The organism is Lysobacter sp. Root690 (assembly GCF_001427785.1).
Classification (GTDB): domain Bacteria; phylum Pseudomonadota; class Gammaproteobacteria; order Xanthomonadales; family Xanthomonadaceae; genus Lysobacter.
Window position 1 is genome coordinate 422,542 of sequence record NZ_LMHM01000013.1, and the last position, 57,671, is coordinate 480,212.

Annotated in this window: 48 protein-coding genes, 2 tRNA genes, 1 other RNA gene and 1 pseudogene (1 of these 52 running past the window's edge); 29 read left to right on the forward strand and 23 right to left on the reverse strand. The window is 65.7% G+C overall.

Annotated features, from left to right (window positions below):
* Nucleotides 1-312: 312 nt before the first annotated feature.
* Both ASD86_RS13850 and ASD86_RS13855 read right to left on the reverse strand, forming a co-directional pair.
* The gene (locus tag ASD86_RS13850; protein ID WP_056111413.1) at nt 313-864 is read right to left on the reverse strand and encodes a phosphatase PAP2 family protein; all 552 of its coding nucleotides are present in this window, start codon (nt 862-864) and stop codon (nt 313-315) included.
* On the reverse strand, nt 861-2,048 hold the full coding sequence (locus ASD86_RS13855) for a glycosyltransferase family 1 protein (protein ID WP_056111416.1): 1,188 nt from the start codon (nt 2,046-2,048) through the stop codon (nt 861-863). The genes ASD86_RS13850 and ASD86_RS13855 overlap by 4 nt, the downstream gene beginning before the upstream one ends.
* A gap of 234 nt (nt 2,049-2,282) precedes the next feature.
* Here ASD86_RS13855 and ASD86_RS13860 point away from each other — a divergent pair, with 234 nt between their 5' ends.
* Both ASD86_RS13860 and mdoH read left to right on the forward strand, forming a co-directional pair.
* A complete protein-coding gene (locus tag ASD86_RS13860) occupies nt 2,283-3,803 on the forward strand; it encodes a glucan biosynthesis protein G (protein ID WP_056111419.1) in 1,521 nt (506 codons plus the stop codon).
* Nucleotides 3,800-5,719 carry a glucans biosynthesis glucosyltransferase MdoH gene (gene mdoH, locus ASD86_RS13865; protein ID WP_056111422.1) on the forward strand — a complete coding sequence of 640 codons (1,920 nt, stop codon included), beginning with the start codon at nt 3,800-3,802 and terminating at the stop codon, nt 5,717-5,719. The genes ASD86_RS13860 and mdoH overlap by 4 nt, the downstream gene beginning before the upstream one ends.
* Nucleotides 5,720-5,817: 98 nt before the next feature.
* On the opposite strand, the gene ASD86_RS13870 is transcribed toward mdoH, so the two are convergent.
* Nucleotides 5,818-6,432, reverse strand: a complete 615-nt coding sequence (locus ASD86_RS13870; RefSeq protein WP_056111425.1) for a hypothetical protein — start codon at nt 6,430-6,432, stop codon at nt 5,818-5,820.
* A 343-nt stretch (nt 6,433-6,775) separates the two neighbouring features.
* Between ASD86_RS13870 and ASD86_RS13875 the strand changes: the two genes are divergently transcribed.
* On the forward strand, nt 6,776-8,488 hold the full coding sequence (locus tag ASD86_RS13875) for an AMP-binding protein (RefSeq protein ID WP_056111427.1): 1,713 nt from the start codon (nt 6,776-6,778) through the stop codon (nt 8,486-8,488).
* A gap of 232 nt (nt 8,489-8,720) precedes the next feature.
* Here the strand turns inward: ASD86_RS13875 and ppx are convergent, their stop codons facing one another.
* The 5 genes from ppx to ASD86_RS13900 form a co-directional block, all read right to left on the reverse strand.
* Nucleotides 8,721-10,250 (reverse strand): exopolyphosphatase, encoded by a 1,530-nt coding sequence (gene ppx / locus ASD86_RS13880; RefSeq protein ID WP_056111429.1) that lies wholly within the window; start codon nt 10,248-10,250, stop codon nt 8,721-8,723.
* A gap of 10 nt (nt 10,251-10,260) precedes the next feature.
* Entirely contained in the window at nt 10,261-12,345 is a 2,085-nt protein-coding gene (ppk1, locus tag ASD86_RS13885) for a polyphosphate kinase 1 (protein WP_056111433.1), read from the reverse strand.
* A gap of 26 nt (nt 12,346-12,371) precedes the next feature.
* A complete protein-coding gene (gene phoR / locus ASD86_RS13890; RefSeq protein WP_082578338.1) occupies nt 12,372-13,754 on the reverse strand; it encodes a phosphate regulon sensor histidine kinase PhoR in 1,383 nt (460 codons plus the stop codon).
* A 9-nt stretch (nt 13,755-13,763) separates the two neighbouring features.
* Nucleotides 13,764-14,474: a phosphate regulon transcriptional regulator PhoB gene (phoB, locus tag ASD86_RS13895; protein ID WP_036112073.1), complete on the reverse strand. Its 711-nt coding sequence runs from the start codon at nt 14,472-14,474 to the stop codon at nt 13,764-13,766.
* Between the two features lie 497 nt (nt 14,475-14,971).
* Complete coding sequence (locus ASD86_RS13900) at nt 14,972-16,618, reverse strand: M48 family metalloprotease (protein ID WP_056112723.1); 1,647 nt, start codon at nt 16,616-16,618, stop codon at nt 14,972-14,974.
* Between ASD86_RS13900 and ASD86_RS26790 the strand changes: the two genes are divergently transcribed.
* The 5 genes from ASD86_RS26790 (at nt 16,613) to ASD86_RS13920 (ending at nt 20,654) form a co-directional block, all read left to right on the forward strand.
* A complete protein-coding gene (locus ASD86_RS26790; RefSeq protein ID WP_157476623.1) occupies nt 16,613-16,810 on the forward strand; it encodes a hypothetical protein in 198 nt (65 codons plus the stop codon). The two genes, ASD86_RS13900 and ASD86_RS26790, sit on opposite strands and share 6 nt — an antisense overlap.
* 101 nt (nt 16,811-16,911) lie before the next feature.
* The gene (gene grxC / locus ASD86_RS13905) at nt 16,912-17,184 is read left to right on the forward strand and encodes a glutaredoxin 3 (RefSeq protein WP_036112064.1); all 273 of its coding nucleotides are present in this window, start codon (nt 16,912-16,914) and stop codon (nt 17,182-17,184) included.
* A 249-nt stretch (nt 17,185-17,433) separates the two neighbouring features.
* On the forward strand, nt 17,434-17,769 hold the full coding sequence (locus ASD86_RS13910; protein ID WP_082124718.1) for a carboxymuconolactone decarboxylase family protein: 336 nt from the start codon (nt 17,434-17,436) through the stop codon (nt 17,767-17,769).
* A gap of 180 nt (nt 17,770-17,949) precedes the next feature.
* Nucleotides 17,950-18,963: an isocitrate dehydrogenase gene (locus ASD86_RS13915; protein WP_036112137.1), complete on the forward strand. Its 1,014-nt coding sequence runs from the start codon at nt 17,950-17,952 to the stop codon at nt 18,961-18,963.
* Between the two features lie 326 nt (nt 18,964-19,289).
* Entirely contained in the window at nt 19,290-20,654 is a 1,365-nt protein-coding gene (locus ASD86_RS13920; protein ID WP_056111440.1) for a Na+/H+ antiporter NhaC family protein, read from the forward strand.
* Between the two features lie 166 nt (nt 20,655-20,820).
* Here the strand turns inward: ASD86_RS13920 and ASD86_RS27865 are convergent, their stop codons facing one another.
* Together ASD86_RS27865 and gloB are read right to left on the reverse strand one after the other, a co-directional pair.
* Nucleotides 20,821-22,224, reverse strand: coding sequence for a lytic transglycosylase domain-containing protein (locus tag ASD86_RS27865; protein WP_056111442.1), 1,404 nt, complete (start codon nt 22,222-22,224; stop codon nt 20,821-20,823).
* On the reverse strand, nt 22,221-23,006 hold the full coding sequence (gene gloB, locus ASD86_RS13930) for a hydroxyacylglutathione hydrolase (protein ID WP_056111445.1): 786 nt from the start codon (nt 23,004-23,006) through the stop codon (nt 22,221-22,223). Before gloB ends, ASD86_RS27865 begins: the two co-directional genes overlap by 4 nt.
* Before the next feature lie 246 nt (nt 23,007-23,252).
* Between gloB and ASD86_RS13935 the strand changes: the two genes are divergently transcribed.
* From ASD86_RS13935 to dnaQ, 3 genes are all read left to right on the forward strand, one after another.
* Nucleotides 23,253-24,110, forward strand: coding sequence for a methyltransferase domain-containing protein (locus ASD86_RS13935; RefSeq protein WP_056111448.1), 858 nt, complete (start codon nt 23,253-23,255; stop codon nt 24,108-24,110).
* A 31-nt stretch (nt 24,111-24,141) separates the two neighbouring features.
* Complete coding sequence (gene rnhA / locus ASD86_RS13940; RefSeq protein WP_036112053.1) at nt 24,142-24,612, forward strand: ribonuclease HI; 471 nt, start codon at nt 24,142-24,144, stop codon at nt 24,610-24,612.
* A gap of 233 nt (nt 24,613-24,845) precedes the next feature.
* Nucleotides 24,846-25,580: a DNA polymerase III subunit epsilon gene (gene dnaQ / locus ASD86_RS13945; RefSeq protein WP_056111451.1), complete on the forward strand. Its 735-nt coding sequence runs from the start codon at nt 24,846-24,848 to the stop codon at nt 25,578-25,580.
* A 280-nt stretch (nt 25,581-25,860) separates the two neighbouring features.
* Here dnaQ and ASD86_RS13950 read toward each other — a convergent pair whose 3' ends face one another.
* A complete protein-coding gene (locus ASD86_RS13950) occupies nt 25,861-26,565 on the reverse strand; it encodes a PP2C family serine/threonine-protein phosphatase (protein ID WP_046657254.1) in 705 nt (234 codons plus the stop codon).
* A gap of 552 nt (nt 26,566-27,117) precedes the next feature.
* Nucleotides 27,118-27,208: transfer RNA gene (locus ASD86_RS13955), tRNA-Ser, on the reverse strand.
* 182 nt (nt 27,209-27,390) lie between these two features.
* Here ASD86_RS13955 and ASD86_RS13960 point away from each other — a divergent pair.
* Both ASD86_RS13960 and ASD86_RS13965 read left to right on the forward strand, forming a co-directional pair.
* Entirely contained in the window at nt 27,391-27,795 is a 405-nt protein-coding gene (locus ASD86_RS13960) for a DUF6165 family protein (RefSeq protein ID WP_036112047.1), read from the forward strand.
* A gap of 68 nt (nt 27,796-27,863) precedes the next feature.
* Nucleotides 27,864-28,520 (forward strand): hypothetical protein, encoded by a 657-nt coding sequence (locus tag ASD86_RS13965; RefSeq protein WP_056111454.1) that lies wholly within the window; start codon nt 27,864-27,866, stop codon nt 28,518-28,520.
* Nucleotides 28,521-28,536: 16 nt separating this feature from the next.
* On the opposite strand, the gene ASD86_RS13970 is transcribed toward ASD86_RS13965, so the two are convergent.
* From ASD86_RS13970 to ASD86_RS13985, 4 genes are read right to left on the reverse strand one after another with little or no spacing between them, the layout of a single operon-like run.
* On the reverse strand, nt 28,537-28,974 hold the full coding sequence (locus ASD86_RS13970) for a hypothetical protein (RefSeq protein WP_056111457.1): 438 nt from the start codon (nt 28,972-28,974) through the stop codon (nt 28,537-28,539).
* On the reverse strand, nt 28,971-29,552 hold the full coding sequence (locus ASD86_RS13975) for a hypothetical protein (RefSeq protein WP_056111460.1): 582 nt from the start codon (nt 29,550-29,552) through the stop codon (nt 28,971-28,973). The genes ASD86_RS13970 and ASD86_RS13975 overlap by 4 nt, the downstream gene beginning before the upstream one ends.
* Before the next feature lie 41 nt (nt 29,553-29,593).
* Nucleotides 29,594-30,151 carry an NADAR family protein gene (locus ASD86_RS13980; protein WP_056111463.1) on the reverse strand — a complete coding sequence of 186 codons (558 nt, stop codon included), beginning with the start codon at nt 30,149-30,151 and terminating at the stop codon, nt 29,594-29,596.
* 28 nt (nt 30,152-30,179) lie between these two features.
* On the reverse strand, nt 30,180-31,256 hold the full coding sequence (locus ASD86_RS13985; RefSeq protein WP_235567757.1) for a glycosyltransferase family 9 protein: 1,077 nt from the start codon (nt 31,254-31,256) through the stop codon (nt 30,180-30,182).
* 22 nt (nt 31,257-31,278) lie between these two features.
* Between ASD86_RS13985 and ASD86_RS13990 the strand changes: the two genes are divergently transcribed.
* The 8 genes and pseudogenes from ASD86_RS13990 to ASD86_RS14025 all read left to right on the forward strand — a co-directional run bounded on the left by ASD86_RS13990 (nt 31,279) and on the right by ASD86_RS14025 (nt 36,977).
* On the forward strand, nt 31,279-32,028 hold the full coding sequence (locus ASD86_RS13990) for a 3-deoxy-D-manno-octulosonic acid kinase (RefSeq protein ID WP_056111466.1): 750 nt from the start codon (nt 31,279-31,281) through the stop codon (nt 32,026-32,028).
* 27 nt (nt 32,029-32,055) lie between these two features.
* Nucleotides 32,056-32,814, forward strand: a complete 759-nt coding sequence (locus tag ASD86_RS13995) for an MBL fold metallo-hydrolase (RefSeq protein WP_056111468.1) — start codon at nt 32,056-32,058, stop codon at nt 32,812-32,814.
* An 81-nt stretch (nt 32,815-32,895) separates the two neighbouring features.
* Nucleotides 32,896-33,927, forward strand: coding sequence for a GTP 3',8-cyclase MoaA (gene moaA, locus ASD86_RS14000; protein WP_056111471.1), 1,032 nt, complete (start codon nt 32,896-32,898; stop codon nt 33,925-33,927).
* Nucleotides 33,920-34,336 (forward strand): hypothetical protein, encoded by a 417-nt coding sequence (locus ASD86_RS27870; RefSeq protein WP_235567759.1) that lies wholly within the window; start codon nt 33,920-33,922, stop codon nt 34,334-34,336. The genes moaA and ASD86_RS27870 overlap by 8 nt, the downstream gene beginning before the upstream one ends.
* Nucleotides 34,333-34,815, forward strand: a pseudogene (gene moaC, locus ASD86_RS14010) (cyclic pyranopterin monophosphate synthase MoaC); the annotation flags it as partial. The gene ASD86_RS27870 and the pseudogene moaC, both read left to right, overlap by 4 nt.
* Before the next feature lie 203 nt (nt 34,816-35,018).
* Entirely contained in the window at nt 35,019-35,258 is a 240-nt protein-coding gene (locus tag ASD86_RS14015) for a MoaD/ThiS family protein (protein ID WP_056111476.1), read from the forward strand.
* Nucleotides 35,259-35,261: 3 nt separating this feature from the next.
* The gene (locus tag ASD86_RS14020) at nt 35,262-35,693 is read left to right on the forward strand and encodes a molybdenum cofactor biosynthesis protein MoaE (RefSeq protein ID WP_056111479.1); all 432 of its coding nucleotides are present in this window, start codon (nt 35,262-35,264) and stop codon (nt 35,691-35,693) included.
* Between the two features lie 276 nt (nt 35,694-35,969).
* A complete protein-coding gene (locus ASD86_RS14025) occupies nt 35,970-36,977 on the forward strand; it encodes a YncE family protein (RefSeq protein WP_056111482.1) in 1,008 nt (335 codons plus the stop codon).
* A gap of 131 nt (nt 36,978-37,108) precedes the next feature.
* On the opposite strand, the gene ffs is transcribed toward ASD86_RS14025, so the two are convergent.
* Nucleotides 37,109-37,205, reverse strand: an RNA gene (gene ffs, locus ASD86_RS25975) — signal recognition particle sRNA small type.
* A gap of 296 nt (nt 37,206-37,501) precedes the next feature.
* On the opposite strand from ffs, the gene ASD86_RS14030 reads away from it, so the two are divergent.
* On the forward strand, nt 37,502-38,239 hold the full coding sequence (locus tag ASD86_RS14030) for a metallophosphoesterase family protein (RefSeq protein ID WP_056111486.1): 738 nt from the start codon (nt 37,502-37,504) through the stop codon (nt 38,237-38,239).
* Between the two features lie 87 nt (nt 38,240-38,326).
* Nucleotides 38,327-39,001, forward strand: a complete 675-nt coding sequence (locus ASD86_RS14035) for an energy transducer TonB (RefSeq protein ID WP_082578341.1) — start codon at nt 38,327-38,329, stop codon at nt 38,999-39,001.
* 187 nt (nt 39,002-39,188) lie between these two features.
* Here ASD86_RS14035 and ASD86_RS14040 read toward each other — a convergent pair whose 3' ends face one another.
* Complete coding sequence (locus tag ASD86_RS14040; protein WP_056111494.1) at nt 39,189-40,931, reverse strand: hypothetical protein; 1,743 nt, start codon at nt 40,929-40,931, stop codon at nt 39,189-39,191.
* Between the two features lie 263 nt (nt 40,932-41,194).
* The gene (locus ASD86_RS26805; protein ID WP_343123609.1) at nt 41,195-41,497 is read right to left on the reverse strand and encodes a hypothetical protein; all 303 of its coding nucleotides are present in this window, start codon (nt 41,495-41,497) and stop codon (nt 41,195-41,197) included.
* A 155-nt stretch (nt 41,498-41,652) separates the two neighbouring features.
* Between ASD86_RS26805 and ASD86_RS25980 the strand changes: the two genes are divergently transcribed.
* On the forward strand, nt 41,653-43,176 hold the full coding sequence (locus ASD86_RS25980) for an AAA family ATPase (RefSeq protein ID WP_082578342.1): 1,524 nt from the start codon (nt 41,653-41,655) through the stop codon (nt 43,174-43,176).
* Nucleotides 43,177-44,506: 1,330 nt separating this feature from the next.
* Here the strand turns inward: ASD86_RS25980 and ASD86_RS14045 are convergent.
* Together ASD86_RS14045 and ASD86_RS14050 are read right to left on the reverse strand one after the other, a co-directional pair.
* Nucleotides 44,507-49,246: a hypothetical protein gene (locus ASD86_RS14045; RefSeq protein ID WP_157476627.1), complete on the reverse strand. Its 4,740-nt coding sequence runs from the start codon at nt 49,244-49,246 to the stop codon at nt 44,507-44,509.
* A gap of 774 nt (nt 49,247-50,020) precedes the next feature.
* A tRNA-Ser gene (locus ASD86_RS14050) sits at nt 50,021-50,113 on the reverse strand.
* 307 nt (nt 50,114-50,420) lie between these two features.
* On the opposite strand from ASD86_RS14050, the gene dnaX reads away from it, so the two are divergent.
* From dnaX to ASD86_RS14075, 5 genes are all read left to right on the forward strand, one after another.
* Nucleotides 50,421-52,739, forward strand: coding sequence for a DNA polymerase III subunit gamma/tau (dnaX, locus tag ASD86_RS14055; RefSeq protein ID WP_056111498.1), 2,319 nt, complete (start codon nt 50,421-50,423; stop codon nt 52,737-52,739).
* Nucleotides 52,740-52,895: 156 nt separating this feature from the next.
* Nucleotides 52,896-53,216 carry a YbaB/EbfC family nucleoid-associated protein gene (locus ASD86_RS14060; RefSeq protein WP_036112019.1) on the forward strand — a complete coding sequence of 107 codons (321 nt, stop codon included), beginning with the start codon at nt 52,896-52,898 and terminating at the stop codon, nt 53,214-53,216.
* 25 nt (nt 53,217-53,241) lie between these two features.
* Nucleotides 53,242-53,475: a hypothetical protein gene (locus ASD86_RS14065; RefSeq protein WP_056111501.1), complete on the forward strand. Its 234-nt coding sequence runs from the start codon at nt 53,242-53,244 to the stop codon at nt 53,473-53,475.
* Between the two features lie 67 nt (nt 53,476-53,542).
* Complete coding sequence (gene recR / locus ASD86_RS14070; protein ID WP_046657220.1) at nt 53,543-54,139, forward strand: recombination mediator RecR; 597 nt, start codon at nt 53,543-53,545, stop codon at nt 54,137-54,139.
* A gap of 154 nt (nt 54,140-54,293) precedes the next feature.
* Nucleotides 54,294-54,647: a histidine triad nucleotide-binding protein gene (locus ASD86_RS14075; protein WP_056111504.1), complete on the forward strand. Its 354-nt coding sequence runs from the start codon at nt 54,294-54,296 to the stop codon at nt 54,645-54,647.
* Between the two features lie 563 nt (nt 54,648-55,210).
* On the opposite strand, the gene ASD86_RS14080 is transcribed toward ASD86_RS14075, so the two are convergent.
* Together ASD86_RS14080 and ASD86_RS14085 are read right to left on the reverse strand one after the other, a co-directional pair.
* Complete coding sequence (locus ASD86_RS14080) at nt 55,211-55,696, reverse strand: Slp family lipoprotein (RefSeq protein ID WP_056111507.1); 486 nt, start codon at nt 55,694-55,696, stop codon at nt 55,211-55,213.
* Nucleotides 55,693-57,671, reverse strand: the 3' portion of a protein-coding gene (locus ASD86_RS14085) for a DUF3488 and transglutaminase-like domain-containing protein (protein WP_235567778.1). The gene runs 1 nt beyond the window's last position; 1,979 of the gene's 1,980 nt are visible here — the last part of the coding sequence; the start codon is cut by the window's right edge — 2 of its three bases fall inside, at nt 57,670-57,671; it ends in the stop codon at nt 55,693-55,695. Before ASD86_RS14085 ends, ASD86_RS14080 begins: the two co-directional genes overlap by 4 nt.

Genomic DNA, 57,671 nt, shown 5'->3' on the forward strand with positions numbered 1-57,671 from the left:
AAGTGCGGAGCATACGCGGGCATGCGCCACACGAGACATCCTGTCTCGGTGGCGCACGGCGCACATCCATGTNNNNTTGCTAACGCGAGCTACAAGCCTCGCAGCGCTGGAAGGTAGGCGCGACCTCAAGCAAAAGCCGCATGGCCTCCCTGTAGGAGCGGCGTAAGCCGCGACCGCGCCAATCCGACCACGGCGATGCATGCGATGTTTTCGCATTGCCGCGGTCGCGGCTCACGCCGCTCCTACAGCGGCTGCGATGCAGATGCAGGCACCCGGCCAAACCAACGCACGCCGCGCATGCAGCGCAACGTCTCAACCAAACAACGTCACCCCAGGCACCAACCACAACGAAACCCCCGCCAGACTCGACCCGATCACCGTAGCCGCCACCACATCGCTGGGGTAATGCAAACCCAACACCACCCGCGACGCCGCCACGCTGGCGGTGAACGGAATCAACAGCCAGGCGAGCACCGGGTAATGCGCCATCGCCACCAGACTGAAGGCCACCGCGTGCAAGGTGTGGCCGGAGGGGAAGCTGAATTCGTCCAGCGGCGCGACCCAGGCGTGGATGCGTTGATCGGAGGCAAACGGACGCGGGCGGCGGGTCCAGCGCTTGAGCAGTTTGTACAGCGCCAAAGCGATGACCCCGGTCGCGGCCAGGTGCACCGAGGCGCGCAGGCCGTCGTAGCCGTCGACCACGATCAACGCGGCCATCAGCGCGTACCAGAATACCCCGTCGCCCAGGCGGCTGACCGCGGCGAAGTAGGCGCGCGAACTGTTGCGTTCGCCGAGGCGATTGGCGCGCAGGCACCAACCCGATTCGCCGGCGATCAGACGCTTGCGCAAGGGCAACCGGTTCATACGACCTCCTGCTTGGGTTTGGGTTTGTCGCGTTGCGATGCCGGGGTGTTGCGATTGCGCGGATTGCGCTGCGCCAGCGCGTGCAGCAGCGCATCGAAATCGGCCGCGACCTGGGCCGGGCGCAGGCCGCTGATCGCATCGCGGCCTGCGCGGGACATTCCCGCGCGTAGTGCGTCCTGACTGCCGATGCGGACCGCGGCCTGGACGAAACCGGCATCGTCGCCGTCGGCGATTGCCGCGCCGTGCAGGCCGTCGCGCAGATGTTCGCGCGCGGCGCCGTAGTCGAACGCCACGGTCGGCACGCCGCTGGCCATCGCTTCCAGGGTGACGTTGCCGAAGGTTTCGCTGTGGCTCGGAAACAGGAACAGATCGCCGCTGGCGAAATGCTCGGCGAGCACCTCGCCGCGCTGCACGCCGCAGAAGATGAAGTCGGGGTGGTCGCGTTGCAGTTTTTCCCGCGCCGGGCCGTCGCCGACCCAGACGAAACGCGCTTGCGGCCGTTGTTGCTGCAAGGTGCGGAATGCGCGCACGGCGAGGTCGAGATTCTTTTCCGCGGCGATGCGGCCGACATAGATCGCGGCGAAGCCGTCGTCGTCCAGACCCCACTGCCGGCGCAATTGCGCGCTGCGCCGTTGCGGGTCGAACAACTGTGTGTCGACCGCGCGCGGCAGTCGCACCACGTCTTCAAACCCGCGCGAACGCAGGAACTCGGCGAGCTCGCGGGTCGGCACCAAGGTCGCGTCGGCGCCGTTGTGGAAACGGCGCATCCACGCCAGCGCGGTGCCGGCGAGGAACGGCGCGCCGTAATCGCGCATGTATTCGTCGAAACGGGTGTGGAAACCGGTCGCCGCCGGAATGCCCAGGCGCTTGGCCGCGCGCAGCGCCGACCAGCCCAGCGGACCTTCGGTGGCGACATAGATCGCGTCGGGGCGATTGTGCGTCCACGCCGCGCGCAGGCGGCGGGCGCAGGGCAGGCCGAAGCGCAATCCCGGATAGCGCGGCAGCGGCAGGCTGTTGACCAGCAGTTCGTGTGGCTGCGATTGGGCGCCATCGCCGAGCTGGCGCGGGCGGATCAGGCCGACCTCGTGGCCACGCGCGCGTAGACCCTGCTCCAGACCTTGCACGGTCAGGGCCACGCCGTTGATTTCCGGCGGATAGGTCTCGGTGACGATCGCGTAGCGCATGCCGCGGCTCCCGGTTTGGGCAATCCTGGGCGTGGGCCGTGTCGCGCTTGTGGCGTTGGCATGACCGGCCGATGACGTCGCCGGGTAATCGTTTTCTTGTGATCGGTTCGGCGATTCGCCTGCGCGCGGCGGGTTCGCGCGCGATCCGTCAAGCCGGTCGCGCGCTCGGCGTATTCCAGGTTGTTAACAAGCGCATCCCTACAATCGCCGGGTTTATACGATCCGAGGTGGTTCTTGCAGCGACGCGAATTGCTCCAGGCGGGCCTGAGCCTGCCGTTGGCCGCGCTGGCCGGCGGCGGCTGGTTGCCGGCCCTGGCCGCCGCGGGTCCCGCCCAGCGCTTCGACGCCGGCACGGTGCCGGCGCTGGCGCGCGCATTGGCCGCCAAGGCCTACCGACCCGCCGACGCGGACCTGCCCGAGGCGCTGGCGCGGATCAAGTACGACACCTACCGCGATATCCGCTTCGATCCGGCGCAGGCGCTGTGGAAGAAAGATGGCCTGCCGTTTCAGGTGCAGTTCTTCCATCGCGCGTTTTTGTTCAAGCATCGCGTCGACATGCATCTGGTGCACGGCGGCCAGGCCACGCCAGTGGTGTACCGGCCGCAGATGTTCGACTTCGGCAAGGCGCCCAAGCCGGCGCAGGACGATCTGGGCTTCGCCGGCTTCCGCCTGCATGCGCCGATCAATCGCAAGGATTACTTCGACGAAGTCTGCGCGTTCCTCGGCGCGAGTTATTTCCGCGCGGTGGCGAAAGACCTGTTGTACGGATTGTCGGCGCGCGGATTGGCGCTGAACACCGGCGCTGGCGGCGACGAGGAGTTTCCGGTGTTCACAGGCTTCTGGATCGAGCAGCCGGCGGTCGGCGCGAAACAGATCGTCGTGCATGCGCTGATGGACAGCCCCAGCGTGGCCGGCGCCATGCGCTTCGCGATCACGCCCGGCACCCAGACCGTGTTCGACACGCAGCTGCGCCTGTACCCGCGGGTGGCGCTCGATCGCGTCGGCATCGCGCCGCTGACCAGCATGTATCACTTCGACGCCACCGATCGGGTCGGCATCGACGACTTCCGTCCCGCGGTCCACGACTCCGACGGTCTGGCTTTGCACAACGGCGCCGGCGAACAGATCTGGCGGCCGCTGCACAACCCCGGGTCGCTGCAGGAAAGCGCGTTCCAGGACCGCAGCCCGCGCGCGTTCGGACTGATGCAGCGCAAGCGCGCGTTCGCCGATTACGCCGACAGCGAGGCGCATTACGAGCGCCGTCCGAGCCTGTGGGTGGAACCGGTCGGCGATTGGGGCGAGGGCGCGGTGCATCTGATCGAGATCCCGACCAAGGACGAATACCACGACAACATGGTCGCGTTCTGGCGCCCGCGCGCGCCGCTCGCGGCCGGACGCGAGCACCGCTTCGACTACCGCCTGCACTGGTGCACCGAGCACGCCTGGGCGCCGACACTGGCGACGGTGCGCCGTACCCGCATCGGCGCCGGCAACGGCGGCGCGCGCTTGGTGGTGATCGATCTCGACGGCGGACGCCTGCGCGCCCTGGCCGCCGATGCGAAGCCGCGCGCGGTGGTGTGGGCCTCCTCAGGCCAGGTCGTCAACGCGCTCGCGCATGCCAACCCCGGCACCGGCGGCTGGCGGATGTCGTTCGAACTGCAACCCGGGGACGCACGCGTGGTCGAACTGCGCGCCGTGCTGGAAGACGCGCGCGGTCCCCTTTCCGAAACTTGGCTGTATCGTTGGACTGCATGAACGCAACTGTCGCTCCCCCGAAAACAACGCCCGCCGTGGCCTACGAAGCGCTGCCGGCCGAAGCGCCGATGGCGATGCCGGTGCAATCGCTGCGCGTGGGCGAACGCCCCGACCGGCCGCTGCCGAGCGCGCCCAACGCGATGGGATGGCGCCGGCTGTACGTGATCGGCGGCGCCGCGCTGCTGACCCTGACCGCCGGTTATCACATCCTGCGGGTGCTGTACGTCGGCGGGCTGAGCCTGCTCGAAGGCATGCTGCTGGTGCTGTTCGTGCCGCTGTTCGCCTGGATCGCGCTGGCGTTCACCAGTTCGCTGGCCGGGTTCTGCCTGATCCTGTCGCGGCGGCGCTGGCGCTTCGGCCTCAAGCAGGGCGGCGAGTTGCCGATGCTGGGGCTGCGCACGGCCTTATTGATGCCGACCTACAACGAAGACCCCGAGCGGCTGATGGCGGGTCTGCAGGCGATCTACGAATCGGTGGTCGCCACCGGGCAGGTCGATCGCTTCGACTTCTTCATCCTCAGCGACACCACCAAGGAGCCAATCCGCGAGGCCGAAATCCGCGCGTTCCTAGCGCTGCGCGAACGCACCGGCGGGCACGAGCGGATCTTCTACCGCCGGCGCAAGAACAACGACGAACGCAAGGCCGGCAACATCGCCGAATGGGTGCGGCGCTTCGGCGCGGCCTATCCGCAGATGCTGATCCTCGACGCCGACAGCCTGATGACCGGCGAGGTGATCGTGAAGCTGTCCGGCGCGATGGAACGCAACGCCGATGTCGGTTTGATTCAGACCCTGCCGATGATCGTCAACGGCCAGACCCTGTTCGCGCGCATGCAGCAGTTCGCCGGGCGCGTGTACGGGCCGGTGATCGCCTACGGCATCGCCTGGTGGCACGGCGCCGAGAGCAACTACTGGGGCCACAACGCAATCATCCGCACCCAGGCCTTCGCCGATCACGCCGGCTTGCCGGAATTGCGTGGTTACAAGCCGTTCGGCGGCACCGTGCTGAGCCACGATTTCGTCGAAGCCGCGTTCATGCGTCGCGGCGGCTGGGCGTTGCACATGGTGCCGGGGCTGGTCGGCAGTTACGAGGAAGGCCCGCCGTCGCTGACCGACATGCTGGTGCGCGATCGCCGCTGGTGCCAGGGCAATCTGCAGCACGGCGCGGTGGTGTCGGCGAAGGGGCTGCACTGGATCAGCCGCATGCATATGGCGATGGGCATCGGACATTACTTCACCGCGCCGATGTGGGCGATGCTGATGCTGATCGGCCTGGCGATTCCGCTCGACAAGGAAGGCTTCTTCAACTGGGTCAGCATCCGTCTGCCGGGGTTTTCGCCGAGTGCGTACTGGCGCGATCAGGACCCCGACCGGGTGCTGTGGGTGTTCGTCGCGACCATGGCGGTGTTGCTGGCGCCGAAGTTCATGGGCTTCCTGGCGATGCTGACCGATCGCGAGACCCGCCGCGGTTGCGGCGGCGCGATCCGCGCCTTCCTCAGCATGATCTTCGAAACCCTGCTGGCCGCGTTGATGGCGCCGGTGACCATGTACGTGCAGTCGCGCGGCGTGGCCGAGGTGTTGGCCGGCAAGGACTCGGGTTGGGAATCGCAACGCCGCGACGACGGCAGCCTGCCGCTGTCGGGCCTGATCCGCAGCTATGGCGGCCTGAGCCTGCTCGGCGTGCTGATCGGCGGCATGGCCTACGTGGTGTCGCCGCCGCTGGCGGCGTGGATGTCGCCGGTGATCATCGGCCTGCTGCTGTCGATCCCGGTGGTCGCTTTCACCTCCGCGCGCAGCACAGGACTGTGGCTGCGCAAGATCGGGATCTTCCGCATTCCCGAAGAAATCACTCCGCCGCCGGTGCTGGTGCGGGCGAAGCAATTGCGCGCCGAGGCGGCGCAGCGCGGGGCGTCGTGATCGGTTTGGGTTGAGTCGCGGCGTGATCGCAACGACGCCGCGAGGTCAAAACAAAAGCCCGCCTTTCGGCGGGCTTTTTCGTACTCAGGATCGGCGCATCACTTGCTGCGAGGCAACGCGCTCAACTGCGCCGGAGTCGGGATGCCGTCCCAGGCCATCACCGCCTTTTCGGTCGCCTCGCCGTTCGCAGTCAGCCATGCGCCGAAATCGTTGGCGGCGTTCTCGCCGTAGACGCGATGAGCATAGATGGCGATGGTGCCGGTGTCGTCGATCAGCTTGATCCGCGCGAACACGGTCTCGACGAACCCCTTGCCCGGCAGCACCGCCACGATCAGGTGCTCGGCGGGGCTCTGCGGTGTGCGCGGCTTGGAGTCGGTCCTGATGATCTTGCCGGCCTGCTTGTAGCGGGCGAGCACGGCTTCGGCCAGTCCAGCCAGTTGTTCGCCATCGCGCGCGCTGGCGTTGGTCACCACGGTGATCATGTCCTGCCACTTGCTCAGGTCTTCCTGGCCGGCGGGGGTGAACTCGGCCTGGGTGCTGTCGGACCAGCGATGCAGGTAGCGCGCGCCGTTGAAGTTCAGGCTCGCGGCCGATTGGGTTTGCGTGGCGGCGGGCGCGCTGGTCGCGGGCTGCTTGGCCTGCGTCGGCATCGACAGGGCGATCGGGACGATCAGGCACAGCGCGAGGCGCGAAAGAGAGGGGATCATCGACATGCGGGGTTCCTGCCTTGGAATGAGTACGGATGGCATGCGGCGATCCATTGCGGCGGTTTCGAACGCGGCCGCCGAGGCCGTCATGCCCGTGCAATCAAAGAGCAATTATGCGCGGAAAGCAATTGCGCGCCGCGCTCGAACGCGGGCCGCGTTGGGTCCCGCGCCATCGCGGGATCGACGTTTTCGCGTATCCGCACGCGGCCATCGCAGCGTCGTGGCCGATGCGGGCGATGTCGCCGCGGATCCAAGCGTTGCGCCGGTTGTGGAAGGCAATCACGGATTGAGGTGGCGGCCGCCGAGGTCATGGCCAAACGCAGGCGCGGCCTGCGGATATGCTTGGGCCATGAACGCCGCCCACGCCGCCCCGGACCCCGCACTGAGCCACGTCGTCGGCGCCACCGCGCCGCCGCTGTTGCAAGAAACCATCGGCGCGATGCTGTCGCGCATCGCCGCGACCTGGCCCGAGCGCGAGGCCTTGGTGGTGCCGCCGCAAGGCGTGCGCCTGAACTGGCGGGACTTCGATGCGGCGGTCGATCGTCTCGCCGCGGGTCTGCTCAAACTCGGCCTCGCCCCCGGTGACCGCATCGGCGTGTGGTCGCTCAACCGCGCCGAATGGGTGCTGCTGCAATTCGCGAGCGCGCGCGTCGGCCTGATCCTGGTCAACATCAATCCGGCGTATCGCACCCACGAGCTGGAATACGCTTTGAATCTGGTCGCCTGCCGGGCGCTGGCGATCGTGCCTTCGTTCAAGACCTCGCACTATCTGGAAATGCTGCGCGAACTGGCGCCGGAACTGGACCAGCATCCGCCCGGGTTGTTGCGCGCGCGGCGTTTACCCGATCTGCGCCACGTGCTGGCGATGGGGCTGGGCAAGCCACCCGCGGGCACGCATGCGTTCGATGCGATCGCCGCCTGCGACGACAACAACGCGCATGCGCAGCTGAAAGAAATCGCCGCGCAGTTGTCGCCGGACGATGCGGTCAATATCCAGTTCACCTCCGGCACCACCGGCGCGCCGAAGGGCGCGACCCTGACCCATCGCAACATCGTCAACAACGGGTTCTTCGTCGGCGAGGCGATGCGCCTGAGCGAGCGCGACCGGCTGTGCATCCCGGTGCCGTTCTATCACTGCTTCGGCATGGTCCTGGGCAATATGGCCTGCGTCACCCACGGCGCGTGCATGGTGATTCCGGGCGAGGGCTTCGATCCGCTGGTCACGCTGCGGACCGTCGCCGATGAGCGTTGCACCGGCCTGCATGGCGTGCCGACGATGTTCATCGGCGAACTGGAGCATCCGCGTTTCGGCGAGTTCGATCTGTCGAGTCTGCGCACCGGGATCATGGCCGGTTCGAATTGCCCGATCGAGGTGATGAAGCAGGTGGTCGATCGCATGCACATGCAGCAGGTCACCATCGCCTATGGCATGACCGAGACCAGCCCGGTCAGTTTCCAGACCGTGCCCGAGGACCCGCTGGCGCGGCGCGTGGACTCGGTCGGGCGCGTGCATCCGCACGTGGAAGTGCGCATCGTCGACGAAGACGGCAACACCGTGCCGCGCGGCGAGATCGGCGAACTGCTGACGCGCGGGTATTCGGTGATGCAGGGCTATTGGGGCGATCCGCAGCGCACCGCCGAGGCGATCGACAGCGAAGGTTGGATGCATACCGGCGATCAGGCCGTCATCGACGCGGACGGCTATGCCCACATCGTCGGGCGCTTGAAGGACATGCTGATCCGCGGCGGCGAGAACGTTTATCCGCGCGAGATCGAAGAATTCCTGTACGCACATCCGGCGATCGCCGACGTGCAGGTGTTCGGCGTGCCCGACGCGAAATTCGGCGAGGAAGTCTGCGCGTGGATCCGCATCGCCGAGGGCGCGACCTTGGACGCCGACGCGGTGCGCGCGTTCTGCCAGGGCCGCATCGCCCAGTACAAGATCCCGCGCTACATCGAATTCGTCGACAGCCTGCCGATGACGATTAGCGGCAAGCCGCAGAAATTCGTGATGCGCGAGCAGATGATCGAGCGGCTTGCGGCGGCTCAAGACAGCGGTTGAGCGTCACGCATGCGCGACGCTCACAGATTCGAAATCTCGATTTCAGTCCACTTCAGTGGTCAGTCCCGCGGACGCGGGCTCCGCTTTGCTTCGGCGCAGCCGAATATCCGCCCATTTTCGTAAGGGTGAGGCAAAGTCCCTGGATTCCCGCGTTCGCGGGAATGACGTTCTGGTTGAGGCGTTGACAGCGGACACCCCGGATACAGGGTGAGGGTAGGGTTTCGCTTGAAACTCAGGCCGCAAGCAACTTCAATGCAATCCCCAGCCCCGCCATATCCTGCGGCTCGCCTTCCAGATCGGCGCGGATCAACGGCCGCGATTCCAGCCAGCGCTTGGACACGGTCAAGGTCAGCGTATTGCCGTCGGCGTGCGCGTCGAGCTGTGGGATCGGGTCGGACTCGTGGGCGCGATGCAGCAGCACCGCCAGACGCAGCAGGGCCGAACTGCGCCGCACCGCGGCGAGCAGGCGGTCGGGCAGGGCGTCGAAGGCGTTCTTGGGAATGCCGCGGCGATGGGTGCGGACCAACGCGGCGAGGAACTGCTGCTGCTGGCGCGAGAAGCCGGAAATGTCGGAGTTCTCAAGCACGTACGAGCTGTGCACGTGGTACTGGCTGTGCGCGATCACCAGGCCCAGTTCGTGCAGGCGGGTCGCGCGTTGCAGCATCAGGCGGTCGTCGGCGTCGAGGTGCCAGCTCTTGGCGACCTGATCGAACAACCGCAGCATGGTCGCCTCGACCCGCGCGGACTGCTGTTCGTCGATGCCGTAACGCTTGACCAGCGCGACCACCGCGGCATCGCGCGGGTCGTCCGCGCCGCCGCGGCCGAGCATGTCGTACAGCACGCCCTCGCGCATCGCCGCTTTGCTGATCGCCATGCGCTGCAGGCCGAGCACGTTGAACGCGGCTTCGAGAATGAGGATGCCGCCGGCGATCACCGGACGGCGGTCGGCGGACAGGCCGGGCAGGTCGATGGCTTCGATCCGGTCGGCCTGTAACAGGCGGTCGCGCAACTGCGGCAGGGCTTCGGCGGTGACCGCGCCCTTGGTCAGCTTCATCGCCGCGCAGATTTCGCCGATGGCCTTGTTGGTGCCCGACGAGCCCAACGCTTCCTGCCAGCCGAGCGCGCGGTAAGTGCCGGCGAATTGCTGGAACTCGGCCGAGACTTCAGTCAGCGCGTCGCGCCATTTCTTTTTCGACAGCTTGCCGTTCTCGAAGAACCGGCGGGTGGTGGCGATGCAGCCGACCTGCAGGCTCTCGCGCTCGATCGCCTCGAAGCCGCTGCCGACGATGCATTCGGTCGAACCGCCGCCGATGTCGATCACCAGCCGGCGTTCGCCCGGCTTGGACGGTTGGGCGTGGGCGATGCCCAGGTAGATCAGTCGCGCTTCCTCGCGGCCGGATACGACTTCGATGGCATGGCCCAGCGCCGATTCGGCCGGCATCAGGAACGCCTGCGGCGCGGCCAGCCGGCGCACGGTGTTGGTCGCGATCGCGCGCACCCGCTGCGGCGGCACGTCGCGGATGCGCTGGCCGAAGCGCGACAGGCAGTCGAGCGCGCGCTGGCGCACTTCTGGCGCCAGTCCGCCTTTGCGATCCAGGCCCTCGGCCAGGCGCACGGTCTCGCGCAGACGGTCGACCGTGCGCAGCTGCCCGAGCACATACCGCGCGACCACCATATGGAAACTGTTCGATCCCAGGTCGATCGCGGCGAGCAGGTCGCCGTCCTGGAGCGGCAGGCGGGTGGTCGGGAAAAGGTTGTTCATGCGCGGAATTTTATCCGCAGATCTTGGCTAGCAGGGTCGATTGGGCCGAATGCGGCATTTCGCCGTCGCGCGGCAGCACCCGCGAGTAGTGGCCGTCAGCCTGCAATTCCCAGGCGTTGAGGTTGTCGGCGAGGTAATTGGCCAGGGCTTCATCGTAGACGCGGGCGCGCAAATCGGTGTCGAGAATCGGAAAACCGGTCTCGACCCGGCGCAGCAGGTTGCGTTCCAGCCAGTCGGCGCTGGAGCAGAACAGGTCCGGCGCGCCGTCGTTGGCGAACCAATAGACGCGGTGATGCTCGAGGAAGCGGCCGACGATCGAACGCACCCGGATGTTGTCGGAAATGCCTTCCACGCCCGGACGCAGGGTGCAGGCGCCGCGCACGATCAGGTCGATCTGCACGCCGGCCTGCGAGGCCTGGTACAGCGCGCGGATCACCTGCGGCTCGTTCAAGGCGTTCATCTTGGCGACGATGCGCGCGGGCTTGCCGGCGCGTGCGTGCTTGGTTTCGCGATCGATGCGCTTGAGCACCCCGGCATGCAGGGTGAACGGCGATTGCAGCAGGCACTTGAGCTTGAGCGACGGCGCCAGCCCGGACAGCTGCTGGAAGATCATGTGCACGTCGTTGCCGATGTCCGGATCGGCGGTGATCAGGCCGAAGTCGGTGTAGGCGCGCGCGGTGCCGCTGTGGTAATTGCCGGTGCCCAGGTGGACGTAACGCTTGAGCTTGCGGCCTTCGCGGCGGACGATCAGCAGCATCTTGGCGTGGGTCTTGTAGCCGACCACGCCGTACACGACCTGCACGCCGGCTTCCTGCAATCGATCGGCGAGGCCCAGATTGGCTTCCTCGTCGAAGCGCGCGCGCAGCTCGACCACCACGGTCACGTCCTTGCCGTTGCGCGCGGCCTGGACCAGTTGTTCGACGATCGGCGAATCCTTGCCGGCGCGATACAGGGTCTGCTTGATCGCGAGCACGTTCGGGTCTTCGGCGGACTGACGGATCAGCTCCAGCACCGGCGCGAACGAGTCGAAGGGGTGGTGCAGCAGCACGTCGCCGTCGGCGACGGTGTCGAACAGGGTGTCGACGCCGGGCAGCACGCGCTGCTGGTACGGCGGGAATTTCAGTTCCGGGCGTTGCACCAGATCGTAGACCTGGATCACGCGGTTGAGATTGACCGGCCCGTTGATGCGATAGACCGCGTTCTCGGGCAGATCGAAATTCTCCAGCAAGGTGCGCACGATCGGCTTGGGGCATTGCTCGGCGATTTCCAGCCGCACCGCGCGCAGATAGCCGCGGCCGATCAACTCGTCGCGCAAGGCCAGGGCGATGTTGTCGACCTCTTCCTCGTCGACCAGCAATTCCGAATTGCGGGTGACGCGGAACTGATACGCGCCCTTGACCTCCATGCCCGGAAACAATTCATCGACGAACGCCGACAGCACCGAGGACAGGAATACGAAATCGTGTTTGCCGCCGGAGACGTTCTCCGGCATCTGGATGATCCGCGGCAACGAACGTGGCGCGCGCACGATGGCGAGGTTGCCGGCGCGGCCGAACGCGTCCTTGCCCTTGAGCACGACGACGATGTTGAGCGATTTGTTGAGGATCTTCGGGAACGGATGCGCGGGATCCAGACCGAGCGGCGACAGCACCGGCATGATTTCGTCGCGAAAATACGCGCGCAGCCAGCGGGTCTGGCGCGCGTTCCAGGAGTTGCGGCCGAGCACGCGCACGCCCGATTCCTGCAGCGCCGGACGCAGCACATCGTTCCAGCATTCGTACTGGGCCTTGACCAGTTCGGCGGCGCGGTCGTGGATGCGCGACAGCACGGTCTGCGGCGCGAGTCCGTCCGGGCCCGGCGCGAGGCCGAGGTCCTGGGCGTGGCGCAGGGTGCCGGCGCGGATCTCGAAGAATTCGTCGAGGTTGGTGCAGGAGATGCACAGGTACTTCAGGCGCTCCAGTAACGGCACCTGCGCATCCTGGGCCTGGGCCAGCACGCGGAAGTTGAAGTCCAGTTGCGACAGCTCGCGATTGAAGTACAGGGCGCTGTCGCGCAGCGGATCGGTGTCGAGCGAGGTGTCCGTCATCGCGTTCATGGCGCTGGCACTGGTTCCCTGAGGCTTTAAATATCGGAAGGGTGGGCGGGATAGGCAAGGTGGTCGGCGGGCGTGTCGGCATACGCCTCGCCGTAGGCGTCGCGGCGGCGGATGCGGTCGACCCCGAAATGGCAGGCGAAGGTGCTGCCGCGGCCAACTTCGCTGGCGATTTCCAGGCGCGCCTGATGCAGATGCAGCACGTGCTTGACGATCGACAGGCCCAGGCCGGTGCCGCCGCTTTCGCGCGAACGGCTGGTCGAGACACGATAGAAGCGTTCGGTGATGCGCGGCAGGTGCGCGGCCGGAATGCCGTAGCCGCTGTCGACCACCTCCAGCACCACGCCGCGCGCGATGCCGGCGCTCTCGGGGCGGAAGCGGATGCGGATGCTGCCGCCGGCCGGGGTGTAGCGGATCGCGTTGCCGACGAGGTTGGAGAACGCGCTGTGCAGTTCCTTGTTCGATCCGAACAAGTCGACGCCGGCCAGATCGTCCATGGCGATTTCGTGGCGGCCCTGGCTCAGCGCATTGGCTTCGCGCTTGAGCGTGGACAGCATCGAGGCCATCGACACGGTGTCCTCGGCCGGCAGGTTGTCCTGCGATTCCAGCCGAGACAGAGTCAGCAGGTCTTCGACCAACTGGGTCATGCGCTGCGACTGGCGCTGCATTTCGGCCAGCATCGGTGCCCAATCGGGATGTTCCTCCGGATCGAGCATGTCGAGATAGCCGTGCACCACGGTCAGCGGCGTGCGCAGTTCGTGCGAGACGTTGGCGACGAAGTCGCGGCGCATCTGTTCGAGTTGCAGCAGGCGGCTGACGTCGCGCGCGACCAGCAGCCACAGGTTTTCCGAATACGGGATCAGGCGCAGGCTCAGGGTGATCGCCGGGTTCCACGGCGAGGCGGCTTCCAGCGGTTCGGCGTTACGGCCCGAGGCCAGCCAATGCGACAACTGCAAGGGTTGCAGGCGATTGACCACCGGCGCGCCGATGTCGCGCGGGTAGCGCAGGCCCATCAGCCCGGTCGCGGCTTCGTTGAACCACTGGATGCGCTGGCTGTTGCGTTCGACCACCACGATCGCGTCGGGCATCGCCGCGGCTGCGGCGCGGTAGGCGCGCAGCATTTCGATCAGGCGGCGCTTGCGGCCGCGCATTTCCGCCTGGCTGCGGTGCAGCAGGCGGTCGAGTTCGTTCCAGATGCCTTCGCCGAGCGGCGGGGTCAGGCGCTGGCGCGCGGTCAGGCGGATCAGCACCCGCCGCAGCCGCCAGTAATGCCACGCGACCACGCCGAGCGCGGCGGCGGTGACGATGGGCCAGGGGTAACCGACCAGGATCCCGAGCACGGCCGCGCCGACCAGGATCAGCGCCAGCTGACCGAGGGTGCGGAACCAGGCGGAGCGTGCGCGCGGCGGCATACCTCCAGCTTACGCGGCGAGCGATGCGGAGAAGCGGTAACCCGCGCCGCGCACGGTCTGGACCATGCCGTCGAGACGGTGCGGTTCCAGGGTCTTGCGCAGGCGGCGGATGTGCACGTCGACCGTGCGCTCCTCGACGTAGACGCTGCCGCCCCAGACGTGGTCGAGCAACTGGGTGCGCGAGTAGACGCGTTCGGGGTGGGTCATGAAGAAGTGCAGCAGGCGGTATTCGGTCGGGCCGATCTGGACCGGCTGCTGTTCGCCGCCTTCGGCCTGGGCGAACACCCGGTGGGCGGCGCCGTCGATGCGCAGCGGGCCAACGCCGACGCTGCCGTCTTCGTCGTCCTCGCGCGAGCGGCGCAGCACGGCGCGGATGCGCGCCAGCAGTTCGCGCGCCGAGAAGGGCTTGACCACGTAATCGTCGACCCCGGCTTCAAGGCCGCCGACGCGGTCGTTCTCTTCGCCGCGCGCGGTCAGCATGATGATCGGGATCTCGCGGGTCAGCGATTCCTTGCGCCAGCGCCGGGCCAGTTCCAGGCCGCTGGTGCCCGGGAGCATCCAGTCGAGCAGGATCAGGTCGGGCACGCGGTCGGCGATGGCGGCCTGGGCCTCGCGGGCGTCGCCGGCGTGGACCGGGTCGTATTCGCCCTTGCGCAGGGCAAAGGACACCATGTCGCGGATGGCGGGCTCGTCTTCAACTATCAGGATGCGCTTCTGCACACGGTCACCGAGGGGGAGGCGGAAAGGGTTCGTCCTTGAAACCGCGCCAGTACACTACCGTTTTGTGACGACTCCATGACACGGGACGGGCGGCATTGTCGGCTTTGTGATGTCGTGCCGCTGTGCACGGGCCATCCATATGCGTCCAGGCGTGGCGCGGTTCGGCCGGGGTTGGGCGCGCTTTCGCCGTCGTTGCCGTCGTTATCGCGGGAACTGGAGTTTGGCGCGCAGGTTACATCGCGATGGCAGAACGTCGGCCGGGGCGGTGTGTGAAGCGACGTGTTCGGATAACGATTCCACGAAATAGTTGCCCACTTTGAAAAAGGGGCGGCGCCTTGCGACAGATTGGTTTCGGTCGGGTGTGGCGGCGCGGGGGATTTGCTTTGGCTTTCGCAGTGGCTGGCGAGAGCAAAAGCAAAAGCAAATCCCCCCTGGCCCCCCTTTTTCAAAGGGGGGAACGCTTCGGGTGGGGTGCGTGGGAGTTCGAGCGCGCGGGCTTATTGCCGGCGCAGGTCTTCGTCGCGCACGCCCTGGCGCTTGAGTTCCAGCACGGTCGGGGTGATCGCGGCGATCCGCGCCTCGATCCGGGCGCGGGCGTAATAGTCCAGGTCGGGCTTGCGCTTGAGCGTGTTCAGCTGGACCAGCGCCTGCTCGGGACGGCCGCGCAGGTAGGCGGCTTCGGCGTAGGCCTCGCCGGCACGGATCGAGTCGCCGGCGATCTCGCAGGCGCGGGCGAAGGTCTGCTGCAGCAGCGGGTCGTCGCTGTGGTTGCCGAACAGCGGCCGCAGCACGGCCTGGGCGCGCTGGCCGGCGGCGGCGGTGGCGCGGTCGGTCAGCACCTTGGCGTAGCTCAGGGCGATCGCGCGGTTGTTCGGGGTCTGCCGCAGCAGCGCCTCGAAACGCGCATCGGCCGCGGCGTTCTTGCCCGACTGGGCCTCGGCTTCGCCCAGCGCCAGGCTCAGCCAAAGCTGGCCGGGGTGCTTGGCCAGCAGTTCGGTCAGCGCCGGGATCGCCGCGCCGGACTGGTTGTTGCGCATCCGCGCCAGGGCCAGGCCGTAGCGCTGGGCTTCGGTGTTGGCGCCGAGTTTTTCGTATTCGCGCACCGCCTCGCGCGGCGAATTGGCGCTGAACACCCGGATCCGCTCGCGGGCGTAGTCGAACAGCCCGGTGCCGCCGGCGGTCAGCGCCTGGTCGGAGATCTTCAGGCCGCTGGGCAGCAGGGGGTTGTCGGTGCCGGTGGCGGTGTCGGGCAGGCTGAAGGGCACCTTCGGAATGCGCTCGACCCGGGTCTCGGTGGGCGTTGCGGTGACCGCGGTGACGCTGTTGCGGTTGGCGATCTGCTCGGCGCGTTCCTTGGCCTCGCTGATGCGGGTGGTGGTGACCGGGTGGGTCATCAGGTAGTCGGGCGTTTCGCCGTACCAGTTGGCCGCGTTGCTGCGCGAGACCACCTGCATGCGGCCGAAGAACCCGGCCATCGCGCTGGTGTCGTAATTGCTGCGGTACAGGGTCTGGATGCCGATCCGGTCGGCTTCGGACTCGTTGGAGCGGGTGTAGTTGATCTGGCGCTGCTGCATCAGGCCCAGGCCGGAGGTGATCGCGGCCATGGTCGCGTCGTCGGTGGAATTGCTGCCGGCGCCCTGCGCGGCGACGATCGCGCCGAGCATCGCCAGCAGGATCGGCAACTGATCGCGCTGGGCGCGCTCGACCCCGCGCAGCACGTGCTGCTGGGTGACGTGGGCGATTTCGTGCGAGATCACCGCGGCGACTTCGTCTTCCTTCTCGGCGGTCAACACCAGGCCCGAGTTGACCCCGATGTAGCCGCCCAGGGTGGCGAAGGCGTTGATCTGGCGCTCGCGCAGCATGAAGAAGGTGAAGGGCTGGCGCGGCTTGTCGCTGTTGGCGGCCAGGCGCGTGCCGAGGGTGTCGAGCCAGCTGTCGATCAGCGGGTCTTCGAGCAGATAGTCGTAGTGGCGCAGCTGCGCCAGCATCATCGAGCCGTACTCGCGCTGCTTGGCCGGGGTCAGCAGTTCCGCGGCCGAGGAGCCGATATCGGGCAGCTTGTTTTCCTGCGCGCTCGCGCAGACGCTGCCGAGGGCGAGGGTTACAGCGGCGGTGAGCAGGGCGATGCGGCGCAAGCGATGAATCCTCAAGGCGGTGGTGCGGAAGACGACGGGCGGTGCGGGTACAAGGTCGTGGCGGTCATCGCGCTGCGAGTCGATGGCAGGATGCAGCCCGCCGCGATCGATGGCGTGAATGCGCCGTTAATTTCAATCGCAGCCCGCCGCGAGAACGAACCCGAAGCGGAAAAATCGATCCACCCCACGCCAGCGTACTGAGTCCGGCCGGACTGCGTTCCATCGGCGCGCTTTAAACTGCCAGGCCGCACGCCCATATTTCGACCGCAACCCCTTTCAAGAGTTCAGGCAGGAGAACCGTTTTGAGCGACACCGCCCCCAAGCCGCAGATCGTCATCTATAGCACCGCGATCTGCCCGTATTGCGTCGCCGCTAAGAATTTCCTCAAGAGCAAGGGCCAGACCTGGAGCGAAGTGCGCATCGATCTGGACCCGGCCGAGCGCGAAAAGATGGTCGCGCTGACCAAGCGCACCAGCGTGCCGCAGATTTTCATCGGCGACACCCATGTCGGCGGCTACGACGACATGATGGCGCTGCACCGCGCCGGCGGGCTGGAACCGCTGTTCGCGGCCTGAGCGATGCCGTCGGGCGGCGTTCGTCGCCGCCCGTTTGCGTGCGCTGATACCTGTTGATCCACGTCCGCCGCCCGGGCGCGATGGTTTGCCGATGACCGCGTCGGACGGTTCGCGCTGACCGCCGCGGTCGCGCCTGACGGGCGTATTTCCCTTATTCGAGGAGCTTGTGTGAGCAACGACCGTACCGACGACAACGCGGCCCAGAGCGAAAGCGACCGCGTCGCCGAATTCACCGCCTTCCGCAAGCGCATGAACGAACGCATCCTGGCCGAGCCGAATCAGGTCGTGCGGCGCTTCTTCGCCCTCGACACCCAGACCTACCAGGCCGGCGCGCTCGACGTGAAGACCAAGGAGCTGCTGGGCCTGGTCGCCTCGATGGTGCTGCGCTGCGACGACTGCATCAGCTACCACGTCGCCCAGTGCAAGGAGGCCGGGGTCAATCGCGAGGAAATGTTCGAAGCGTTCTCGGTCGGCCTGGTGGTCGGCGGCTCGATCGTGATCCCGCATATGCGCCGCGCGGTCGATTTCCTCGACAAGCTGGAGCAGGGCGAGGCCGCCGCGCCGGCCGGCCACGACCACGGCTGAATCGGATAGCGGGCTTTCACCGCCCCGGGGGCCATGCCGAATCGGGCCGCTTCATGGCCCCCGACCATCGTCCAGTACTGCCCCGAATGCAGGGGCAGGCCGCTTCCGGCATAATTACGGGGCTAAGACCTCGTGCGCCGCGCCGCCTGCGCCGCGCCCTTCAGCTGGAAGAACTCCCTCATGACGCAAACCATTACGGTCATCCGTGGCGACGGCATCGGCCCCGAGATCATGGACGCGACCCTGCACGTGCTCGACGCGATGAACCTGGGCCTGTCTTACGAATTCGCCGACGCCGGCCTGGTCGCGCTGGAAAAGCACGGCGAGCTGCTGCCGGCCGCGACCATGGATTCGATCCGCAAGACCCGCATCGCGCTCAAGAGCCCGTTGACCACGCCGGTCGGCGAAGGCTTCAGCTCGATCAACGTCGAACTGCGCAAGCGCTTCGACCTGTACGCCAACGTGCGTCCGGCCAAGTCGTTCCCGAACACCAAGTCGCGCTTCCCGAGCGGCGTGGACCTGATCACCGTGCGCGAGAACACCGAAGGCGCCTACATCGGTGAAGGCCAGTCGTTGTCGGAAGACGGCGAGACCGCGCTGCTGACCCAGAAGATCACCCGCCGCGGCTCCGAGCGCATCGTGCGCTACGCCTTCGACCTGGCGCGCAAGACCGGGCGCAAGAAGGTCACGGTGGTGCACAAGGCCAACATCTTGAAGTCGACCTCGGGCCTGTTCCTGAAGACCGCGCGCGAAGTGGCGCAGCAGTACCCCGACATCCAGTGCAACGAGATGATCGTGGACAACACCTGCATGCAGCTGGTGATGCGTCCGGAGCAGTTCGACATCATCGTCACCACCAACCTGTTCGGCGACATCATTTCCGACCTGTGCGCCGGTCTGGTGGGTGGTCTGGGTCTGGCCCCGGGCGCGAACATCGGCACGGATGCTGCGATCTTCGAGGCCGTGCATGGCTCGGCGCCGGACATCGCCGGCAAGGGCATCGCCAATCCCTGCGCGCTGCTGCTGGGCGCGGCGCAGATGCTCGACCACATCGGCCAGCCGGAGAAGGCGACCAAGCTGCGCGAGGCGATCATCGCCACGCTCGAAGCCAAGGATTCGCTGACCCCGGACCTGGGCGGCGAGGGCAATACGCTGTCGTTCGCCAAGGCGATCGCGAGCCGCGCTACGGCGTAAGCGAGCGGGTCATTGCTGATACGACGAGGCGCCTTCGGGCGCCTCGTTGCGTTTGGGTGCTCTGCGGCCCGATCTGCCCTCACCCCCACCCCTCTCAGCTCTGCACTTCCTTCGGTCGCCGCAAGCGGGAGAGGGGCTACAGAGCCCCAGCCCTTGATCCCTTCTCCCGCTTGCGGGAGAAGGTGCCCGCAGGGCGGATGAGGGCAGGTGGGCACGGCCCCCGACCGCCCCCATGAACTCCCCCAAAGCGTTCCATCCCCGGCACTCGACACGCGCCATGCTGAACTGCAAAATCGCGCTGTCTTAAAATCCATTCGGATGAAGCGATGAATGAGCCGCTCCGCCCCGGAACCCCGATCACCCCCAGTGCCCTGGCGCTGACGCCGCTGCTGCTGTTCCTGGCGCTGTTTTTCGGCGCCGGGCTGTATTTCACCGCCAACGGCGACGCGATGGGCTTCTACCAGCTGCACGCGCCGGTGGCGATCCTGCCGGCGCTGGCGCTGGCCGCGTTCATCGCTTGGCGCCGCGGAATCAAGCCGCTGGAAACCCTGCTGGGCGGCATGGGCGACCACAACGTCGTGCTGATGTGCCTGATCTTCCTGCTGGCCGGCGGCTTCGTCGAAGTGTCCAAGGCGATCGGCGCGGTCGACGCGATCGTGTCGCTCGGTGTCGGCAACGTGCATCCGGCGCTGTTGTTGCCGGCCTTGTTCGTGGTCGCCGGGTTTATTTCGATGTCGCTGGGCACCTCGATGGGCACGATCGCCGCGGTCGCGCCGATCGCGCTGGGCGTATCGGACGCGTCGGGCCTGGATCGCGCGCTGGTGCTCGGCGCGGTGATCGGCGGCGCGACCTTCGGCGACAACCTGTCGGTGATTTCCGACACCGCGATCGTCGCCAGCCGCACCCAGGGCTGCACGATGCGGGAGAAATTCCGCGAGAACCTCAAGCTGGCGCTGCCGGCGGCGATCGCCACCCTGGTGTTACTGGGCTTCCTCGGCGAAACCGCGCCGGTGCAGACGCCCGATCCGGTGTCGCCGTGGCTGATCCTGCCGTACCTCGTCGTGCTCGGGCTGGCGATCGCCGGCGTCGACGTGATCATCGTGTTGAGTATTGGCCTGGTCATCGCGGGCCTGTTCGGGGTGTTCTTCGCCGAGGATTTCGGCTTCGCCGCCTACACCACGCACATCTGGGACGGCTTCGAGAGCATGGTCGAGATCACCTTGCTGTCGCTGCTGGTCGGCGGCCTGGGCGCATTGATGAAAGCCGCCGGCGGCCTGGCCTGGGTGGCGCAGACCATCGGCAAGTTCGCGCGAGGTCATCGCAGCCGCCGCGCGGGCGAGATCAGCATCGCCGCGTTGTCGGCGACCACCGATGTGTTCACCGCCAACAACACCGTCGCGATCCTGATCAGCGGCGGCCTTGCGCGCGATGTCGCGCAACAGCACGGAGTGCCGCCGGCGCGCGCGGCGAGCGTGCTCGACATCTTCGCCTGCGTGACTCAGGGCGTGCTGCCGTATGGCGCGCAGATATTGCTGGCGGCGTCGTTGAGCAAGGTTTCGCCGCTGCAGTTGATCGGCAACGTGCATTACAGCTGGCTGCTGGGGGCGGTGACGATCGGGGCGATGTTGTGGCCTTCGCGCAAGCGGGCCCTCACCCCAACCCCTCTCCCGCAGGCGGGAGAGGGGCTTTAATACGGCTAGGCGGCGATCATCTCTGCTTGTAGGAGAGATGATTCAGTCCGGCGGGGTGTGATCACTCCCTCTCCCTCTCCCGCTTGCGGCGACCGAAGGAAGTGCAGAGCTGAGAGGGCTGGGGTGAGGGCTGACGCCGGCGTCGCAGAGCACCGGCTGCGCGAGACTATTTACCCGCCGACTTGCCCGCATCAATCAACAGCGCCTGCCCCGGCTTGAGCACCGCATTGGCCGCCAGGCCGTTGCGCTCAAGCAGATCCGCGACACGAATGCGATAACGCTTGGCGATGGTCCAGGCGTTGTCGCCGCGGCCGACAGTGTGGCGACGCGCCTGCGCTTTCGCCGAGCTGTTATCGGCGGCGGATTTTTCGCCTGCGCGCTTGTCGCCGTCCTCGCTGCGAGCAACCCGGTCGCGACCCTTGGCCGGTGGTGTCGCAGGTTCAACCCGATCGCCCGATCCCGAACGCTCCGACGCCTCGACCGACCCACGCGTACTGGCGATCGCAGTCGACGCGCTGCTTGAGCCGCTGGCGACGGGCATGGTCGGCTTGTCGATGCCTGTCAGCTCGACACCCGCCAAATCAATATCGGCCGCGCTCACCCCAGGGGCACCGATCGCACTCGCCGCCACCGCCAACAACGGCGCGCGCTTGCCCGCGCTGCGAGCGATGCGACCGTCGCCGAACACCGGATTGAGGCGCTTGATCTGGGAAAGATCCTGATCGGTGCGCGCGGCCCATTCGCCGATGCTGTCGATCTCGGCCGGCACCGTCACCGCCGCCAGTCGCGGTACCGGGCGATCGAGCGCGCTCAGCCATTCTTCGCGGTCGTCGGCCTGTTCCATCAGGCACGACAGCGCATGCAGCTTGCGCACATAGGCCGTGGTGATGTCGGACAGGCCGGTCAGTTGATCGTGGCGCACGTCGGCGATGCTCAGGCCGCTGCGCTTGACCGCGTTGAGCACGCGGTACTCGCCGGCGTTGTAGGCCATCACGGTCAGCCGCCAGTCGCCGCCGAACATGCCGTGCAGGGTTTTCAGATAACGCACCGCGGCCTGGGTCGATTCGACCGGCGACAGCCGGCCGTCGTAGCCCTCGCGCATCGGCACGCGGTGGTTGCGTGCGGTCATCGCGATCATCTGCCACAGGCCGGCCGGGCCGGACGGGCTGCGCGCGCCGGGCTTGTAGCCGCTTTCGACGAACGGAATCAGCGCGTACTCGGTCGGCAGGTGCGCTTCGCGCAGCGCGTCGACGACGTAGCCGAACAGCGGCAGCAGGTCGTCCTCGCTCGAGGCCAGGCGCTTGGGCGCGGTCGAGAAATGCTGACGCCAGCGGCTGCTGACCCCGGGTTCGCAGGTCTTGTCGGCCAGGCCGTCGCGGAAGCGCTGGTAGATCTCGCGGCCGTTGCGGCTCGGGCCGGTGCCCGGGTCGGGCGCGGCGACCGCCAGTTGCGCCGCGTCGGCGGCGATCGCCGGCGCCGACAGCGCCGCGCTCAGGCCCAGACAGGCCGCCAGCGCCAGGCGCCAAGACCGGCGCGCCGGGATGCGGGCGCGGGCGTCGCCGCGTCTCACGCGCGGAACCCGTCCTTCCAGCGCCGCAGTTCGGCGAAGGTTTCGGTCTCGTCGGCCGGCGCGCGGCCCAGCCGGGCGGCGATCGCGGCGATCACCGCCGGTTCGCGGGTGCGCAGGAACGGGTTGGTCGCGCGTTCGTCGCCGATCGAGCTGGGAAGGGAGGGACGTCCGGCGTTGCGCATGGCCTGGGCCTGTTCGATTCGGCGCCGCAGCGCGGGATTGGCGGGTTCGACCACGCTGGCGAAGGCCGCGTTGGACAAGGTGTATTCGTGGCCGCAGCAGACCCGGGTGTCGTCCGGTAGCGCGGCCAGCCGGGTCAGCGAGACCAGCATCTGGGCGGGCGTACCTTCGAACAGGCGGCCACAGCCCAGGCTGAACAAGGTGTCGCCGCTGAACACGATCCGGTCGGTGGCGCGGCCGCCTTGCTCAAGGTAATAGGCGACGTGGCTGAGCGTGTGGCCCGGCACCGCCAGCGCGGTCAGGCTCCAGCCGTCCACGTGCAGACGGGTGCCGTCGCCGACCCGCGCGGTGGCGCTGGCGATGCGTTCGTCGTCCGGGGCGAACACCGGGATGTCGGGCCAACGTTCGCGCAGCGCCGGGGTGCCGCCGATGTGGTCGTCGTGGTGGTGGGTCAGCAGGATCCCGACCGGGCGCAGCCCGTGCGCGGCCGCGGCCAGCACCGGCGCGGCGTCGCCGGGGTCGACGATCAGGGCCGATTCGTCGTCGCCCGACAGGGCCCAGATGTAGTTGTCGCTGAGGGCGGGCAGGGCGAGCAACCGCATCGTCGGACTCCTGGCGGCGCGCGGCCGGAGCCGTCGCGGTGGGCGGGGTGCTCGGCTTGCCTGACCGGCGCTCGGGGCGCACAGTCGGGGCGTCGCAGACCCATGCCATCCTGGGCCGTACCGAGCTTCCTTGGTAAACGTTCGGGGCCGTGGCATCGGAACCGACCTCGGGACCGCGGGCGCCACGCTGGCCGCGCCTGATCCCGAATCCCCAATCCCGAATCCCGGCCCCACCGAGACGCGACCATGCCCGCCCTGTCCCACGGCCGTCAACCCGATCACGAATCCGACCCGGCCCTGGCCTGGTTCGGCGAGGTGCCCGGTCACGGTCTGCTGGACGTCGAGTCGGCGTCGATGGCGCGAGTGCTCGCGGCCAGTCCTAGCCTGCCCTGGGCCTGGTTCGGGGTCGCCGCGGCCTCGCCGCCGCTGGGTCGCGGGGTCGCGCTGCGGCGCAGCGCCGACGGCTTCGACGGCGCGGTGCGCTGCCGTTTGCCGCTGCCGCTCGCCAGCGAGGCCTTCGGCGCGGTGCTGCTGCAGCACGTGTTCGACGACGGCGTCGATTGCGCGCCGCTGCTCAGCGAATGCGCGCGCATCCTCGCCCCGGGCGGGCGGCTGTGGCTGGCCACCCTCAACCCGTGGAGCCCGTACCGCCTGCGCTGGGCCGGCAGCGGCCTGCATGCGCGCGACGCCGGCCACTGGCAGACCATGCTGCGCGCCTCGGGCTTCGCCGCCGACCCGGTCAGCCTGCAGTGGCTCGGGCCGCGCTGGCGGGTCGCGCACGGCGAGGCCGGGGTCGGCGCGGCCGACGTGCTGCGCGCCGGGGTCGCCCTGACCCTGACCAAGCGCGTCCACGCCGCGATTCCGCCGGGCCGACTGCAACAGCTGCGCTGGCAGACCGGGCTGGGCCAGGCCGGGCTGGCGAATGCCGGTCTGCCGCAGGCCGCCCAGAGCGGCCGGGTCGACAGCGGCCGCGGCGACGCCCGTCGGGACGCATCCGCCGACTCCAGGACCGATCGCAAAGACCCCGCCCCGATCGCGGCCCGGATCGCGCAGATCGCTCCCGACCGATCCGATGCGACCCGCGGCGGCGCGCAACAGCGATAATGCTCGGCCGTCGAAAGCGAGTAGCTGTTGCGTGAGCCAAACCACCTCCGAGCTCGATAAAACCGTAAGCATCCACACCGACGGCGCCTGCCTCGGCAATCCCGGCCCCGGCGGCTGGGCCGCGCTGCTGCGCTACAAGGGCCACGAGCGCGAGTTGTCCGGCGGCGAGCCCGACACCACCAACAACCGCATGGAGCTGATGGGCGCGATCATGGGCCTGGAAGCGCTCAGCGAGCCGTGCAAGATCGTGCTGACCACCGACTCGCAGTACGTGCGCAAGGGCATCACCGAGTGGATGAGCAACTGGGTCCGGCGCGGCTGGAAAACCGCCGGCGGCGACCCGGTCAAGAACCGCGACCTGTGGGAACGCCTGCACGCCGCGAGCCTGCGTCATTCGATCGACTGGAAGTGGGTCAAGGGCCACTCCGGCCAGCCCGAGAACGAACGCGTCGATGTTCTCGCGCGCGTCCAGGCGGAGCGGCTCAGGGCCTATCGGCCTTGAGCCTGGGAACGAGTTGAGAGGAGTGAGGAGTGAGTGTTGGCGCTCGCGGCTCTACTCGTTTCTCACTCCTGCGAACTCGTTCCTCGCTTCGACATGCTGGCGGAGCGGCTCAGGGCCTGTCGGGCTTGAGCCAGAAACGAGTGGAGAGGAGCAAGGACTGAGTGCTCGTCCCGCAGCTTTACTCGTTTCTCACTCCTCTGAACTCGTTCCTCGCTTTTTGAGATAATCGGCAAATGCGTCAAATCATCCTGGATACCGAAACCACCGGCCTGAGCTGGGAACGCGGCAATCGCGTGGTCGAAATCGGCTGCGTCGAATTCGTCGAGCGCCGCCCGAGCGGCCGCACCTATCATCAGTACATCAAGCCCGATTGCGATTTCGAAGCCGGCGCGCAGGAAGTCACCGGCCTGTCGCTGGAGCGTCTGGCCAACGAGCCGACGATGGAGCAGGTGGTCGATGAATTCCTCGAATTCATCAAGGGCGCCGAGCTGATCATCCACAACGCGGCCTTCGACGTGGGCTTCCTCAACAACGAGCTGTCGATCTGCGGCGCGCAGTACGGCAAGTTGGCCGACCACGTCCCCAACATCGAAGACTCGCTGCTGCTCGCGCGCCAGCGCTACCCCGGCCAGCGCAATTCGCTCGACGCGTTGTGCAAACGCCTGGGCGTGGACAACTCGCATCGCCAGTTGCACGGCGCGCTGCTCGACGCCCAGTTGCTCGGCGAGGTCTACATCGGCCTGACCTCGGGCCAGGAAGAGATCGGCTTCGGCGATCCGGCCGCGATCGCCGCGCAGCAGAGCCCGGCGAGTTTCCAGATCGACCCCGGCGCGGTGCGGCCGAGGGTGATCGTGCTCGCCGACGAATTCGCCGCGCATCAGGCGCGGTTGGAGAAGCTGCGCAAGAAGGCCGGCGGCAAGTGCGTGTGGGATGTGTTCGATCCGCCGGCGGCGCTGGCTGAGGCGTAAGCGTCGCGATCGCGGCGGGCGATCGGCGATTCGATGGTCAGGTTGCGCCGGCCGTCGCGATAGCGCGGTCGCGGCTTGCGCCGCTCCTGCAGGGGGCGGTCGAAGCTTCGTTGGCTTACCTGTAGGAGCGGCGCGAGCCGCGACCGCGAATCCGCAACTGCCGCGTAACCAACGCCGCGTGCCGGCGAGGGCCAAAGGCTCGGACATCCGCTGGAATATTTTCGCTGGAAAAATTTAGACGAAACTAAATCCGTCTAAATTTCTATCGCGCCACCCAGCCTCAATGGCTGCGCACCAACACCACCGTGACATTGTCCGACCCGCCGCCGTCCAGCGCCGCGGCGACCAGCGAATCCACGCATTCCTGCGCGCTGCAGTCGTTATGCGCCAGCACCCGGGCGATGCTGCGGTCGTCGACTTCCTCGGTCAGGCCGTCGCTGCACAACAGCAGCTGCATGCCCGGACGCAGTTCGCCGGTCATGGTCTCGACGTTGAGGTTGCGCGGATCGGTCACGCCGAGCGCCTGGGTGACCACGTTGCGATGCGGGTGGCTACGCGCCTGTTCGTGGGTGATCGCACCGTTGGCGATCAGCTCCTGCACATAGCTGTGGTCCTGCGACAACTGGGCCAGATGGCCGTCGCGCCACAGGTACACGCGGCTGTCGCCGACCCAGGCCACCTCGAAGCGGTTGCCGTTGATGCGCGCGGCGACCACGGTGGTGCCCATCGGCAGGGCGTCGTTGCGCCGGCGCGAGGTGCGGATGATCTCTTCGTCGGCGATCCGGATGGCCTGGGCCAGGCCGGTGCCGTTGCGGACCTCGCGCACGATCGACTCGCGCGCCAAGGCGCTGGCGACCTCGCCGTATTCGTGTCCGCCCATGCCGTCGGCGACCAGCCATAGGCCGAGTTCGCTGTCACCGTAATAGGTGTCTTCGTTGAGTTCGCGGCGCAAGCCGACATGCGTGAGGTGTCCGAATTCGATCATCTGCCGGTCAGTGCCATTCGCTTCGTCGGGGTTGCCATTGCAGTAACGGAATCATCGCGGCACAGCGGCCTAGTGACAAGAAAACGTGATCCCTGCACGGCTTCATGCCCGAGATTCGATGAAGACCGCGTGTGTACCGGATCGGTGGAACCCCGCCTGGCAATGCGTCGGCGCGAGGCCGGCCGCGGCATTTGCCCTGCATCGTGGCGCGAGTAGGATCTCGAGCCTGGCTCAGTGCGACCAAACCAGGCGTGAAGCGTGAGCGAAAGCGATGGCGGGCGAACGTGGATCTGCGCGAAGCCCGCCGGAAAGTGCAGCCGATATGCGCAACGAATGCAGCCGATGTGAGTATCCGAACCCAGGCGCGCGATCCCGGTCCGAGCCGCGGCCCGCGTCCGCGGCAGACCCAAGCGCCACGGCGCGCAAAGTGCCTGTCGTCGTCGCCGAAACGCCGCCGTCGCCCAGGCCCGATGCGTTGACGCTCGACCCGAGCCGCAAGCGCGAAAACCCTGAAAACAACAAGGGCCCCGAAGGGCCCATGTCGTGCGTATCTGGCGGAGAGGGGGGGATTCGAACCCCCGGTACGCTATAAACGTACGCCTGATTTCGAGTCAGGTACATTCAACCACTCTGCCACCTCTCCGGGTGCAGTGAGCCGCGAATGATACGGATACTCGCGACCGCCGACAAGGTTTCTCGCGCATCGGATCGATCCGGCCACCCGCGGCACGCATCCGGCCGCCGCGAACCCGGCCCGGGGCGTCGGCTCGGGCGCCCGGCGGGGCTACACTAATCGGCCCCCTGATTAGCAAACGGCGGCGTCCCATGTCTGAAATCCTGGTCCCGGTGTCCTTCGGCGAACTGCTGGACAAGATCTCGATCCTGCAGATTAAGTCCGAGCGCATGAGCGACGAGGCCAAGCTGGCCAATGTCCGCGCGGAACTGAGCGCGCTGGAACAGACCTGGATGGCCCATCCGGCCGCCGGCGGCGACATCGGCCGCCTGCGCGCCGAGCTCAAGGCGGTCAACGAGCGCTTGTGGGTGATCGAGGACGACATCCGGATCAAGGAAAAGGCCCAGGCCTTCGACGCCGAATTCATCGCCCTGGCGCGTTCGGTCTACGTCGAGAACGACGTGCGCGCGCGGGTCAAGAAAGAGATCAACCTGGCGCTGGGCTCGACCTACGTGGAAGAGAAGTCCTACCAGGACTACGGCACCGGCGCGTTCTGATCGCCGCGGTCGCGGCATGGCCGGGCCGCTGAACGTTCGTTTGAACCCACCGCGCGGGACGACCACGCATGGCCGATGCCAAACCGCGCGCCGCCGGCGCCTGGCTGTACGACGATCTGCTCGCCTGGCTGTGCCCGGGCGGGCTGTTGCTGACCGCGCTGGCATTGCGCTATCCGGCCGGACTGCAACTGCTGCGCGCGCAGGCGCCCGAGCTGACCCTGCCGACCTGGTTCGCCGGCGCTTACGCGCTGGGGCTGGCGCTCAGCCCGATCGGGCGATTGGTCTACGGTGTCGCCCAGGGCATCGTTTGGCCGCGCCTGCGCGGCGCGTGGACGCCGGCGATCGAATTCCTGTCGTTGCGTCTGCAACGCAGCGAAGGGCTGATCCTGCCCGAGGCCGCGCGCATGCCGACCTCGGTCTTCCACGACGTCGACCGGCGCATGCGCGAGTACCTGGAAGCGGCCGACCCGTCGTCGCGCAACACGCTCAATCGGATGAAGGTTCTGTGCAGCTTGTCGTGTAATGCCGCGGCGGCCTGCCTGGTGTTCGTCGCGATCGAGGCGCTGACCGGCGGATGGCGGCAATGGAGCGGCGCACAGGTCGCGGTGGCGATGTTCGTGATCGCGCTGGCGCTGATCGCGGCGGTGTACCGCGAGCGCCGTCGCCAGCGCACCCAGTTGTCGATCTGGCGGCGTCTGCAGATCCAGGCCGAACGCGATCGGTGATGCGGCCCCGCGCCGCTCAGCGCCGCGCAGCCAGGCGTTCGAAGAACTCGCGCCGGTCCGGATCGGCGAAGGCGCCGATGAAGCGCCGGTCGTTGTAAGGCCTGTCGTTTTGCAGCGGGCCCGGTGGGTCTTCGCTGAAGCTGCAATCGTGGTGGTACAGCGAATTGGCCTGGGTGATGCCCAGTTCGCGGCAGCGTTCGCCGATCCGCGCCTGGGTCCGCGGCGAGCAATCGCCTTCCTCGCAGATGCGCTTGATCGGCAGCAGCGCGTGGCCGGCGCTGCGGTAGGCGACGAAGCAATCCGAATCGATGAACCCGCAGCCGAAATCGCGCTGGATCGGGCTGCCGCTATGCAGCGACTGCATGTCGCGGGTGTAGGCGTTGAAGTCGTCGTCGCTCTTGTGGCTGATGCCGATCCACACCGAGACCACGTCCTCGACGCTGTCGTCGATCACCGCGGCGACTCGAAGCCGGGCAGGGCGCGTTCGTAGCCGGCTTCGTGGCATTGCGCCGGATCGCTGGCGGCATCCGGATCGGCCAGGTCGTGCCAGCTGCGCACCGCGACAGGGAAGTCGAGCGCTTGGAAGGTTTGCGCATGCTCGGCGAAGGCTTCGTCGTCGTCGAACACGCGGTCGCCGATCAGCGCTTCGATCAGGCCGCGGCCCTGCAGCAACGAGAACTGGCCTTCGCTGTCGAACTTGACGATCGGCGCGGCGGTCAGCGCGGTGCGTTCGGGGCCGTGCCAGTAGCCGAACAGATTGCTCTGGTCGTCTTCGGCGAAGAAGCTGATCTGCGCGCAGACCTCGTCGATCGCGACGATGTTGGCGGCGATCGACGGATCGGCGCGTTCGGCCGGGCTGAGGTAGCTGTCGGGATGAAGCAGGGTCGGCGCGTCGTCGGCGGCCAGCAGGCGATAGCCCAGGTCCGACAGCGCATCGTTCAAGTTCTCGTCGCCGCTGTCGCGCAGGCGCAGCAGCTGGCTCAATTCGGGTGAAGGCGGGCCGTAGTGGTCGTCGATCGATCCCAGGGGCATGGCGGTCTCGCTGGCTTGGCGGTGAAGGGTGGATGAGCTTGTCAGGCCGAGGTTGCACGCAGGCGATCGCGCACGTCCATCAAGGCGAAACCCAGCAGGTTGAGCCCTTGCCAGGCCTCGGGGCGGGTCGCGTCGGGATGATCGGCGGCCAGGCCGATGCCCCAGATCGGATCGACCGGGCTGGCCTCGACCAGCACCTGTTCGCCGGTGCTCAGCAGGAAGCCGCGCAGCCGCGGGTTCTGTTCGAACTTGGCCTGATTGCCGGCGACCACCAGCTCGTAGCGATGCGCGACCCAGCGCGCTTCGTCGTAGCCGGCGATCTTGCGGCCGAGCGCCTTGACCTTGGCCGGGTCGTCGCTGGCGACGATCTGCGCGTGGATCGCTTCATCGCCGAACAGCCGCGCCTTGCCGGCCATCATCCAGTGTTCGGCGGTGGCGTAGCGCTGGCCGTCGCGCTCGAACGGCGCCGGATACCACTGGCTGAAGCAGCTCTTGCCGACCTGGCCGGGCGTGACCCGGTGGCCCCAGAAGCATAGATAGTCGAACTGCGCGCCGGCGCTCAGCGCGGCCTGCAGGTCGGCGAGGGAACGTGAGGTCATGTGTAACGGATCCTTGTCGGTAAAAGATTTACGTGCCCGGATGATCGGCGCGGTAGCGTTCGAACGCGACGATCCCGTCGTCGACGCCGATCAGGTCCATGACCCCGTCGTGTTCGATCTTGGTGCCCCAGGCGATCTCGCTCGCGGGTTTGCCCAGGTATTTGCGCGCGGCGTCGTCGTAGCGGTCGGTGCAGTAGCGCAGGTCGCTGTACGGGCCGCTGCGCGCCGGGTTGCTGGCCGCGTGCAGGCCCAGCACCTTGGTGCCCATGGCGTTGGCGATGTGCATCGGGCCGGAGTCCGGAGTCATCAGCAACTGGCCGCGTTCGAGCAGCGCCGGCAACTGCTTGAGCGTGTCCTTGCCGACCAGGTCGAGCGCCGGATGGCGCATCGCCGCCATGATCGCGTCGGTGGTATCGCGTTCGAGCTGGCTGCGGCCGCCGCACATCACCACCCGCCAGCCGCGCTGCGCGGCGTGATCGGCGACCGCGGCGTAGCGCTCGGCGCGCCAGTTGCGCACGGTGTGGCTGGAGCACGGCGAAATCAGCAAGGTCGGCACATCGTCCCGCGGCCATTGCGCGCGCGCCCATTCGCGCGCGTCGTCGGGTACCGGCAGGTCCCAGATCACTTCGGTCTGGCGCAGGCCCAGCGGCTCGCAGAAGCTGCCGATCGCGTCGAGCACGTGGATGCCGGGCCGGTCGGGAATGCGTTCGTTGACGAACAGGCCGTGCAAATCCTTGGAACGCGCGCGGTCGTAGCCGATCCGGCGCCGCGCCGGGATGAACGCCGACAGCAGATTGGCGCGCGCGGCGACCTGCATCTGCAGCAACGCTTCGAAACGGCCGTCGGCCAGGCCCAGCGCGCGCAACTCGCGGCCGAGCGCGCGCATGCCGGCCAGCCCGCTCTTCTTGTCGTATTCGACGAATTGCACGCCCTCGAGGCCTTCGAGCAGGCGCCGCTCGCCCTTGCCGATCACCCAGGTGATCGCCGCCTGCGGCCGCGCCTCGCGCAAGGTCCGCACCAACGGCACGACGTGGGTGACATCGCCGAGCGCCGACAGGCGCAGCAGGCAGATGGTGGGAGCGGAACTGAGAGACGAATGGGTCACGTGACTTGTTAGACTCGGGCGGATGACGGGTTATGACGCCGCAGAAGGACTGACGCCGTACCGCGACGATAGCGGGTACGGTGCGATTCTGTTCGACCGCGCGCGGGTGCAGCAAGCCGCGCCGGACTGGTTCTCGCCCGCGCACTGGGGCGAAAAGGCGCGGCCGGTCGACAGCGGCGGCCGCGGCGGCGCTTGGTTCGTGGATGCGCCGTTCGGCCAGGTGGTGCTGCGGCGTTACCTGCGCGGCGGCCTGGTCGCGCGCTTCAACCGCGATCGCTACTGGTGGCAGGGCGCCAACAAGACCCGCAGCTTCGCCGAGTTCCGCCTGACCCGCGAACTCGCGCGCAAGGGCTTGCCGGTGCCGGTGCCGGTCGCGGCCTGGTATCGCCGCGACGGCCTGCATTACTACGCCGCGATCATGATCGAGCGCCTCGACGGTGTGCGTTCGCTGGCCGACCGCGCCGCGGTCGCCGGCGACGGCGCGCCGTGGGAGGAGGCCGGCCGGCTGATCGCGCGCTGTCACCGCGCCGGCCTCGACCACGCCGACCTCAACGCCACCAACCTGCTGTTCGACACCGCCGGCCAGGGCTGGGTGATCGATCTGGACCGCGGCGCGATCCGCATCCCGGCCACCGCCTGGCGCGAGCGCAACCTCGCCCGGCTCAAGCGTTCGTTGCTGAAACTGCGCGGTTCGCGCAGTCCCGAGCAGGTCGAAACCGACTTCGGCCGGTTGCGCGCGGCCTATGAACGCGCCTGGGAACGTGGTTACTAAGTACTTGGGCGAATTAAGAGGGTTGGAATGACTTGGCGGCTGCGTCTGCACGGTGTCGGCAATGCGTCGGCGGTGGAACTGGGTTCGGCGATGGCGACGCTGGAGCGCGACGGCGAGCCGTGGCTGACCGTCGACTGCGGCGGCGAGGGGCTGACCGCCTTTCTCGCCCATTACGGCCGCATGCCCGAGGCCTTGTTCGTCACCCATAACCACCTGGACCACATCGGCGGCTTCGAGCGCCTGTTCGTGGCCCATTACTTCGACGAAACCCGGCGCGGCAAGGTCCGCCTGTACGTACCGGCGCCGATCGTGCCGCTGCTGCACCAGCGCGTGGCCGACTACCCCAACGTGCTGGCCGAGGGCGGGGTGAACTTCTGGGACGCGTTCCAGCTGATCCCGGTCAGCGGCCATTTCTGGCACCGCGGCCTGCGCATGGAGGTGTTCGCGACCCGCCACCACTGGCCCGACAGCAGCTTCGGCCTGCGCCTGCGCGGCAGCGCGATCTGGACCGGCGACACCCGGCCGATCCCGGAAATGCTGGCCAAGTACGCCGACGCGGGCGAGCTGATCGCCCACGACTGCGCGCTGGAGGGCAATCCCTCGCACAGCGGCATCGAGGACCTGGAGCGCGAATACCCGCGCGCCCTGCTCGAACGCTGCCTGCTGTACCACTACGGCAGCCGCGAAGAGGGCGACGTGCTGGCCGCGCGGGGGTATCGTGTGGGCAGGCCCGGCGAGGTCGTCGACCTTGCCGATCCCACCGCCGCGCGGGCGCCGTTCGATTGAGGCGCCTGGCTTGAAAGCCATCGATTGAGCGCCATTCGATTGAGAGCTACCGATTGAGAGCCGCCGCTTGAGAGCCTTCGTGTGAACGCCGTCCCAGGTCTGTCGCTGCCGTCGGTCCCGCTGGATCGCCAGGGCCGGCCGCTGCGCGATCTGCGGCTGTCGGTGATCGAGGCCTGCAATTTCCGCTGCCCCTACTGCATGCCGGCCGAGCGCGTGCCCGACGATTACGGCCTGGATGCGGCCTCGCGCCTGAGCTTCGACCAGATCGAGACCCTGGTGCGCGGCTTCGTGCGTATCGGCGTCAGCAAGCTGCGTCTGACCGGCGGCGAACCCTTGCTGCGCAAGCGTCTGCCCGAGCTGATCGCGCGGCTGGCGCGGATCGACGGCCTGGACGACCTGGCCCTGACCACCAACGGCTCGCTGCTCGCGCGCCACGCCCGCGCCCTGCGCGAAGCCGGCCTGCGCCGCCTGACCGTCAGCCTGGACGCGCTCGACCCCGAACTATTTCGGCGCCTGTCCGGCGGCCGCGGCGAAATCGCCGAGGTGCTGGCCGGGATCGAGGCCGCGCGCGAGGCCGGATTCGCTTCGCTGAAGATCAACTGCGTGATCCAGAGCGGGGTCAACGAAGACCAAGTGCTGCCCTTGGTCGAACATTTCCGCGGCAGCGGCCACGTGCTGCGTTTCATCGAATACATGGACGTGGGCAACTGCAACGGTTGGAGCGAGCAGGGCGTGGTGAGCTCACAGGAACTGCGCGACCGCATCCACGCGCGCTGGCCGCTGCGCCCGCTCGACGCCAATTACCGCGGCGAAGTCGCCTCGCGTTACGGCTTCGCCGATGGCGGCGGCGAGATCGGTTTCGTGTCCTCGATCAGCGCGCCGTTCTGCGGCGACTGTCACCGCTCGCGCGTGTCCGCTGACGGCCGCCTGTACACCTGTCTGTTCGCCGCCGAGGGCAGCGACCTGCGCCCGGCGCTGGCTCAGGGCGAACTCGCGTTCTCGCAGCATCTGGCCACGCTGTGGACGCGCCGCAACGACCGCTACAGCGAACTGCGCGCGATGGACGCGCCGCGTTCGAAGCGGCATGTGGAAATGTTCCTGATTGGTGGCTGAGGGTGGAGCCGACCGCATCGCGTATCACCGTCTGCGCAAGCGCATGACCGACAGCCCGCTCGCGTCCCGAGGCTTCCAGCAAATCGTTAATGCGATCGACGCGCCGATCCTGGCGCCGATCGCGGCGCAACCCGAAGTCGCCGACAACCGCGACTCCGATGCCGGCACCCGCGAACTGCTGCAACATCCCTGGTGCCGCGATCTGGTCGCTCGCCTGTGCGAGAGTCTGCGCGCCGCGCACGGCGAGGTCGAATGCACCGCGCGGCCCGGCGATCTGCTTATCATGCGACCGTTGCTGCTGCATGCCTCATCCAAGGCCGTCCAACCCAGCGGACGGCGGCGGATTCTGCATTTCCTGTTCGGCCCGCGCGATCCCGGGTTCGGACTGCGTTGGAGTCTGGCGATTTGAAACCCAAAGCTTCCCTGACCCATGTCGACCGCGCCGGCCGCCCGGCCATGGTCGACGTGTCGGACAAAGCGATCAGCGCGCGCGAGGCCATCGCGCATTGCCGCGTGCGTTTTCCCGCCGCGGTCGCCGCGCAACTGCGCGCCGACGGGCTGCGCAGCAAGAAGGGCGCGGTGATCGATACCGCGATCATCGCCGGCACCATGGCGGTCAAGCGCACCCACGAATTGATTCCGTTCTGTCATCCGTTGCCGATCGACGGCTGCCGTTTCGCCATCGACTGGGATGGCGCCAACAGCCTGTCGATCGAATGCGCGGTCAAGACCACCCATCGCACCGGCGTGGAAATGGAAGCATTGACCGGCGCCACCGTCGCCGCGCTGACCGTGTACGACATGTGCAAGGCGCTGTCGCACGCGATCGTGATCGGCCCGGCGCAATTGCTCGGCAAGCGCGGCGGCAAGCGCGATTTCGGTCGTAGTGATGCGGCGACTGCGGTCGCACAATCGGGTGAGGCCGAATCGAAACGCGGCGCGGTTAAGCGAGGCAAACCGTCGGCTGAAGCGTCTGTTGCCGCGACTCACACGCGCGCGGTCAAGAAATCCGAATCCGCCAAGCACGCACCCGCCAAGCCCGCTTCGCGCAAACGCGCGGGCACGACGCGCGGCGCGCGAGGACCCGGCGCATGAGCCTGACCGTCCTGTATTTCGCCAGCCTGCGCGACGCCGCCGGTGTCGCCAGCGAATCGGTCGATGCCGACAATGCCGACCTGCGCGGCCTGTATGAGACCTTGCGCGAGCGCCACGGTTTCGCCCTGCCGGCCGAGCGCCTGCGGGTCGCGGTCGACGGCGCGTTCGCGCGCTGGGACGACGCGCCGCGCGCCGGCAGCGAAGTCGCCTTCATTCCGCCGGTGTCGGGAGGCTGAGCGATGAAACGATTCGCCCTGTCGCCGCAGCCGTTCGAGATCGCGCCGCTGCGCGAACAACTGCTCAGCGCCCACGCCGGCGCCTACGCCAGTTTCGAAGGCTGGGTGCGCGATCACCACGGCGGCCGCGCGGTCGCCGGCCTGCGCTACGAAAGCTATGCCGCGCTGGCCGACAGCGAGGGCGAGCGCATCCTGGGCGAAGCGATCGAACGTTTCGCCATCGTCGACGCGCGCTGCGTGCATCGTGTCGGCGATCTGGCGATCGGCGAACTCGCGGTCTGGGTCGGCGTCAGCGCCGCGCATCGCGATGCGGCGTTCGCCGCCTGCCGTTTCATCATCGATGAGACCAAGGGGCGGGTGCCGATCTGGAAGCATGAGCGCTATGCGGATGGGGATGCGGATTGGCTGCATCCCGAGCCGCCGGAGGTGAGTTGACGAGCGCGAGCGTTTCAAGGTGCGAAGGTCGCGGTTGCCGTGGTTAAAGCTTGAAGTCGCTGGATTCCCGCGTTCGCGGGAATGACGGCCGGAAAGAACGAATCGGCTCCGGACGAGTGCCGAAGCCGACAATCGAAAAGATCGCCGACATTCCACCTAACGTCATTCCCGCGAACGCGGGAATCCAGCGACTTTCGTTGCCGAGACCGCGGCACATGAAGCGGCAACCGCTTTGTTGTAGCGTCGGCCTTCCATATCGTCAGACCGGTCGCCCGCATGTTCCGTTCACTGTGCCTGTGCTTCTTGCTCTGCGCTTCGGTGCCCGCGGTTTCGGGCGAGCTTTTAGTCGGCAACAAGGCCGCCGACACCGTCTGGCGCCTGTCGCTGGACGACGGCCGCAAGCTCGGCGAGTTCGCCACCGGGCAGGCGCCGCACGAGATCGCGGTCAGTCACGACGCCGCGATCGCCCTGGTCGCCAACTACGGCGGCAAGGAGGCCGGTCATACGCTCAGCGTGCTCGACCTGCGCGGCGCCACGCCGCCGCGATCGATCGACCTGGGCGAGCACGGCCGGCCGCACGGGCTGCGCTTCCTGCCCGGCGATCGCGAGGCGCTGGTCACCACCGAGGCTTCGCGGCATCTGCTCCGCGTCGATATCGCCAGCGGCAAGATCGTCGCGGCGATCGCATTGGGCGAGGGCAAGGGCCACATGGTCGCGGTCGCCGCCGACGGCAAGGCCGCGTACGTGAGCAAGGTCGATCGCGGCACCCTTAGCCGCATCGACCTCACCGACAACAGCAAGACCGACGAAGTGCCGGCCGGCGCGGGCGCCGAAGGCATCGCGGTGCGGCCCGGCAGCGACGAGGTCTGGGTCAGCAATCGCGACGCCGGCAGCGTGACCGTGCACGACGCGAAAACATTGGCGATCCGCGCCACCTTGCCGAGCCCCGGCTTCCCGATCCGGGTGGTGTTCACCGCCGACGGCCGCCACGCGCTGGTCAGCAATGCGCGCGCGGGAACACTGTCGGTGTTCGATGCCAAGCGCAAGAAGCCAGTGGCGACGATCGCACTGCAGCGCGACGGCGCGCAGTACCGCGACACCATGCTCGGTCGCGCGGCATTGCCGATCGGGGTGATCGCCGATCCGAAGCGGCCGCGGGTGTATGTGGCGATCAGCGGCGGCGACGAGGTCGCGGTGATCGATCGCAAGCGCTGGAAGGTGATCGGCCAATGGAAGACCGGGCGCGAGCCCGATGCGCTGGCGTTGTCTTTCGCAACGGATTGATCGCGGCGGCGAGCGGCGCGATCCAGAGCGGCGTTGAAGTCGGCGAGCGGCAGGCGGGAGCGGCGTCCAGCCCCGTTTCGCCCGGACTCGAATCCCGAATCCCCAATCCCGAATCCCCAAAAAGGTGGCGGCCCCGCAAGCGTGACTCCGGCGCCCGAATCGGTCGATACCGTTGCTGCCTTCCGGCCCTGGCGGGATTTTCAACTTATCGTCGCGGAGGCGCCAACGGGGCCACCATAGAGATCGCATACGCGCCGGGGCGCCATGCGGTGTCCGGATCGGAGGCGGTGGCGCCGGGGGCGTCGCCGTTTCCTTCCAGAGGGGCGGCATTCTGCCTGAAACCATCGCCGCGACGCAATGCGCCGGCGCCCGGCATGGCCATCGGCCCGTACCGCAAGGCATTGCGGCCGCGCGAGCGCGGCTGTCCACGCGGCGGTGCGATGCCTGTGCGGGCCCGCTCAACCCCGCGTCCCGTCGTTCGATCATCGCGGCGACCGCCTCGTCGCAAAGGATAGAATCCCGCCATGCGCATCGCCGTCGTGTCCGACATCCATGGCAACCTCGCCGCCCTCGACGCGGTGCTGCTCGACATCGAACGCCGCGGCGTCGACCGCGTGGCCGACCTCGGCGATCTGCTGTCGGGCCCGCTGCAACCGCGCGAAACCGCCGACCGCCTGATCGCGCTGGGCTGGCCGACCATCGCCGGCAATCACGAACGCCAGGTGCTGACCGATCCGCCCGAGCGCATGGGCGAATCCGACCGCCACGCCGCCGCGCAGATCCGCCACGATCAGCGCGAGTGGATGCGAGGCCTGCCGACGACCCTGCGTTTGAACGACGAGGTGCTGCTGGTCCACGGCACCGCGCGCAGCGACCTGGAATGCTTCATCGAAACCGTCGACGTCGACGGCATGCGCGCGGCCACCCCGGACGAAGCGGCCGAACGCGCCGGCGACAGCGACGCGCGCGTGATCCTGTGCGGCCACACCCATGTGCCGCGCAGCCTGCGTCTGGCCGACGGCCGCCTGATCGTCAATCCCGGCAGCGTGGGATTGCAGGCCTACACCGGCGAACATCCGTATCCGCACCGGGTCGAAGTCGGCACGCCGCAGGCGCGCTATGCGATCGTCGAACGCGTCGACGACGGCGAATGGAACGCGCGGCTGATCGCGGTCGACTACGACTGGAACGCCGCGGCCGAACTCGCATCGCGCAACGGCCGCCCGGATTGGGCGAGGGCGTTGGCGACCGGACGGGTTTGAGCCGCGAGGCCATGCCGGGAAGTGAGCTGTCAAAACGAACGCCCGCCGCTTTCGCCGAACGCCGCAATCAAGCAACGAATCAAGGGAATGAATGACATGAAGCACGCATGCCGAATGGTCCTGCTCGGGTCGCTGTTGCTCCCGGCAAGTCAGGTCGCGGCTCAGAGCACCGACGGGCGCCTGGATCAGGCGTCCAGGTTGCGGCAGCCCGTGGGTTATCCGAAAGAGGCGATCGACAAGTGCGTCAGCGGAACGACGGTGATCATCGTCGACGTGGACGCCGAGGGGCGATTCGTCAACGCGGTCGTGGAGAAATCCAGCCGCGACCGGCACCTGGATAACGCGGCGCTGGAGGCCGCGCGCCACTGGGTCTACTTCCCGCCGCGCAACGAGAAGGGCGAGACCGAAGCGGACAGAATCCGGATCCCGCTGGATTTCGAAGAGCACGAAAGCTGCTGGACGAAAATCGTCCCCGATACCCCGGCCTATCCCGAGGCATCCTCGGTGGAACGCTATCCGCCGCAATGGCCCGGCACGATCGAGGCGAACCGGCTCAGCGGCGAAGTGGTGGTGACGCTGCTGCTCGAAAACGACGGTCGCGAGCACTCGGTCCGGATCGCGAAGTCCAGCGGCGACATGGCCATCGACCAGGCGGCCCGATGGGCGGCGAGTCAATGGACCTACGTGCCGGCCGTGGTCGACGGCAAGCCGGTGCGTTCGGTGCTGCGCTTGCCCATCGCTTACGGCAACAAGCCGAACTGACGATGTCGCGGCCGATGCATCGCGCTCGGCCCCGCCGAAGCGGATTGTTTTCGAAGGGCAGGGCAGGCGGCGCGGCGACCTGCGCCACGCCGCTTCAGATCAGCATTGAATCAAGCAGCTTCGTCCGCGAATAGCCGAGCGCATTGCACTGTCCAAGCAATTCAATGCGCCCGGCGCAGGCCATGCGTTATGAAGTCACCAACAACTGAGAAGCTTCCTTGGAAATTTCCTGGCGAATGCCCGCGTACTGATCGCCCGAAAGCTCGCGCAGCAGCTGATCCTCGATAAACACGTTGGCGTTCTCGGTGAACGCCTTGAGGTATTTGTCCTCGTTGCCGGACTTCGACAACGCGTCGACCACCTTGCCCTTGAGCAGGTCCGTGGCCGCGCCATCGGCGGCCTCGCCGGCGCCGGTTTCCAGAACCTTGTCCAGCGCGCGCACCGCGCCGCTGTCCTCGCCGAACACCGACTTGAACGAAGAACGCAGGCCGGTGCCGAGGCTGTCGCCGCCCGGCAACAGGCCGACGAACAGATTCATCATCGACTCCAGATCCGCCTTGCGCGCCGCGTCGTCCTCGGCCTTGTCGCTGAAACCGTCCAGCACCGCCTGCTCGGTCGAGGCCATGAGATGGGTCAGCTTCTGCGTCGCCTGCAGCTTTTCGTTTTCGTTGTCCGACTTCAGCGCGTTGATGTAGTCCTTCGACCACATGTCGGCGTTGCCGGCCAGCTTGTTGAGCACCTCGGTGCCTTGCTCGTTGGTCGGCGACAGGCCGGTCAGGCGTTCCAGATTGGCCATGATCCGCACGTTGCGGGTGGAATTGGTCTCGCCGTCCTCGCCGATGCCCGATTCGCCCAGGCGCTTGGTGTCGAAGATCTCCGCGCCTTTCTTCAGCATCAACTCGTTCAAGGCTTCCTGTCGGCCTTCCTTGGGCATGTTCTTGTCGGTATAGAAACCGTTGTCGCCGTAAGGATTGTTGGCCGACTGGGTGTAGACGTATTCGGCCAGATCGCCGGCATAGCTGCGCTTGTCGTCGGAATAGCGGCTTTCCTTGTCGTTGGCGACCGCCTTGATGATCAGGTTCATCGGATCGCGGTTGTAGGCGTCCGACAGCTTGCTGTCGTCGCGGTCGAGCCACGCGTTCTCGGTGGTCACCTTGCTGAAACCCTTGCTGATGTCGTCGATCACCTGCTCGCGCTTTTCCTTGTCCACGCCGTGCAGGATGTTGTTGATCACCGACTGATCCGGCCCGGCGCGATCGGCCGCGTTGATCAGCAGGCCGAGGTAATCGCCGCGCGAATTGGCGTCCTTGTCGTTGCCGGGCGCGCCGTCGTTGATCTGATCGATGGAGAACTTCTCGACGAACTTCGAGAACTCCTGATTCACGCCGCCCTTGCCGTCGTCCAGCCCAGCGAGCAAGCGGTCGAACACCTCGCCCGTGTTGTTCTCGTTCTCGTAACGAGCGCCGGCGCGACTGCCGGCCGGATTCTTGTCGACGATCTCGCCGTCGACGCCGCCCATCTTCAGGAAATCCCAGGTCACGTCCTTGTCGACCTGCCCGTTGTTGTAGCCCGAAGCCAGGCTGCTCAACACCGTCCTGCGATCGTCGGCGCTGATGCGGCCGTCGGCGACGAGCTTGTCGAGCCGATCGCCCTGCAACCACGACCCCGTCGCGCCTTTGTCGCCATCGAAGATCGCGCCCATGAAGCGGCCGCGGTCCTCATCGCTGAGCTTGGGCAGAAAGTCGCTGGCCAGCGCATCCAGACGTTTGTCGTAATCGTCCTTCTTGTGCTTGATATCGCCGACCGAATGCAATTCCTTCGCCAGATCCTCCAGTTCGGAGCGGCTGGGCGAATGATAGTTGTCGGCTTGTTTCTCGACGCCGAGCTTGACCGCGTCGACTACGCCTCGGATGGCATCCAGTGCTTCCATGATCGTCACCTCTGTTCACGGGAAGGAAGACGACATTCGCGCGACGGGCGCCACGCTCAGTCATGCATGACTGGAGCGTTGAATTTAGTTCGATCTAATTCAACTAGGGGATTCCCTAGAAAAATGGCTAAAACGGGGTGTTCCGGTGATGGGAAGTGGGGTTGGGTCACATCTGGGAATATTCATGCTCGAGCTGAGCATTTGAGCGAGCAGCTCCGTGATCGCGGAACCCTTGGGAAGCGCGTCTAAGAACTCAAATCTCATTATTGGTGTAGTTCATACTGCGGACCAGACTGTCGTTGCGCTTCTTGGTTCTCGACCTGTTGTTCTTGAGTCCTGTGTTGTTGGGTGATCTGCTCGATGCGTTCGAGGCTTCGTTCTGTGGGTGTCTGTGCCGCTGTGGCGGCATCGACACCGACGTGATGGTGCGGTCCTTGCGCGCCGTGGGATGAGGAGAACCCGAAGACCTGCACCGCGCCCTGCAAGTTTGGCCTTCCAATAACCACACCATCGAGTTGCTGGAGCAGGGTGGCCGCCTTGGTCGCTGCCAACAAGCTCGCCGCGATATTGCGACTGTATTCGCCTGTCCATCACCCGATTTCCGGAGCCTCGGTTCTGGGGCATATATCCGCCCAGCGAGAGCCTCTGGGCTAGCCTGGGCGTCACCACACGTGTAAGCGCGTTTACACTCGCCTAAGCCAAGGGAAGGGAAGGACAAAACATGCATCAGTACAAGAGTCAGATTAGGGACAGCATGATTAACGAGCTGCGCGACAAGGTTACGCGTAAAAGCTATGGCCGCTATCTCGTCAAGATGAAAATAGTTCATGTGCGAAGTTTGAAGAATCAAACGATCAACTTCGACTTTCCTGTAACCGCGCTTATTGGGCCGAATGGGGGTGGCAAAACCACAATCTTGGGCGCCGCGGCGACTGCCTACTCTTCGATCAAGCCCCGGCAATTCTTTTCAAAAAGCGGTGTGTTTGACGAAAGTATGGCTGATTGGCGAATCGAGTACGACCTCATTGATCGGGAGGTTAACAAAACGGATGTGATTCGGCGCACCGCAGCTTTTCACAGTAGTAAGTGGTCTCGCAACGCCGTTGACCGCACCACGGTCGTATTGGGCGTATCTCGGACAGTTCCAGCGAGCGAGCGCAAAGAGCTACAAAAGTGTGCGTCTGGAACCTTTTCAGTCGATGAGGCAGCCATTGGAAAAATCACGGATGCAGTTACGGCGGCGGTCGAGAAAATTTTGGGAAAGAACATCGCGGCCTACTCCCATATCAGAGTAGATAATACGGGGCGAGTTTCACTTCTCACAGGGGCGACCGATGACGGTACTAAATATTCCGAATTCCACTTCGGAGCAGGCGAGTCAAGTATCATCCGTATGGTGATGCAAGTTGAAGTGGCTCCGAAAAACAGCCTGATACTAGTGGAGGAAATAGAGAATGGCTTGCATCCTATTGCGACTGTCCGAGTCGTTGAATACTTAATAGACGCGGCGCACAGAAATAGTCTACAGGCTATATTTACGACGCACTCTAATGACGCACTGTTGCCATTGCCACCTGAAGCAATTTGGGCCTCCATAGGTGGAAAGGTCTTTCAAGGTAAGTTAGATATCGCGTCGCTCCGCGCTATCACAGGTCGCATTGAGGCTTCACTGGCAATATTTTGTGAAGACGAGTTTGCTGCCGCTTGGATAAGAGCTGTTCTCAGGGCGCAAAATCAACTTGTAATCGCGGGTGTAGAAGTCCACCCGATGGCTGGCGATGGAACAGCTGTTTCAATTAACCGTCATCATAATCATGATCCCGCTGTGCGGTTTCCTTCGCTCTGTATGATAGATGGGGACTCTCGGCAGGCTGAGAATGGCGGTGAGAAGGTGTACCGCCTGCCAGGTCAAGTGCCGGAAGCTCACGTCTTTGACAAGGTTCTCGAAGCGGATGGCGAGCACGGCCGGCTGATTATGCGTCTACATCAACCCTTCGGAGAGCAGGTTCAGAAAATAGCTGCATTGCGTGCGGTGCGCGCAGCGAATCGAGATCCTCATCTTATTTTTCAACAAGTGGCAGAGGCGTTTGGATATATGTCGCTTGATGTCGTTCGCGAGGCTTTTTTTACTACATGGGTTGAGGCCTATCCCGCAGAGGCACAGGCCATTGTCGCGCCAATTCTTCACGAATTGGCGGGTCGGCTGCCGGCACCTGAAGCGGACCCCGGCGTTGCGGTGGTGTAGGCGTCTGTAGCTCTCCTGTTAGCCGTTCCGTGAGCGTCCATACCTTCCACACATCAGCCTAAATGTGCTGAACGTGCGTCGATTCGCGTCACGCCGGGAGCATCGCATGCTTGAAGCATTATCCTTATCGGTGCGGGCTCACCAGCGCTTTCGTGATTTGAGTCGAAAGGCGCACGTCTAGTGACGGAACAGGGAGGCAGAGTAGATTTTTTCTAAACAACGAGTGATCCTCGAACACTTGCTTTGTATGGAGGCGTTGATTGGAATATTTTTGCTCTCGATCATCAATATTTCAGGGTCGAAACCTGAAGTCCTGATAGCAACAACTATCTTCGGACAATTCGAGCGCGCCAGTCGGAATTACGATTGGATCAATGCCCCGCGAACATCATGCTTAGGGATGTGTTGGCGGTGACCAGCCGTTGTCGACATCTTGAGTGACGTCGATCTAGTTGGCGCGGTCGATTGATGCTCGCAGTCGAGAAAGCACTCGACATTGTCCTTCGCGCCGCCCGATCAAACACCCAAAACAAAACAAGCCCCTGAGGTCATCAGGGGCTTGTTTCGTAATCTGGCGGAGAGAGGGGGATCCAGTACCTCGCCCCCCGGACCCCACGTTTCTCGGCAGCACGCAAACCAGGCTGTGTCCTGTTTTGTGTCCTGGTATTTTAGGGGGCAGGCACCCCAAGTACCAGAGCGTAAGAAACTAGTCGTCACTTGGCGAGCTAGTCATCTATGCACTGGCGGAAGTCTCGACACGCTAGTGGTCTGTCCTAGGTCTGCCCGCCAACTATCTGGGAGATGGCCGCTTCTTCAGTGACCTGCTCGCGGTGGGGAAGTTGGGCAAGTACCGTTGAAGGAGTGGGGCGCTGTCCTGCGAGCCTGCTGACCTTAGGGGTGTTTCCGGCGAAACCATGACCAAGATGAACCTTGAGGTATCGAGGCAGGCACCAAACGTGTCGTAGCTTTGCTGCGGTCTCTTTATACGATCCTTACGAGCTTCTTGCGTTCCCATCGATTGTATGGCCGAGTTGGCTCGCAACAAGTCGTGCGTGCGCTGCTTTCGCCGGCCGGCGATGCCGTCTAGGTGGTCGCGGTGTGGCTCATTCTGCCCCTATCGCAGTCGTCCGGCCCCATCCGGAAATAGATCGCCGTGGATGGGGAAAAGCTACTCAAGTGCGTGCGCGAAGGCGGCTCAAGGAGGTCTTTGAGCGATGGAAAAACCCACTCCTCGAACGACTCCTCAAGGTATCGTTTAAGGCACGCCTTGCTAGCAATGCAAGCACAATAGCCATGCTGGACAATAGCATGGAAGAATAGGAAGCTAGGTTTACCTAGCGGGCTTCTTTGCCGCAGACATCTTCTTCGCAGTCGCATTTTTTTCCTCTATTGCGCGTCTGGCTGCAGATTGCTTGACTGCCATCTTCTTCGCTGTTGTCTTCTTAGTGCTCGTTGGGAACTCCTTTTTAATACTCCGTTTCGCAACCGGAGCAACCGTGGGCGATCCTTTATTAACTTCGGAACTATTCGCAGCCCTCGAAGCGGTGGGCTGCGTTACAAGCGCCCTCTTTTTCGCTGCGGATTTCTTCGGATGAGTTGATGACGTTGTCTTCGCACTTGGTTTCGCCAGGGAAGTTGACTCGGTAGTCGCATTCTTGGGTGCAGCCTTCTTGGCCGCAACGCGCTTCGTCTGAGGTTGCCTAAAATTCGGCCCTTGCCCAGTGGTTGCTGGCGATCGACCAGCAGTCTTGGAAGCTTTCTTAACGAGCTTAGAGGCGCTGCTTTTTTCGTCGAATACTACAGGGCCTAGATATAGCCCTCGTACAGTCACGAACGCGTCCGAACCAAGGGTAGCTATCAGCTCTTGCGCGTCGGCATTGAGTCGTTTCATCACGTCCTGGAAAGCTATCGGTGCTCCGTTTTCGGGGGCTTTCCAAATTTTTTTTCCGCGCCATGAGATCACCAGAGCGCCTACGCGACGATTCTCAGGCGCCATGTATTTGGCGACCAATTGATCATGTAGCGCCTTTCTAAGGGCGGTGAAAGACCATTTTTCTCCGATCTTCAACTCGATTGTGGCTTCGAGGCTCCCAGCAGTCGAGCTTAGGCGGAGGTCAGTCTCTTTCTCTTCCCCGGTCACCGGCTCTTGGGAGACAATGTAAGACTCCCTCGCCCAGTTCTTTAGTCGGGCAGCAATCTCCCTCCTCAGCAAGAATTCCTTCTTTATCGTGAACCAAAGGTCGCGAGGAGTATCGTCATGGCGCAGGAGATCATCAAGGTCCTCGAGTCTTGCGAGAAGGAGTTGGGCCATTTGCCGCCGCGACCTCGGAGCGACTTCAAAGTGTTGCTCCAATTGAAGGACTTCGCGCTCAGTCAATATTTCGAAGTCAATTTCCTCCGCAAGCTTCTCCCGGCCTATCGCAATGATACGGTCGCGATAACCGGCGACATCCGGGTCGCTGGCGAGACTGAGCTTCATTTTCCAAGCCTCCACGCCCCGCGCGTCAAGCATGGCGTTAGTTAGCATACTGCGAGCGTACTCCGCCTCGTCTCGAAGACCTCGCTCGCGTTCGTCCGTGTATGGCTCATCATCCTGACTTCGCACATGTCGAATTGCCAGCCTAACAAGGCGGAACAATAACTCCGGTCGCGCACGAATGGCATCAAGGTCCATCGTCGCGTGGTGCCCGAAGAGTATTCCGATCCAACGCACAAAGTCTGAGTTTTTGAATGGGAGAATGTGCTCAGCAAGTCGTTCAAGCGTATCCACGATTGCTTCCGCGTCGATCCGTCCAAGGATGGGCAGCCAAAGTTCCAGGCTTTCTCGGTTCGATGAAGTAGTTGCAGCCGAGATTGCGGCTACGCGCAACATTTCGGCATCATCTGTCGATCCGTGAGCTAGCAGATACTCGGCTGCAGGGTCCATTATCTTCCGATCTCTCGTCGATAGCGGTGCAGCCAACACGGACTTCACCCACTTTCGGACGCGGGGTAGAAGTAGCAGCGCGACCGGGTCTCCGCTCCGGCGGACATATTGAAGGAGCATTGAATGGCTTTCAGTGCCAGAGCAAAGCTCGTCTTCCAACTCGCGGCCAATGATACTGTCAACGGCCCGCGGATGGCGGTTTGTGAGTTGCTCGAGCCAGGCCGGGAGTTGATTGAGATCGAGCAACGCGTAGCGACATGCAAGACTGGCCTCATCCTCATTAAGTTTGGACGTCCAGTTCGGATCCTCGGCCTCTGCGTAAATTCCGAGAAGGCCCATCTGCCAACGAGTAATATAGGTGTTCTTCTCCGCGTCAGGTCGTTCAGATCTGATCGAGGGCCTGTCGTCGCGCCAAGTAGCCGCGAAGGCCACTTTGAAGCGGTCGGCCAGTTCCTTATTTAGCATGCGCTCGACGAAGCCGCGGTTCCAACCAGCCTGGGAGCGATCTTCAATGTCGTTCTCCATTACGCGCCAGAAGTTCCAGCGTGTGTTGGCTAGCCGTGATGGCGAGAACGCATCATCGGTATTGGTAAGTAGCTCACGATGAAACTGTATCCAGCTGGCACGACCTTTCGCCTCCTTGCGGTGAGCTTCTTCTCTCCGTTTGGCGTCGCGTCTCTCCCACGAGTTCGGCTCGGGAGGCGCTAAGTAGATCTCCTGGAACTTAGATGTGCGGTCGATAAGCTCTAACGTGCCCGAGGTTTGCGAGAGCAGGTGATCGATCCAAACCTCTGGCTCGGCTTTCTGGTGCGTCCACAAAATTGCGACCTCCAAGGCAAGTTGACGCTCTTCGAGATGCCTTGACTCATCCGAGATGGCCGCAAGGATCCATCTCTCATCGCGCTCATGGTTAAGGTGAATTCCGCCGACGCTTCGCAAATCAGACACCCGCCAGCGCGCATCGCGATCGCCTTTCGGGTTATTAGCGCGCAGGATTGCGTCCTGAGTCCAGAACACCTTCGAACGAACATCCTCTGAGGCGACTTCAAGTTCGGCTCGAAGAAGATGAGCGTCATGGTCCGAATGGTGGTCGCCTCTGGCGAGCAGTAGAGCTAGTGCGATAGCGCCAACAGCGTCCTGGTCCACATCTTTGCCGCTTAGACGTTGAAAGCCTGCGGTTAAGAGTACTGGAACGAGATCCTGACGCGCTGACCGCATGTGGTAGTGGGCTTCATTCCAAGACGCTGTCGCGGCTACGAGCGCGTGTATGCCTCGTTGTAGATTCGCTAGCTGTCCGGCAGTGAGTAAACTATGCGATATGACATTGGAGATATGAGTGGCCGGGCCGAGATTCGAGCGTTTCTTTGGGACGTGATTTGCCAGCGCGCCGATCAGCTGATCGATCGACATATGGCTTGGAAATAGTTCAATAATTGCTCGCTGACGAAGTCCTGATGGCCACGAAGATCCAGCAGATGACATGTCATCGAGGAGTGCCAAAAGCCGTCTGTCTTCGATCTGTGAGAGCGCGACAAGCGCAGCGATTCGGCTGCCTACATCTAGGTCGACATCTATCGCAACGCTATAGGCGAGGTCAGAGTTCTCGACCATTTTCCCTGCGCTGATGAGACCGAGCAGCGTTTCGCGGACTTCCGGATTCTCGACCCCTTTATCCCAGTGGCGCGCGATATCGAGTGCTAAGCCCTGATCGGCAAATCGTTGGACTTGGAGGGCTGGTACAGCCTGGCCCCGCCAACCGCCCTTTCCGAACGCCGCCACGTACCCGGCCAGAGCTGCCCGGCGTAGAGGCAAGTCGAGCGACTCAGGGTCTCCATAATGGAGAAGTAACGCAGGCTCGTGCTTTAGTACTTCTTGGCGAACGAAATCATTGTTGGCGGCGAGCCAAGCTGCGACCGGGCGCATCGCCGGCCGCACAATGCGGCGGCCCTCGGGCGATGGGGCAAACAGGAGTTCGATGAGCTTGCGTGTGGGGAGTCCCTTGTCGATCAGATAACTTAATCGCTCCGCAGCGAGGTATTCGATGCACGATCTGTGGTAGAAGCGCACGCGACCGTAGTTAGCGAATCCGAAGAGTGCGCGTTCGAGCAAGGTATCTAGTTCGTCCGGCGTTCGATTGGTTAGGATTCTTGTAGGATCTAGGGCGCCATCGCCGGAGGCACGATCAGCATCGTCCCCATGCCAGATATTGAACTTCCGTCCAAGCAAGGCCGCCAGCGCGAGACGCGCGGCGCTCTCGCGGGCAGTGGTGGGATCGAGTGGTACGAGTTCATTACGTTTCTTGTTGGGCCGCAGTCTGATCTCGATCGCGGTATGAATCTGATCTCGATGGCGACGAATGGCTCCAGTCTCATTCCAGTCGCCGCAGAGAGCTAAGAAGTCAAGCGGGCGCCTTGCGAAGTCGTGTGCGTTGCGCGCTCCAATTTCGTCAAACAATTTCTCGACGTCATTAACCCCAGCCTCAGCGGCCATGATGCGCATCTGATCCTCACGGAGCTGCGTCAGCGCGACTAATCTCCACGAGGCCTGTGCGGGAACCTCCTTTGTCTTCCGAACACGCATCGCGATATCTGCGAACGCTACTTCCTGTTCCTCCTCTACCACTGGCTTGGGAGGAACTGGTAGATAGCGACCGATTATCTCGCGATCGAATGGGATAGGCCGGGTCGTGATGACGATCGTGCAGCGACCCAGGTGCCCTGAGAGAGAATTGGCAACCGACTTTATCGCCTGCTCAAACGATGCCCTTGTGATCCTGAACTCATCGATAGAGTCCAGAAAGAAGACTGCACGCTCTGTCTGAGCTGCCTGCCAGCCCGCAAATCGCTTCTTCTCTTCGTTGTCGAATCGATCTTCGATGGAGTCGGTCACGAGAGTAGAGAGTTCGATGTAAAACGCAGCTTGGCCTTCTTCCCAAAGCCGCCTCCGCGCCCTTTGGCACTCAAAGGTCTTGCCCATGCCAGCCTCGGAGATGATGAGCACTCGGTCGGATTCCAGCAGGGCGGACCATTCCAGCACCCTGCCGCTGGGGAACCCTGCCAGGAACTCGGCGCTCTCCATATCGCTGGCGGCGTCCTTGGGTAGGTCGAAGAAGGTTCGGACAACCTTTGTCTTGGCGTGATCCATCGCTGCGTCTCTTCCTTGAAGGTCTATTATCATTGGGCAGTGGTTGGTAGCCCAAGCATACGAGGGGCGAAGAGTGTGAGGCCGGCTCCGCAGTTCAGAAGAGGTTTGCCACGCATCGGCTCGTGCCGTCAGTTTGCTCAACTGCGCCGGATTCTGTACGCCAGAGGGCTCAAATGAGGTCATAGCGCTGAGCGGACCAGGGTTATCTAGCCATGATTCGCCATCATTTACGAGGAGATGCTGAACTGATTGCTTTGCCAAGCACGGAAGGTATCGTTACATTGCTGCCCGCGCTGCAGAGTCGATTGGTGTACGCCTTTCGGATCAATGAGATAGTCGAAGGGTGTCGATTCCCACCATCCGCTCCACCTACCTGAATCAGCTCCATTTGTCCGAAAACAGGGTCAGAGTAAGGTTTTCTAGAAACGAGTGATGCGCCAACGCTTGTTTGTATGGAAGCATTAGCCGGAAAGATCTTCGCTACCGACTGTCAATGTTTTAGGGTCGCAACCTGGAGGCCTGATAGCGACTGCCATCTTTGGACAATTCAAGGGCGCAAGCCGGACTACGGTGGGTCCATGCCGCGAATACTATGCTTAGTGATGCAGTTCGCGATGACCTGCCGTGTCGACATCTTGAGTGGCGTCGATCTATTGGGCGCGGTCGATTGAAGGCCGCAGCCGAGAATGCACTCGGCACTGACCTTCGTATCGCCCGATCAAACACCCAAAACAAAACAAGCCCCTGAGGTCATCAGGGGCTTGTTTCGTAATCTGGCGGAGAGAGGGGGATTCGAACCCCCGAAGCGCGGTTTAGACGCTTACACACTTTCCAGGCGTGCTCCTTCAACCACTCGGACACCTCTCCGGACCTGTCCGGCCGCATGCGCGGGCCGTGCAGAGCCGGGGATTCTAGCGGCGACCGGTCGCAGTAACAAGCCGCGCCGTGGGTCGGGCGCTGGGAGCGGGGCGGCGCTCGGGCGTGAGGGTGGGGCGTGGCACAATGCCGGGGTGCGTTTGGGTCCGCCGGCGGTGTCCGCCCGGGGACCCGTGTCGCGGCGGCCGCGACGGTCGCCGGCGCGGGCATCCGGCCGGTCCGGACGCCCGCCGCCGGTCCGTCGCACGCCCCAGCCGTCGCTCTTCCGCCCCGCCTGCTCAACGTTTTCAAGGATCCGATGTCCTATCTCGTCCTCGCCCGCAAATGGCGCCCCAAGCGTTTCGCCGAACTGGTCGGGCAGGAGCACGTGGTACGCGCGCTGACCAATGCGCTCGGCACCGGCCGCGTGCACCACGCCTTCCTGTTCACCGGTACCCGCGGCGTCGGCAAGACCACGATCGCGCGCATCTTCGCCAAGTCGCTGAACTGCGAGCACGGCACCTCGGCCGATCCGTGCGGGCAGTGCAGCGCCTGCCTGGACATCGACGCCGGCCGCTACATCGACCTGCTCGAGATCGACGCCGCCAGCAACACCGGTGTCGACGACGTGCGCGAGGTGATCGACAACGCCCAGTACATGCCCAGCCGCGGACGGGTCAAGGTCTATCTGATCGACGAAGTCCACATGCTGTCGAAGTCGGCGTTCAACGCGCTGCTCAAGACGCTGGAGGAGCCGCCGGGGCACGTCAAATTCCTGCTCGCCACCACCGACCCGCAGAAGCTGCCGGTGACGGTGCTGTCGCGCTGCCTGCAGTTCAACCTCAAGCGCCTGGACGAGCAGCAGATCAGCGGACAGATGACCCGCATCCTCGCCGCCGAGGGCATCGGCGTGGACGAATCGGCGATCCGCCAGCTGGCCAAGGCCGCCGACGGCAGTCTGCGCGACGGGTTGTCGCTGCTCGATCAGGCGATCGCGTACGCCGGCGCGGGCGGCGATGCGCCGCTCGAGGGCGCCGCGGTCGCGGCGATGCTGGGTTCGGTCGACCGCACCCGGGTCGGCGCGGTGCTGTCGGCGCTGGCCGACGGCGAGGGCCAGCGTCTGCTCGACGAGGTCGCGACCCTGGCCGAATTCTCGCCGGACTGGGGCAGCGTGCTCGAAGCGCTCGGCGACGCCTTGCACCGGATCCAGGTGCGGCAGCTGGTGCCCGAGGCCTTGGTCGAGGCCGATGGGGTCGATGTCGATCATCTGGCCGCGCAGCTGCGGCCGGAACTGGTGCAACTGTGGTACCAGATGAGCGTCAACGGCCGCCGCGATCTGCCGCTGGCGCCGAGCCCGCGCGCGGGCTTCGAAATGAGCGTGTTGCGCATGCTCGCGTTCCGGCCGAGCGCGGCGGGCGAACCGTCCTCGCCCGGCCCCGGCCCGTCCTCGGGCGGTCGCAGCGAACCGGTGCGTTCGGCCAACGCCGCCGCGCAGGCCGCGGCCGCTATTCGCGAGATGGGGACGCCGGGCCGCGGTGCCGCGCCGACTCAGAATGCGCCGCTCGACAGCGCGCCGAAATCGGCCGCGCCGCCGCAGAATCCGCTGCGCGAGGCCGCACCGCCGTCGCGCGAGGCGATGCCGTCGCGTGAGTCGGCGCCGCGCGCCGCCGCGCAGGAACAGACCGACGATCGGCCGCCGTGGGCGCTGCCCGAGCCGGCGCCTGCGCGCGTCGCGCCGCCGGTGTCGGTCGAACCTGCGATGCCGACGCCGTCGCGCAGTGAGCCTGACGCGCCGCGCACTGCGCCGGTGTCCACGGCCAGCGAGCCGGCGCCGTCAATGCGGGTGAGCGAGTCCAGGCCCGCCGACGCATTCCTCGCGGTCCGCGACGAACCGCTGTGGCCGGAAGACGAACCCCTGCACGACAAGCCACCGGCGCGGGTCGCCGCGGCAGCGGTCGAGGCCAGGCCTGAGCCCACGGTCGAAAAGAACGTCGCGCCGGCCCCGATCGAAACCCGCGCCGAGCCGACGCGCGAACCGGCTCATGACGCGGCGCCTACGCAAACGGCACCGTCGGCGATGCACGGCGAACCGCAGCGCAGCAACGCGGCGCCGGAAGCCATCCGCAGCGAACCGCCGCGCGACGACATATTCGCCGCGCCGTCCGCGCCCCCGGCCGCGGCGGCACCCATCTCCGAGCCGATCACCATGCCCGCGCGCACCGCCGCGACGGGTTCGTCGGCAGCGGGCATCGCCGACGACGACGCGTGGCACGCCATCGTCGACGCCAGCGGCCTGCGCGGCCCGGCCCGGATCCTGGCCGAGCACGCCGGTTTCATCGGTTACGCCGACGGCGTGCTGAATCTGTCGCTGAGCCCCGACGACGACCATCTGCGCGCGCCGGCCCTGATCCAGCGGGTCGCCGATGCGCTGGCCACGCGCCTGGGCTCGGCGCCGCAGATCCGCTTCGAGACCGTCAAGTCGGGCGAGTCGCTGCACGCGCGCAACCAGCGCGCGCGCGATCAGCGCCAGGCGGCGGCCGAGGACATGTTCATGAACGATCCGGACGTGCGCCGGCTGATCGAGGATCACGGCGCCAAGGTCGTGGCCGACTCGATCCGGCCGTTCGACGACGCCTGAGGCCCGCCGTATGCGCGGCGGCCCTTGCGTCGGGCCGCTTGCGGCCCAAAAACAGGATCGGTATTCATACCGATGACGTGTGGCCGCGCGATCCTCGCGGCGCTCGCACAGATCATTGCACCACCCGACCAGACAACTCACGACAGGCAGGACACCATGCGCGGCAACATCGCCCAACTCATGCAACAAGCGCAGAAGATGCAGGAAAACGTGCAGCGCGCCCAGGAAGAACTGGCCAAGATCGAAGTCACCGGCAGCGCCGGCGCCGGCATGGTCACCGTGACCCTGACCGGACGCATGGAATGCCGCAAGGTGCGGATCGATCCGTCGGTGATCAGCGACGCGGAAATGGCCGAGGACCTGGTCGCCGCTGCGTTCAACGATGCGGTCAACAAGATCAATGCCGAGTCGCAGACCCGCATGTCGGCCGCCACCGCCGGCATGCCGATGCCGCCGGGCATGAAGCTGCCGTTCTGATAACGAAACCACGGAACGCACGCACATGGGTTTTCATATCGGCCTCACCGCCGCGCTGATCGCGGCGATCCTGCTGGGCCTGGACGTCTACACGACCTGGGCGATCTGGCGCGAGCCGGATCTGACCGGCGCGCAGAGAGCGGTGCAATCGGCCTTCGTCTGGCTGCTGCCGCTGCTCGGCGCGATCGTCTGCCTCAACGTGGTGCGCGCGATGAATCGCGAACCGGTCGCGCGCAGCAACTTCACTCCGTCGGAGTGAGCGCCATCGTGCCGATCATCGCGCGTTCTTGCTCGCTCATGCGCCTGCTCCTGAGCCGGGCCGGCGCATGAGCAGCGCGCTGCTCGAACAACTGATCGACGCGTTCCGGGTGTTGCCCGGGGTCGGTCAGAAATCGGCCCAGCGCATGGCCTACCACGTGCTCGAACGCGAGCGCGCGGGCGGCCAGCGCCTGTCGAATGCGCTGGCCGAGGCGATCGAGAAGATCGGCCATTGCGTGCGCTGCCGCGACTTCAGCGAAACCGAGGTCTGCGCGACCTGCGCCAGCGGCTCGCGCGACGCGCATCTGCTGTGCGCGGTGGAATCGCCGGCCGATCGCCTGGCGATCGAGCAGGCCACCGGTTATCGCGGGCTGTACTTCATTCTGCAAGGCCGCTTGAGCCCGCTCGACGGCATCGGCCCGCGCGAACTGGGCCTCGATCGTCTGGCCGCGCGTCTGGCCGAGGGCGAGGTGCAGGAGTTGATCGTCGCGACCAATCCCACCGTCGAAGGCGAGGCCACCGCGCATTACCTGGCCCAGCTCGCGCGCCAGCATCAGGTGCGTCCAAGCCGGCTTGCGCATGGCGTGCCGCTGGGCGGCGAACTCGAATATGTCGACCGCGGCACCTTGTCGCATGCGTTCGGCAGTCGTAGTGAGATGGGTTGAGAGCGGGGATTTGGGATTGGGGATTCGGGATTGGCAAGAGCGGGTGGATCGGCGAGGTCGGTGCAGGTTCGGCACGCGGACCGGCGTCGGCGAAATCGTCGCTTATCCGGTGTAACGTAATCCCTGATATCCAATCCCGAATCCCAGCCCTCTCATGACCGACTCCACCATCTTCGGCAAGATCATCCGTCGCGAACTGCCCGCCGACATCGTGTACGAGGACGACGATCTGATCGCGTTCCGCGACATCGCGCCGCAGGCGCCGGTGCATGTGCTGTTCGTGCCCAAGACGCCGATCGCGACGCTCAATGATTTGCAGGCCGATCAGGCGGTCATCGTCGGCAAGCTCGCGCATGCGGCCGCTGCGTACGCGCAGCGCGAAGGCTTCGCGCAGGACGGCTATCGGCTCGTGATGAACTGCAATGAGCATGGCGGGCAGACGGTGTTCCAACTGCATCTGCATCTGCTGGCGGGCGCGCACCTGGGGCGGTTCGGTACGCCGCATTGATCGGTTTGCGGGCTCGGCGATCCGACTTCGGTCGGCTCCTTTCCGTGCACTGACTAGGGCGATCCCGCTCAAGTAGTCCCGCGCTTTCACGCCGGCGATTTTCCGTTCGCGTTGAATGCCCGCCGCTTGCGATATTTTTACGCCGACGTCGACGCTGTCGTCGCTTTTGCCGTTGCTGTTCCCCCCTTTGGAAAAGGGGGGCAGGGGGGATTCGCTTTTAGCCCCGACAGCCGAATCGCCGGCAGCAAAAAGCAAATCCCCCGGCGCATTGAAACATTGCGAGGACTTCATGCAGCGCAGGCGCCAGCCCCCTTTTTCAAAGGGGGCGATGTTCAGTGGCTTCAACCGAAGCAATGTTCAGCGGCGCTAATCTGCGACCGCGATCTGTAACGATGGCCGGTGGCAACAATCGGCGATGGCAATCCGCCGGCGCAGCTTGACGCGTTGCGCGCCATACCGTTACCGCACTCCACATGGGTCATCGCACCCCCAAAACGACCGAAGGCGCTTTCGCGCCTTCGGTTCGCATCGCCATTCGCGATCGATCGATCATCGCGACGGGTTCACCACCAGCCCCACCACGGCCACGGCGCCGGGCGTTCGATCACGTCGACCTGCTGCCGCACCGGCCACAGATAGACCACGTCGGCGTCGAGCTGCGGGAAGCGGTAGTCGTACTGACCGATGCGCCGCGTTTCGTAGCCCGAGACGCGACCGGTGAAGGTCACTTCGCGGTTGGTCTCGAACAATGCCGGATCGTAGAAACCGGTGCGGCAGGCGAGGAAGCGGCCGCCGGTGTCGTCGGTCGCCCAGTACGGACGGCCGGTGTCGGTCAGGCGGGTCGAGATCATTTCGAAGCAGGTGCGGTTGGCCTGCGGTTCGACCGAGACGATGCGGCCGCCCCAGCGCACTACCGCGCCGGTGCTGTCGTTGGCGGCGGCGTCGGCTGGGGTCAGGGCGGTGAACGCCCCCTGCAGCGGTTTGGGCGCGCTCACGCAGGCGCTGAGCAGCGCGACGCTGGCGGCTAATAAGGCAAGACGGAGCTTCATCGAGGTTCTCCAGTGCGGCCCGGACGGTGTACGCGTAGCGCCCGGACCAGTTCGTTGCGCAGTTCTCGGGCCTCGCGCCGCCCGGCTTGGCCACCAGCGTACCGCCAATCGCTGAAGTGTTGGCTAAGTTGGAGCAGCCCGATCGCCAAATCGGGACGCGCCTTTCCGACACGTTCAGCCCAGGCCAGGGCCGGCTCGTGCGGTTCGCGCTCCAGGCCCAGCCGGCGGTAGCGCCGGCCCAGGGCGTGCCAGGCGCGCAGCACCGGGTCGCGTTCGCGCTCGCCGCGGCTGCTGAGCCAGATCATCCACAGCCCGGCGATGCTCGCGAACAGCACGAACAGCACAATCAGCTTGCTGCTGTCGAGGCGATCCACACCGAACGGCTGCAGCAGCCGTTGCTGGCGGTTGGCGTCGAAGCCGAGCACGAAGTCGTTCCAGCCGCGGCGCATCCAGTCGCTGAGGTTGAACAGCGGCGTGACCGCGCCGATCGAGCCGAACAGGCCGCTGGCGCCGGGCGCGCGATCGGCCAGAGTGTCGTAGATGCGTTCGGGCGCGACCGCCGCGGTCGGATCGACCCGCACCCAGCCGCGGCCCGGCAACCAGACCTCGGCCCAGGCGTGCGCGTCGGAGCGGCGCACCAGCCAGTAGTCGCCGATGCGGTTGTAGTAACCGCCGGCATAACCGGTGACCACGCGAGCGGGGATGCCGGCCGAACGCATCAGCACCACGAACGAGGAACTGAAGTGTTCACAGAACCCGGCCTTCTGGTCGAACAGGAATTCGTCGACCGAATGGCGGCCGAGCAGCGGCGTGGTCAGGGTGTAGGCGAACTCGCGGTGGATCATCGTCATCGCGCGTTCGACGATGGCCGCGTCGTTGCCGCCGAGTTCGCGGCGCCAGCGCTGCGCCAGCGCCAGGGTGCGTGGGTTGTAGCCCTCGGGCAGGGCGAGCGCGGCGCGGCGCATGGTTTCGCGCAGTTCGGGTTCGTAGTTGGCCGGCGGCGAGGACTGCAGGTGCCAGCGGCTGAGCGAGCTCAAGGTCTGCTCGGCGTAGATGCCGTGATCGAGCGACAGTCGCGAGTTCGGCGGCGCGGCCAGCGGCAGATCGAGGGCGACGAACTGACGGTCGTCGGTGGCCTCGACTTCCAGGTCGTAATCCCACAGCACCCGGCTCGAGCGCACCGGCGCCGGCGGCAGGCCGCGGAACCAGCGCGGCTGGGTCCATTGGCGGCCGTCGAAATTCCACAGCACCGGACCGCGCCAGTACATCTGCGATGTCGGCGGCGCGGCGCCGCGGAAACGCGCGCGCAGGGTGACGGTCTCGTCGTTCATCAGATCGACCATCTCGCCCGGCGTCATCTTGTCCGACAAGCCCGGGCGCGCGAGCGCGCGTTCGGGCACGCCCCACAGCGGCGAACCCAGGCGCGGGAACAGCCAGAACACCGCCAGCGCCAGCGGCAGGCCGATCCCGACCAGGCGGCCGATCGCGCCCAGGCGTTGCCACGGCGACAACGCCGGTTCGACCGCGCGGCCCGGTTCCGGACGCGCTTCGACTTCGGCCAGACGTTGCAAAGTCGCCAGTGCGAACAAGGCCGCGGCCAGGCCCAGGATCAGCGACAACGGCCCCTGATCGAGCAGGAAAGTCGCGAACGGACCGAACAGGGCGAAGCCGATCAGGCTGCGCGCGTCGCGCAGGGTGTAGGTCTCCGACGGCTTGAGCGCGAACATCGCCGCGAGCAGCGCGCAGCCGGTGTCGCGGCCGATGGCGAAGCGGGTCAGCACCAGCACGGTGCCGACCAGCGCCAGCACCATGATCAGACGCAACAGCGCCGGCAACGGCTTGCGCCACGACAACACGCCCACGCCGATGCCGGCACCGGCGATGGTCAGGGCGATCTGCAGCGGCAATTGCAACAGCAGCGGCAACAGGCAGCTCGCGCCGGCCAGCAGCGCCCAGCGGCGCGAGGTCGGTTCCA

Coding starts and splice junctions, on each gene's coding strand:
- ASD86_RS13850 (WP_056111413.1), bottom strand. CDS start 864: ATGAACCGGTTGCCCTTGCGCAAGCGTCTGATCGCCGGCGAATCGGGT.
- ASD86_RS13855 (WP_056111416.1), bottom strand. CDS start 2,048: ATGCGCTACGCGATCGTCACCGAGACCTATCCGCCGGAAATCAACGGC.
- mdoH (WP_056111422.1), top strand. CDS start 3,800: ATGAACGCAACTGTCGCTCCCCCGAAAACAACGCCCGCCGTGGCCTAC.
- ASD86_RS13870 (WP_056111425.1), bottom strand. CDS start 6,432: ATGTCGATGATCCCCTCTCTTTCGCGCCTCGCGCTGTGCCTGATCGTC.
- ASD86_RS13875 (WP_056111427.1), top strand. CDS start 6,776: ATGAACGCCGCCCACGCCGCCCCGGACCCCGCACTGAGCCACGTCGTC.
- ppx (WP_056111429.1), bottom strand. CDS start 10,250: ATGAACAACCTTTTCCCGACCACCCGCCTGCCGCTCCAGGACGGCGAC.
- ppk1 (WP_056111433.1), bottom strand. CDS start 12,345: ATGAACGCGATGACGGACACCTCGCTCGACACCGATCCGCTGCGCGAC.
- phoR (WP_082578338.1), bottom strand. CDS start 13,754: ATGCCGCCGCGCGCACGCTCCGCCTGGTTCCGCACCCTCGGTCAGCTG.
- ASD86_RS26790 (WP_157476623.1), top strand. CDS start 16,613: ATGAATCCTCAAGGCGGTGGTGCGGAAGACGACGGGCGGTGCGGGTAC.
- ASD86_RS13910 (WP_082124718.1), top strand. CDS start 17,434: ATGAACGAACGCATCCTGGCCGAGCCGAATCAGGTCGTGCGGCGCTTC.
- ASD86_RS13915 (WP_036112137.1), top strand. CDS start 17,950: ATGACGCAAACCATTACGGTCATCCGTGGCGACGGCATCGGCCCCGAG.
- ASD86_RS13920 (WP_056111440.1), top strand. CDS start 19,290: ATGAATGAGCCGCTCCGCCCCGGAACCCCGATCACCCCCAGTGCCCTG.
- gloB (WP_056111445.1), bottom strand. CDS start 23,006: ATGCGGTTGCTCGCCCTGCCCGCCCTCAGCGACAACTACATCTGGGCC.
- ASD86_RS13935 (WP_056111448.1), top strand. CDS start 23,253: ATGCCCGCCCTGTCCCACGGCCGTCAACCCGATCACGAATCCGACCCG.
- dnaQ (WP_056111451.1), top strand. CDS start 24,846: ATGCGTCAAATCATCCTGGATACCGAAACCACCGGCCTGAGCTGGGAA.
- ASD86_RS13950 (WP_046657254.1), bottom strand. CDS start 26,565: ATGATCGAATTCGGACACCTCACGCATGTCGGCTTGCGCCGCGAACTC.
- ASD86_RS13960 (WP_036112047.1), top strand. CDS start 27,391: ATGTCTGAAATCCTGGTCCCGGTGTCCTTCGGCGAACTGCTGGACAAG.
- ASD86_RS13965 (WP_056111454.1), top strand. CDS start 27,864: ATGGCCGATGCCAAACCGCGCGCCGCCGGCGCCTGGCTGTACGACGAT.
- ASD86_RS13975 (WP_056111460.1), bottom strand. CDS start 29,552: ATGCCCCTGGGATCGATCGACGACCACTACGGCCCGCCTTCACCCGAA.
- ASD86_RS13980 (WP_056111463.1), bottom strand. CDS start 30,151: ATGACCTCACGTTCCCTCGCCGACCTGCAGGCCGCGCTGAGCGCCGGC.
- ASD86_RS13990 (WP_056111466.1), top strand. CDS start 31,279: ATGACGGGTTATGACGCCGCAGAAGGACTGACGCCGTACCGCGACGAT.
- ASD86_RS13995 (WP_056111468.1), top strand. CDS start 32,056: ATGACTTGGCGGCTGCGTCTGCACGGTGTCGGCAATGCGTCGGCGGTG.
- ASD86_RS14015 (WP_056111476.1), top strand. CDS start 35,019: ATGAGCCTGACCGTCCTGTATTTCGCCAGCCTGCGCGACGCCGCCGGT.
- ASD86_RS14020 (WP_056111479.1), top strand. CDS start 35,262: ATGAAACGATTCGCCCTGTCGCCGCAGCCGTTCGAGATCGCGCCGCTG.
- ASD86_RS14025 (WP_056111482.1), top strand. CDS start 35,970: ATGTTCCGTTCACTGTGCCTGTGCTTCTTGCTCTGCGCTTCGGTGCCC.
- ASD86_RS14030 (WP_056111486.1), top strand. CDS start 37,502: ATGCGCATCGCCGTCGTGTCCGACATCCATGGCAACCTCGCCGCCCTC.
- ASD86_RS14035 (WP_082578341.1), top strand. CDS start 38,327: ATGAATGACATGAAGCACGCATGCCGAATGGTCCTGCTCGGGTCGCTG.
- ASD86_RS14040 (WP_056111494.1), bottom strand. CDS start 40,931: ATGGAAGCACTGGATGCCATCCGAGGCGTAGTCGACGCGGTCAAGCTC.
- ASD86_RS25980 (WP_082578342.1), top strand. CDS start 41,653: ATGCATCAGTACAAGAGTCAGATTAGGGACAGCATGATTAACGAGCTG.
- ASD86_RS14045 (WP_157476627.1), bottom strand. CDS start 49,246: ATGGATCACGCCAAGACAAAGGTTGTCCGAACCTTCTTCGACCTACCC.
- dnaX (WP_056111498.1), top strand. CDS start 50,421: ATGTCCTATCTCGTCCTCGCCCGCAAATGGCGCCCCAAGCGTTTCGCC.
- ASD86_RS14060 (WP_036112019.1), top strand. CDS start 52,896: ATGCGCGGCAACATCGCCCAACTCATGCAACAAGCGCAGAAGATGCAG.
- ASD86_RS14065 (WP_056111501.1), top strand. CDS start 53,242: ATGGGTTTTCATATCGGCCTCACCGCCGCGCTGATCGCGGCGATCCTG.
- recR (WP_046657220.1), top strand. CDS start 53,543: ATGAGCAGCGCGCTGCTCGAACAACTGATCGACGCGTTCCGGGTGTTG.
- ASD86_RS14075 (WP_056111504.1), top strand. CDS start 54,294: ATGACCGACTCCACCATCTTCGGCAAGATCATCCGTCGCGAACTGCCC.
- ASD86_RS14080 (WP_056111507.1), bottom strand. CDS start 55,696: ATGAAGCTCCGTCTTGCCTTATTAGCCGCCAGCGTCGCGCTGCTCAGC.